Source organism: Sphingomonas astragali, from assembly GCF_051400615.1.
GTDB lineage: Bacteria > Pseudomonadota > Alphaproteobacteria > Sphingomonadales > Sphingomonadaceae > Sphingomonas.
Genome location: NZ_JBLFFH010000003.1, coordinates 56,996 through 114,666, shown reverse-complemented (window position 1 = coordinate 114,666; position 57,671 = coordinate 56,996). Strand labels below are relative to the sequence as shown.

44 protein-coding genes and 1 tRNA gene (2 of these 45 running past the window's edge) are annotated in these 57,671 nt (G+C 68.8%); 23 read left to right on the top strand and 22 right to left on the bottom strand.

The genetic code is table 11. The features are described 5' to 3' along the window. The 3 genes in view from ACMGER_RS15065 to ACMGER_RS15055 are tightly spaced (at most 23 nt apart) and all read left to right on the top strand, a layout consistent with a single transcriptional unit that may run on beyond the window. Nucleotides 1-128: the end of an FAD:protein FMN transferase gene (locus ACMGER_RS15065; protein ID WP_436812986.1), read on the top strand. Its footprint begins 724 nt before the window's first position; the window shows 128 of its 852 coding nt (coding positions 725-852); its start codon lies off the left edge, out of view; the stop codon is at nt 126-128. Further along, nucleotides 125-1,387, top strand: a complete 1,263-nt coding sequence (locus tag ACMGER_RS15060) for a Gfo/Idh/MocA family protein (protein WP_436812985.1) — start codon at nt 125-127, stop codon at nt 1,385-1,387. The genes ACMGER_RS15065 and ACMGER_RS15060 overlap by 4 nt, the downstream gene beginning before the upstream one ends. Nucleotides 1,388-1,410: 23 nt before the next feature. Further along, a complete protein-coding gene (locus ACMGER_RS15055) occupies nt 1,411-2,574 on the top strand; it encodes a Gfo/Idh/MocA family protein (protein WP_436812984.1) in 1,164 nt (387 codons plus the stop codon). Between the two features lie 182 nt (nt 2,575-2,756). Here ACMGER_RS15055 and ACMGER_RS15050 read toward each other — a convergent pair. Next, nucleotides 2,757-2,832, bottom strand: a tRNA-Lys gene (locus ACMGER_RS15050). Further along, nucleotides 2,795-3,319: a 2-amino-4-hydroxy-6-hydroxymethyldihydropteridine diphosphokinase gene (gene folK / locus ACMGER_RS15045; RefSeq protein ID WP_436813550.1), complete on the bottom strand. Its 525-nt coding sequence runs from the start codon at nt 3,317-3,319 to the stop codon at nt 2,795-2,797. The genes ACMGER_RS15050 and folK overlap by 38 nt, the downstream gene beginning before the upstream one ends. A 49-nt stretch (nt 3,320-3,368) precedes the next feature. Between folK and ACMGER_RS15040 the strand changes: the two genes are divergently transcribed. Continuing rightward, nucleotides 3,369-4,052: a uracil-DNA glycosylase gene (locus ACMGER_RS15040; RefSeq protein ID WP_436813549.1), complete on the top strand. Its 684-nt coding sequence runs from the start codon at nt 3,369-3,371 to the stop codon at nt 4,050-4,052. Nucleotide 4,053: 1 nt separating this feature from the next. Further along, a complete protein-coding gene (locus ACMGER_RS15035; RefSeq protein ID WP_436812983.1) occupies nt 4,054-5,379 on the top strand; it encodes an Nramp family divalent metal transporter in 1,326 nt (441 codons plus the stop codon). Here ACMGER_RS15035 and ACMGER_RS15030 read toward each other — a convergent pair. The 5 genes from ACMGER_RS15030 to ACMGER_RS15010 all read right to left on the bottom strand — a co-directional run bounded on the left by ACMGER_RS15030 (nt 5,348) and on the right by ACMGER_RS15010 (nt 14,383). Then, a complete protein-coding gene (locus tag ACMGER_RS15030) occupies nt 5,348-6,904 on the bottom strand; it encodes an MFS transporter (protein ID WP_436812982.1) in 1,557 nt (518 codons plus the stop codon). The two genes, ACMGER_RS15035 and ACMGER_RS15030, sit on opposite strands and share 32 nt — an antisense overlap. Continuing rightward, nucleotides 6,901-7,821: an alpha/beta hydrolase gene (locus tag ACMGER_RS15025; RefSeq protein WP_436812981.1), complete on the bottom strand. Its 921-nt coding sequence runs from the start codon at nt 7,819-7,821 to the stop codon at nt 6,901-6,903. Before ACMGER_RS15025 ends, ACMGER_RS15030 begins: the two co-directional genes overlap by 4 nt. 10 nt (nt 7,822-7,831) lie before the next feature. Then, complete coding sequence (locus ACMGER_RS15020) at nt 7,832-9,457, bottom strand: alpha-glucosidase family protein (RefSeq protein ID WP_436812980.1); 1,626 nt, start codon at nt 9,455-9,457, stop codon at nt 7,832-7,834. Beyond that, a complete protein-coding gene (locus ACMGER_RS15015; RefSeq protein ID WP_436812979.1) occupies nt 9,454-11,268 on the bottom strand; it encodes an alpha-amylase family glycosyl hydrolase in 1,815 nt (604 codons plus the stop codon). The genes ACMGER_RS15020 and ACMGER_RS15015 overlap by 4 nt, the downstream gene beginning before the upstream one ends. A gap of 307 nt (nt 11,269-11,575) precedes the next feature. Then, the gene (locus ACMGER_RS15010; protein WP_436812978.1) at nt 11,576-14,383 is read right to left on the bottom strand and encodes a TonB-dependent receptor; all 2,808 of its coding nucleotides are present in this window, start codon (nt 14,381-14,383) and stop codon (nt 11,576-11,578) included. 183 nt (nt 14,384-14,566) lie between these two features. On the opposite strand from ACMGER_RS15010, the gene ACMGER_RS15005 reads away from it, so the two are divergent. The 6 genes from ACMGER_RS15005 (at nt 14,567) to ACMGER_RS14980 (ending at nt 21,095) form a co-directional block, all read left to right on the top strand. Beyond that, complete coding sequence (locus tag ACMGER_RS15005) at nt 14,567-15,601, top strand: LacI family DNA-binding transcriptional regulator (RefSeq protein WP_436812977.1); 1,035 nt, start codon at nt 14,567-14,569, stop codon at nt 15,599-15,601. A 272-nt stretch (nt 15,602-15,873) separates the two neighbouring features. Beyond that, nucleotides 15,874-16,686 (top strand): phytanoyl-CoA dioxygenase family protein, encoded by an 813-nt coding sequence (locus ACMGER_RS15000; RefSeq protein ID WP_436812976.1) that lies wholly within the window; start codon nt 15,874-15,876, stop codon nt 16,684-16,686. Between the two features lie 8 nt (nt 16,687-16,694). Further along, nucleotides 16,695-17,795, top strand: a complete 1,101-nt coding sequence (locus tag ACMGER_RS14995; RefSeq protein ID WP_436812975.1) for a zinc-binding dehydrogenase — start codon at nt 16,695-16,697, stop codon at nt 17,793-17,795. Then, the gene (locus ACMGER_RS14990) at nt 17,792-18,631 is read left to right on the top strand and encodes an alpha/beta hydrolase (RefSeq protein WP_436812974.1); all 840 of its coding nucleotides are present in this window, start codon (nt 17,792-17,794) and stop codon (nt 18,629-18,631) included. Before ACMGER_RS14995 ends, ACMGER_RS14990 begins: the two co-directional genes overlap by 4 nt. Then, nucleotides 18,628-20,187: an alpha-amylase family glycosyl hydrolase gene (locus tag ACMGER_RS14985; protein WP_436812973.1), complete on the top strand. Its 1,560-nt coding sequence runs from the start codon at nt 18,628-18,630 to the stop codon at nt 20,185-20,187. Before ACMGER_RS14990 ends, ACMGER_RS14985 begins: the two co-directional genes overlap by 4 nt. Nucleotides 20,188-20,219: 32 nt before the next feature. Beyond that, nucleotides 20,220-21,095, top strand: a complete 876-nt coding sequence (locus ACMGER_RS14980) for a helix-turn-helix transcriptional regulator (protein ID WP_436812972.1) — start codon at nt 20,220-20,222, stop codon at nt 21,093-21,095. Between the two features lie 93 nt (nt 21,096-21,188). Here the strand turns inward: ACMGER_RS14980 and ACMGER_RS14975 are convergent, their stop codons facing one another. From ACMGER_RS14975 to ACMGER_RS14945, 7 genes are all read right to left on the bottom strand, one after another. Beyond that, nucleotides 21,189-21,542, bottom strand: coding sequence for a HesB/IscA family protein (locus ACMGER_RS14975; RefSeq protein WP_436812971.1), 354 nt, complete (start codon nt 21,540-21,542; stop codon nt 21,189-21,191). 120 nt (nt 21,543-21,662) lie between these two features. Next, nucleotides 21,663-22,133, bottom strand: a complete 471-nt coding sequence (locus ACMGER_RS14970; protein ID WP_436812970.1) for an SUF system Fe-S cluster assembly protein — start codon at nt 22,131-22,133, stop codon at nt 21,663-21,665. Continuing rightward, nucleotides 22,130-23,377, bottom strand: coding sequence for a cysteine desulfurase (locus tag ACMGER_RS14965; RefSeq protein ID WP_436812969.1), 1,248 nt, complete (start codon nt 23,375-23,377; stop codon nt 22,130-22,132). Before ACMGER_RS14965 ends, ACMGER_RS14970 begins: the two co-directional genes overlap by 4 nt. A gap of 80 nt (nt 23,378-23,457) precedes the next feature. After that, on the bottom strand, nt 23,458-24,534 hold the full coding sequence (locus ACMGER_RS14960; RefSeq protein WP_436812968.1) for a SufB/SufD family protein: 1,077 nt from the start codon (nt 24,532-24,534) through the stop codon (nt 23,458-23,460). A gap of 40 nt (nt 24,535-24,574) precedes the next feature. Next, the gene (gene sufC, locus ACMGER_RS14955; protein ID WP_436812967.1) at nt 24,575-25,318 is read right to left on the bottom strand and encodes a Fe-S cluster assembly ATPase SufC; all 744 of its coding nucleotides are present in this window, start codon (nt 25,316-25,318) and stop codon (nt 24,575-24,577) included. A 72-nt stretch (nt 25,319-25,390) separates the two neighbouring features. Beyond that, the gene (gene sufB, locus ACMGER_RS14950) at nt 25,391-26,854 is read right to left on the bottom strand and encodes a Fe-S cluster assembly protein SufB (protein ID WP_436812966.1); all 1,464 of its coding nucleotides are present in this window, start codon (nt 26,852-26,854) and stop codon (nt 25,391-25,393) included. After that, nucleotides 26,854-27,354 carry an SUF system Fe-S cluster assembly regulator gene (locus tag ACMGER_RS14945; RefSeq protein ID WP_436812965.1) on the bottom strand — a complete coding sequence of 167 codons (501 nt, stop codon included), beginning with the start codon at nt 27,352-27,354 and terminating at the stop codon, nt 26,854-26,856. Before ACMGER_RS14945 ends, sufB begins: the two co-directional genes overlap by 1 nt. A 123-nt stretch (nt 27,355-27,477) precedes the next feature. Here ACMGER_RS14945 and ACMGER_RS14940 point away from each other — a divergent pair, with 123 nt between their 5' ends. From ACMGER_RS14940 to ACMGER_RS14915, 6 genes are all read left to right on the top strand, one after another. Beyond that, nucleotides 27,478-28,527 (top strand): quinone-dependent dihydroorotate dehydrogenase, encoded by a 1,050-nt coding sequence (locus ACMGER_RS14940; protein WP_436812964.1) that lies wholly within the window; start codon nt 27,478-27,480, stop codon nt 28,525-28,527. 142 nt (nt 28,528-28,669) lie between these two features. Further along, on the top strand, nt 28,670-30,415 hold the full coding sequence (locus ACMGER_RS14935) for a gamma-glutamyltransferase family protein (protein ID WP_436812963.1): 1,746 nt from the start codon (nt 28,670-28,672) through the stop codon (nt 30,413-30,415). A gap of 120 nt (nt 30,416-30,535) precedes the next feature. Further along, nucleotides 30,536-32,329, top strand: coding sequence for an AMP-dependent synthetase/ligase (locus ACMGER_RS14930; RefSeq protein ID WP_436812962.1), 1,794 nt, complete (start codon nt 30,536-30,538; stop codon nt 32,327-32,329). A gap of 330 nt (nt 32,330-32,659) precedes the next feature. Beyond that, nucleotides 32,660-33,772, top strand: coding sequence for a serine hydrolase domain-containing protein (locus tag ACMGER_RS14925; RefSeq protein WP_436812961.1), 1,113 nt, complete (start codon nt 32,660-32,662; stop codon nt 33,770-33,772). Between the two features lie 56 nt (nt 33,773-33,828). Further along, nucleotides 33,829-34,308 (top strand): 5-(carboxyamino)imidazole ribonucleotide mutase, encoded by a 480-nt coding sequence (gene purE, locus ACMGER_RS14920; RefSeq protein WP_436812960.1) that lies wholly within the window; start codon nt 33,829-33,831, stop codon nt 34,306-34,308. Between the two features lie 53 nt (nt 34,309-34,361). Continuing rightward, nucleotides 34,362-35,369: a 5-(carboxyamino)imidazole ribonucleotide synthase gene (locus tag ACMGER_RS14915; protein ID WP_436813548.1), complete on the top strand. Its 1,008-nt coding sequence runs from the start codon at nt 34,362-34,364 to the stop codon at nt 35,367-35,369. Nucleotides 35,370-35,494: 125 nt separating this feature from the next. Here ACMGER_RS14915 and ACMGER_RS14910 read toward each other — a convergent pair whose 3' ends face one another. Beyond that, a complete protein-coding gene (locus ACMGER_RS14910; protein WP_436812959.1) occupies nt 35,495-35,797 on the bottom strand; it encodes a hypothetical protein in 303 nt (100 codons plus the stop codon). A 20-nt stretch (nt 35,798-35,817) separates the two neighbouring features. After that, nucleotides 35,818-38,646: a M16 family metallopeptidase gene (locus ACMGER_RS14905; protein ID WP_436812958.1), complete on the bottom strand. Its 2,829-nt coding sequence runs from the start codon at nt 38,644-38,646 to the stop codon at nt 35,818-35,820. A gap of 246 nt (nt 38,647-38,892) precedes the next feature. Between ACMGER_RS14905 and ACMGER_RS14900 the strand changes: the two genes are divergently transcribed. Together ACMGER_RS14900 and ACMGER_RS14895 are read left to right on the top strand one after the other, a co-directional pair. After that, nucleotides 38,893-39,855: a hypothetical protein gene (locus tag ACMGER_RS14900; RefSeq protein WP_436812957.1), complete on the top strand. Its 963-nt coding sequence runs from the start codon at nt 38,893-38,895 to the stop codon at nt 39,853-39,855. Nucleotides 39,856-39,966: 111 nt separating this feature from the next. Further along, entirely contained in the window at nt 39,967-41,607 is a 1,641-nt protein-coding gene (locus ACMGER_RS14895) for a M28 family metallopeptidase (protein ID WP_436812956.1), read from the top strand. Between the two features lie 134 nt (nt 41,608-41,741). Here the strand turns inward: ACMGER_RS14895 and ACMGER_RS14890 are convergent, their stop codons facing one another. Beyond that, the gene (locus tag ACMGER_RS14890; protein WP_436812955.1) at nt 41,742-44,114 is read right to left on the bottom strand and encodes a TonB-dependent receptor; all 2,373 of its coding nucleotides are present in this window, start codon (nt 44,112-44,114) and stop codon (nt 41,742-41,744) included. A 273-nt stretch (nt 44,115-44,387) separates the two neighbouring features. Here ACMGER_RS14890 and clpB point away from each other — a divergent pair, with 273 nt between their 5' ends. Next, nucleotides 44,388-46,967, top strand: coding sequence for an ATP-dependent chaperone ClpB (gene clpB / locus ACMGER_RS14885; protein ID WP_436812954.1), 2,580 nt, complete (start codon nt 44,388-44,390; stop codon nt 46,965-46,967). Between the two features lie 90 nt (nt 46,968-47,057). On the opposite strand, the gene ACMGER_RS14880 is transcribed toward clpB, so the two are convergent. From ACMGER_RS14880 to xseA, 4 genes are all read right to left on the bottom strand, one after another. After that, nucleotides 47,058-50,150 (bottom strand): TonB-dependent receptor plug domain-containing protein, encoded by a 3,093-nt coding sequence (locus ACMGER_RS14880; RefSeq protein WP_436812953.1) that lies wholly within the window; start codon nt 50,148-50,150, stop codon nt 47,058-47,060. A 266-nt stretch (nt 50,151-50,416) separates the two neighbouring features. Beyond that, nucleotides 50,417-51,286, bottom strand: a complete 870-nt coding sequence (locus ACMGER_RS14875) for a M23 family metallopeptidase (protein ID WP_436813547.1) — start codon at nt 51,284-51,286, stop codon at nt 50,417-50,419. A gap of 44 nt (nt 51,287-51,330) precedes the next feature. Continuing rightward, entirely contained in the window at nt 51,331-51,528 is a 198-nt protein-coding gene (locus ACMGER_RS14870; RefSeq protein ID WP_436812952.1) for a DUF2093 domain-containing protein, read from the bottom strand. 31 nt (nt 51,529-51,559) lie between these two features. Continuing rightward, entirely contained in the window at nt 51,560-52,942 is a 1,383-nt protein-coding gene (gene xseA, locus ACMGER_RS14865) for an exodeoxyribonuclease VII large subunit (protein WP_436812951.1), read from the bottom strand. Here xseA and purD point away from each other — a divergent pair. The 3 genes from purD to ACMGER_RS14850 all read left to right on the top strand — a co-directional run bounded on the left by purD (nt 52,941) and on the right by ACMGER_RS14850 (nt 56,823). Then, nucleotides 52,941-54,209 (top strand): phosphoribosylamine--glycine ligase, encoded by a 1,269-nt coding sequence (purD, locus tag ACMGER_RS14860; protein ID WP_436812950.1) that lies wholly within the window; start codon nt 52,941-52,943, stop codon nt 54,207-54,209. The two genes, xseA and purD, sit on opposite strands and share 2 nt — an antisense overlap. A 191-nt stretch (nt 54,210-54,400) precedes the next feature. Next, nucleotides 54,401-56,167: a vWA domain-containing protein gene (locus ACMGER_RS14855; protein WP_436812949.1), complete on the top strand. Its 1,767-nt coding sequence runs from the start codon at nt 54,401-54,403 to the stop codon at nt 56,165-56,167. A 65-nt stretch (nt 56,168-56,232) separates the two neighbouring features. After that, nucleotides 56,233-56,823 (top strand): helix-hairpin-helix domain-containing protein, encoded by a 591-nt coding sequence (locus ACMGER_RS14850; RefSeq protein ID WP_436812948.1) that lies wholly within the window; start codon nt 56,233-56,235, stop codon nt 56,821-56,823. A gap of 153 nt (nt 56,824-56,976) precedes the next feature. Here ACMGER_RS14850 and ACMGER_RS14845 read toward each other — a convergent pair whose 3' ends face one another. Continuing rightward, on the bottom strand, nt 56,977-57,671 hold the 3' portion of the coding sequence (locus tag ACMGER_RS14845; RefSeq protein ID WP_436812947.1) for a hemolysin family protein. It continues 610 nt past the right edge of the window; only the last 695 of its 1,305 coding nucleotides appear in the window; its start codon lies beyond the right edge, outside the window; its stop codon occupies nt 56,977-56,979.

Genomic DNA, 57,671 nt, shown 5'->3' with positions numbered 1-57,671 from the left:
CGCTGCTCGTCGCCGACGACGGCCAGGCCGGGTATTTGCTGGACTGCGGGCAAGAGCGCCGCTTCCTGTTCGATTTCAGCCGTGAAGCGGCGATGCCCGTTCAACCAGATGAGATGGCTCTGCAATGACCGACAAGGATTTCGACCTCACGCGACGCTCGTTCATCGACGGCGTCCTGAAGGCGACGGCGGCTGCGGGCATGGCGGCTGCCGCGCCCTGGGCGATCTCCGCCGCGGGAGCCGAGCCGGTCGCGGGCGACCGCGTGCGGCTGGGCGTGATCGGGACGGGCGATCGCGGCCGGACGCTGATCCGGAACATCCTCAAGACCCACAACTGCACCGTCGCCGCGATCTGCGACAATTTCGAGCCGCATCTGGCGGAAGGACGCACACTGGTCAGCCCGGCCACGCCCGCCTTCGCCGATCATCGCGCGATGCTCGACGCCGGCGGCCTCGACGCGGTCGTCATCGCGACCCCGCTCGACGTCCACGCGGCCCATGCCCTGGATTCGTTCGATGCAGGGCTGCACGTCTGGTGCGAGAAGGCGATGGCGCGCACGATCGCCGATTGCAGCGCGATGGTGAAAAGGTCGCAGGACAGCCGCAAGGTGTTGCAGGTTGGGCATCAGCGGATGTTCAACCCTACCTATCTCAACGCGTTGCGGCGGGTCAAGGCGGGGGAAATCGGTGCGATCACGCAGATCCGGGCGAGCTGGCACCGCAATACCAGCTGGCGGCGACCGGTCCCGCCCGGAGGCACCGACCGGCAGATCAACTGGCGGCTCTACCGCGACGTCTCGGCGGGACTGATGACCGAGCTCGCCACCCACCAGCTCCAGGTCGGCAACTGGTTCCTCGACGCGGTGCCGGCCCGCGTGATCGGGTCGGGCAGCATCTGCTTCTGGAAGGACGGCCGCGACGTCTACGACCATGTCGCGCTGGTCTACGAATATGCGGGCGGGCGGAAGTTCGTCTACACCTCGCTATTGAACAACGCGCGCTACGGGTGCGAGGAGCAGATCCAGGGCAGCAAGGGGACGATCGAGCCGGAGCTCGGCCGCATCTATCAGGAGGTGCCGCCCAAGGTGCTGGCGCTCCAGCGGATGCGGGAGGACGTCAGGCGCGGCCACAAGCGCACCGTTCCGATCGGCGGCGCCACCTGGTTCCCCGAGCTCCCGGTGACGACGCCGGGAGACTCGCTGGGCTGGGGCGAATATGACGAGACGATGCTCCAGTTCGAGGGCTTCGGCGAAGCGGTGCGATCGGGCAAGCCGCTCCCCGGACTGCTCGCACAGGCCTATCATGCGAGCGTCGCCTCGCTGCTCGGCGAGCAGGCGATGGACCGCGGCGAGGCGATGACCTGGCCGACCGACCTGGTCACGGCCTGAAATCATATCGAAGGGAACCAGCTGTGATCGAATCCAACCGCCGCGCGCTTCTGGGCCTTCTCTCCGCGCTCCCCGCCGCCGGCTTCGCCGCCGACGCGCTCGCGCAGTCCGCCACCCGCGGCGACGCGCCGACCGAAGGCGCGCCGGCGCGGCCTGCGCCCGAAGCCAAGTATCGCGTGCCCTTCGCCGTGATCGGGCTCGACCACAATCACATCTACGGCATCACCGACGCCGTGATCCGCGGCGGCGGCGTGCTGACCAGCTTCCATGCCGCCGATCCCAAGCAGATCGCGATGTTTCAGACACGCTATCCGGGCGTCCCGCTGGCGCGCTCGGAGGACGAGATCATCGAGAACCGCGCCATCAAGCTGGTGTGCAGCGCGGCGATCCCCAGCCTGCGCGCGCCGCTCGGCATCCGCGTCATGCGTGCCGGCAAGGACTATCTGAGCGACAAAGCGGCCGTCGTCACGCTGCAGCAGCTCGCCGACGTCCGGCGCGCGATCACGGAGACCGGGCGCAAGTACGGGATCATGTATTCGGAGCGCCTCGAGGTGCCCGCCGCTGTCATGGCGGGCCAGCTCGTCCACGACGGGGCGATCGGCCGGGTGATCCAGACCGTCAACCTCGCCCCGCACCGGCTGGCCGCGGCGAGCCGGCCGGACTGGTTCTGGGATACGAAGCGCAACGGCGGCATCCTCACCGACGTGGGCAGCCACCAGGCCGACCAGTTCGTCTATCTGACGGGCAGCAAGCGCGCCCATGTCGTCGCCTCCCAGACCGGCAACTTCAACCATCCCGAGCATCCCGAGTTCGAGGACTTCGGCGACATGGTGCTGAACGGCGACGGCGGCACCGGCTATGTCCGGGTCGACTGGTTCACGCCGGACGGCCTGCCCACCTGGGGCGACGGCCGCCTGTTCATCCTCGGGACCGAAGGCTACATCGAGCTCAGGAAATATGTGGACATCGCCGGACGGCCCGGCGGAAACCACCTGTTCATCGCCGACCGCAAGGGCACGCGCTATCTGGATTGCTCGAAGGTGCCGCTGCCCTTCGGTCCGCAGTTCGTGACGGACATCGTCGAGCGCACGTCGGTCGCGCAGGACCAGGAAGGCGCCCTGCTCGCCGCCGAGCTGGTGCTCACTGCCGAGGCTCGGGCGACACCGGCCAAGGCGCCGGCACGCTAGAGACTGTTTCAGCAAAGCTGAAACAGTAGCGGCGCCGGCCCGCTCCCCACCCGGCCACCCATAAGATACTGCCGTTGGGTGGCCGGGTGGGGAGCGGGCCGGTGCCGATTCAGCGAAGCTGAAAACGACTCTAGGGTGTGCACCCTAGGCAACAACCTGTCCCAACGCGTCCGGAGAGGCAGTGGTGGGTCCGCCGGGACTCGAACCCGGGACCTCTCGATTAAAAGTCGCTTGCTCTACCAACTGAGCTACGGACCCACTGACGCTGCGCCCTACGTGCGGCGCGCGGCCGGGTCAACCGAGCGAGGAGGTGACGGACGCTGAGTCCGGTCACCGGATCGCGCCACTCGGGCACGATCGCCGCCAGCGGCTGGAGCACGAACAGGCGCTCGCGAAAGGCCGTATGCGGCACGACCAGGCCGGGGCTCGCCCAGGCGCCCTCGGACCAGAGGATGATGTCGAGGTCGATCACCCGCGCGCCCCAGCGCCGGCCGCGGCGACGGCCGAAGGCGCGTTCGATCGCCTTCAGGCGGCGGAGCAGCGCATCCGGCGGCACGTCCGCCCTGACGATCGCGGCGGCATTGGCGTAGCGGCGGAGGGACGGCCCCGTCGCGACGCTGCCGACGATCGGCGACACCGCGATCGGCTTCAGCAGCGCCAATGCCGCACGCACCTCGTCCTCCGGACCGCCGTGCCGGCCCCTCCGGTTCGATCCCAGCGCGATCGCATAGCTTGTGAGCCCCATGCGCCTGCCCTAGCGGAGATGCGTGAGCTTCGCACCCGGCCCGATTCCCATGACCGAGCCGCCGCACGACTGCCCGCGCTGCCCGCGGCTGGCGGCGTTGCGGGAGGCGTTGCGGACGGAACATCCCGGCTGGTGGAACGCGCCCGTTCCGGCGTTCGGCGACCCGGAGGGCTGGCTCGGCATCATCGGTCTCGCCCCCGGCAAGCACGGCGCCAACCGCACCGGCCGGCCCTTCACCGGCGACTATGCCGGCGAGCTGCTGTTCGGCACGCTGGCGAAGTTCGGCCTCGCCGCCGGCCGCTATGAAGGACGGCCGGACGACAGCCTCCGCCTCACCGGCGCGATCATCCTCAATTCGGTCAAATGCCTGCCTCCGGAGAACAAGCCGACGCCCGAGGAAGTGCGGACCTGCCGGCCCTTCCTCGACGGCCAGGTCGCGGCGCTGCCCAGGCTGCGCGTGTTCGTGGCGCTGGGCCAGATCGCCCATCAGTCGGCGGTGAAGGTGCTGGGCGGCAAGCTTCCCAAGGCGCGCTTCGCCCATCGCGCCGAGCACCGGATGCCGGACGGACGCATCCTGATCGATAGCTATCACTGCTCGCGCTACAACCAGAACACCGGGCGGCTGACGGTGGAGATGTTCGAAGCCGTTTTCGCGCGCGCGGTGGAACTCGAGCGGTTGAGCCCGCGCGGTGCCCACCTCATAATGGCACCGGATCAACCGGGGAAAGGATAATATGGCGCCGCCGCCCGTTGCCGACGCTGTCGTGCCGCCGCCCTCGCCCAGCCTGTCCGAGGTCCATCGCTCGGTGCATGTGCCGCACCTCGGAGGCTTCTGGCGCAAGTTCGGGGCGTTCGCGGGGCCGGGCTATCTGGTCGCGGTCGGCTATATGGACCCGGGCAACTGGGCGACCGACCTCGCCGGCGGTTCGGCGTTCGGCTACACCTTGCTCTCGGTCATCCTCCTGTCGAACATCATGGCGATGGTGCTGCAGGCGCTGTCGGCCAAGCTCGGCATCATCGGCGGCATGGACCTGGCCCAGGCGTGCCGGGCGCATTACTCGCGCCCGGTCAATCTCGCGCTGTGGGTGCTGTGCGAGCTGGCGATCATCGCCTGCGACCTCGCCGAGGTGATCGGCACCGCGATCGCGCTCCAGCTGCTGCTCGGCATCCCGCTGGTCGCGGGCGTCGCGATCACGGCGGTCGACGTGCTGCTGGTGCTGGCGCTGCAGCGTTACGGCTTCCGCAAGCTCGAGGCGTTCATCGTCGCGCTGCTGATCGTCATCGCCGTCTGCTTCGCGGTCGAACTCGCCTTCGCCCAGCCGAGCCTGGCGGGGATCGCGCGCGGGCTGATCCCGAGCCCCGAGATCGTCACCAACCCGGCGATGCTCTACATCGCGATCGGCATCCTCGGCGCGACGGTGATGCCGCACAACCTCTATCTCCATTCGGCGGTGGTGCAGACCCGAGCCTTCCGTAACACGGCCGAAGGCCGGCGCGAGGCGCTCAAGCTCGCGACGATCGATTCGAGCGTGGCGCTGATGCTGGCGCTGTTCATCAACGGCGCGATCCTGATCCTCGCCGCCGCCGCGTTCCACACCACCGGCCGCACCGAAGTCGCGGAGATCCAGGACGCCTATCGCCTGCTCACGCCGGTGCTCGGGGTCGGCGCCGCGAGCACGCTGTTCGCGATCGCGCTGCTCGCTTCGGGTCAGAACTCGACCGTCACCGGCACGCTCGCCGGGCAGATCGTGATGGAGGGGTTCCTCAACATCCGGCTGCCGGTATGGCTGCGGCGGCTGGTCACGCGGCTGATCGCGATCGTGCCGGCGGCGATCGTCGCCGGGCTCTACGGCGAGAGCGGCACCGCCAGGCTGCTGGTGCTGAGCCAGGTGGTGCTGAGCCTCCAGCTCCCCTTCGCGATGGTGCCGCTCGTCCAGTTCACCACCAGTCGCCGGCTGATGGGCGAGCACGCCAACCGCGGCTGGCTTCTCGCGGCGGCGTGGGTGATCTGCGCCGTGGTGATCGGGCTCAACGTGACGCTGCTGGTCGGGCTGTTCTAAGCCCCGCCTCGTCGCGCAGGCGAAGAATCAGGACCGCCGCGCCGAGGAAGCAGGCTGCGGCGATCGGAAAGGAGACGATCGGCGCGTCCGGATAGAGCGCGTGCGCCAGCGAGCCCATCACGCTCGAGACGACGAGCTGGGGCAGCACGATGAAGATGTTGAACAGCCCCATGTACACGCCGAGCTTGGCCTGCGGCAGACTGGCGCTGAGCAGCGAATAGGGAATGGTCAGGATCGACGCCCAGGCCATGCCGATGCCGACCATCGACAGGATCAGCGGCGCCGGGCTGGCGATCATCAGCACCGAGGCGAAGCCGAGCGCGCCGGCGACGAGGTTCGCCGCATGGAGGCGGGTGGCGCCGATCCGTTCGGCGAGCGCGGGCAGGATGAAGGCGTAGAGCGCCGCCACGCCGTTGTAGACCGCGAACAGCACGCCGACCCAGTCGGCGCCGTCGTTATAGGCCTGCCCCGCCGCTTGCGTCGCGCCGAACTGATAGCGGGTGACGATCGGCGTCGCGTAGATCCACAGGATGAAGAGCGCGAACCAGGACAGGAACTGGACGAGCGCGAGCTTGCGCATCGTCGGCGGCATGTTGGCGAGATCGCCGAGCAGGTGGTTGAGCAGCGTGTCGCGCCTATCCTGCGCCACCGCGAGCGCGTTGACGAGCTGCGCCGCGCCGAAGGCGGCGAAACCGAAGCCCAGAACGTAAAGCGGCTTGTCGAGGCCGAGCCACCACACGCCTGCCGCGACCGCCAGTCCCACGGCAAGCCACAGGCCGCCGGCCACCGCGCCAGGTGCATCGAGCGGCGTGTGTTCGGCTTCGGCCGTCGTCGCGCCGAACCGGGCAAGCTCCTCGGGCGAATATTCGCGCGTCGTCAGCACGGTCCACAGCACCGCCGCGAACAGCGCCACCGCGCCGATGTGAAACGCGTAGGCGACCGCCGGCGGGATGGCGCCGGGCGCCGCGGTGTTGCTCATTCCGACAACCCTGGTGAGGAAGGCCGGCGCGAGCGAGGCCAGCACCGCGCCCGTCCCGATGAAGATCGTCTGGAAGGCATAGCCGCGCGTGCGCTGCCGCTCGTCGACCATGTCGCCGATAAAAGCGCGGAACGGCTCCATCGAGATATTGATCGAGGCGTCGAGCATCCACAGCAGCCCCGCCGCCATCCACAGCGCCGACGCGCTCGGAAACAGCGCCAGCGCGACCGAGGCGAGGATCGCGCCCATGAGGAAATAGGGCCGGCGCCGGCCGAACCTGCCCCAGGTGCGGTCGCTGAAATGGCCGATGATCGGCTGGACGATGAGGCCGGTGACCGGACCGGCGATCCACAGGATCGGCAGGTCGTCGATCGAGGCGCCGAGCGTCTGGAAGATGCGGCTGACGTTCGCGCCCTGGAGCGCGAAGCCGACCTGGATGCCGAGGAAGCCGAAGGACAGGTTCCAGAGCTGCCAGAAGCCGAGCCGCGGGCGGCGCTGGCCGGCGCGTCCCACCTCCTCGAGCGCCTGGTCCGCCGCTTCGCTCATCGCGGCGCCAGCAGCCAGCCGAGCACCTCTTCGAGCCGCGCCGCCCAGCTCAGCTCCTCATGCGCGGCGCCGGGATAGACGCGGCTTTCATAGTCGCGCCCGCGCTTCCACCCGAGACGGGCGAAGTCGGCGTCGATCGCCTCCTGATAGGGGCCATAGGCGGCATCGAGCGTGGCGGTGCCGCGATCGCTCCAGATGCGGCGGCCGGACGGCGCGCCGAGATGCCTATCGAGATAGCTCCGCCATAGCGCCGCGACCTCTGGACTGAACCGCCCGACGTTGGCCGGGTCGCCGAGCGGCCAATGGGTCGAGACCAGCGCCGCCCGGCCGAACACGCGCGGATATCGGGCGATCGCCGCGAGCGAGATCAGCCCGCCCATGCTGGAGCCGGCGATCGCGGTGTGATCGCGGCCGGGCAGCGTGCGATAGTCGCGATCGATGCGCGGCTTGAGCTCCTCGACGATGAAGCGGAGATAGGCGTCCGACAGGACCGGCCCGCCCGCGAGGCGGTCGAGTTCGGCGCGAAGCCGTGGCGAAGCCGCATCGTGCAGCGCCCTGGGGAGATATTGGCGATAGCGGTCGACGCCCGGATTCCAGATGCCGACGACGATCACCGGCGCGATCTTCTTCGCCGCGACCAGCCGACGGATCGAGGCGTCGACGCCCCACACTTTCTTGAATGCCGACAGATCGGGATCGAACAGATTCTGTCCGTCGTGCATGTAGAGCACGCCGTAGCGCCGCTTGCCGCCGTCATAGCCCGGCGGCAGCCAGACGGTGACGTGCGGCGGCGCGATGTTGGCGGACGGCATCGCCGCGATCTCGACGAAGCGGCCGTTGTCCTGGGCGCGGGCGGACGACGCGAACGCGATCGTCACGCCCAGCAGGACGAACATCAGGCGAGAGAGGAGGGTCACCATACTGCCCTCACCCGATCCGCCGCGCGACGAAGCCGGACAGCGCCGGCAGGCGCCAGCCCTCACCGTCGTGGCTGCGCGCGACAGCCTGCCAGCGGGCCGGTTGCGGCGGCTCCCAGGCGCTGTCCTCATCGGCGAAATTGAAGGCGCAGATCATGTGCTCGCCATCGTAGGTGCGCTCGAAGACGAGCAGCCTATCCGAAGCCTCGAACACCGTCATGTCGCCGATCAGCAGCGCATCGTGCGCCTTGCGCAGCGCCAGCACCTCGCGGGTGAAGGCGAGCATCGAGCCGGGGTCCGCCGCCTGCACGTCCACCGCCAGGCCGGCATGGTCGGGCCCGACCGGCAGCCACGGCTTGCCGGAGGTGAAGCCCAGCGCAGGGGCGTCGTGCCGCCACGGCATCGGCGTGCGCGCGCCGTCGCGGGACAGGGTGAGCGGCCAGTTGCTGATCGCCTCCGGGTCCTGGAGGTCGTCGTAGCCGACCTCGACCTGGGTCAGACCCAGCTCCTCGCCGTAATAGAGGAAGATGTTGCCGCGCAGCGTCGCCAGCAGCAGCATCTTCATCCGCGCGAAGCGGTCGTAGTCGACGGGGTCCGCCCAGCGCGAGAGCGCGCGGGGCGCGTCGTGGTTCTCGAACGCCCAGCTCGGCCAGCTCATGTCCGGGCCCGACGGCCAGCGCTCGACCGCGTCGCGGATGACGCGCGGCGTCAGCTCCGTCGCATAGAGGAAGTCGAAGCCATAGGCGGTGTTGAGCCCGCGCTCGCGGTGCGTGAACAGCTTCATCTCGCGCTCGCTGTCGGCGCCGCCGACCTCGGCGACGGTGAAGCGGTCGCCATAGGCGTCGAGATTGGCGCGGATGCGCGCGAGGAAGTCGGGGATCTCCGGCTGCGACTGGTTGTGGATGTGGAGCTGATAGTCGAACGAGCGCGTGCGCGGCGTGCCGTCGTCGGGGGCCGGCGGATTGTCGGTCAGTGCCGGGTCGTGCATCGTGAAGTTGATCGCATCGAGCCGGAACCCGTCGACGCCGCGGTCGAGCCAGAAGCGGCCGACGTCGATCAGCGCCTGCTGCACCGCCGGATTGCGCACGTTGAGCTGCGGCTGCGCGCTGAGGAAATTGTGCATGTAATATTGCCGCCGCCGCGCGTCCCAGGTCCAGGCCGGGCCGCCGAACACCGACTGCCAGTTGTTGGGCGGACCGCCGTCGGGCCTGGCGTCGGCCCAGACGTACCAGTCCGCCTTCGGATTGGTGCGATCGGAGCGGCTCTCGACGAACCAGGCGTGGAGGTCGGAGGTGTGCGAATAGACCTGGTCGATGATCACCTTGAGATCAAGTGCGTGCGCGCGTTGGACAAGCGCGTCGAAATCGTCGAGCGTGCCGAAGATCGGGTCGACGTCGCAATAGTCGGCGACGTCGTAGCCGAAGTCCTTCATCGGCGACGGGAAGAACGGCGACAGCCAGATCGCGTCCACCCCGAGCGAGGCGACATGATCGAGATGCGCGGTGATGCCGGGCAGGTCCCCTACCCCGTCGCCGTTCGAATCGGCGAAGCTGCGCGGATAGATCTGGTAGATCGACGCGCCCCGCCACCATTCGCGCAGCGCGCGGGGCTCGGGCCTGGGATTCGCCTCGCTCATTTCGCTTCTCCGGCCGCGCAGACGGCATAGCCGAGCGCCGGAAGGCTGACGGCCACGGTGCCGGGCCGCGTCGCCCGCGCCGGACAGTCGCCGGCGAGCGCGATGAAGCTCCGGGAACCCACATCGACTTCGACATTGGCCGTGAGCGGCGCGGCGGAGGTATTGTAGAGCAGCAGCATTTCCCTTCCATTGTCCGGATCGAAGCGCGACACCGCGAACAGCCCCGGCTCGCCGCCGGCGAAGCGGGTCACCTGACGGCCGCGCCGGAGCGCCGCATGTTCGGTGCGGATGCGCGCGAGCGCGGCGATCTCGCGGTAGAGCGGGTGACCGGCATCGAAGTTGGCATCGGCCGTGGTCCTGGTCGTGCCGAGCAGCCTGTTGTCGTTGTAGCTCGCCACCTTCGACGGGAACATGTCCTCGCGCGCGTCCTGGTCGCCGCCGTCGCCGGTGAACCCCTGCTCGTCGCCCGAATAGATCGTCGGCACCCCGCGCAGCGTCAGCAGCATCGCATGGGCGAGCAGGTCGCGCTTCAGCAGCTCGTCGGGGGTCGCCTTGGGGTTGATGGCAGCGTCGGCCGTGGCGGTGCGGCCGGCGTCGTGATTGCTGACGAAGGTCGGCAGCCGCCGCGCGGTCGCCTCGCCGCCCTCGTAGAGCGGATCGGCGGCGAAGACGCGCGCCAGCTGATCGGTGCCGCCCTTGCCCGCGCTGGCGTCGTTGACCGCGAGCGAGAAGGCGAAGTCGAGCACCGTCGGCAGCCGGTCGACATGGGTATGGCGCGCGAGCACGGCGGGATCGGGGTCCGCCACCTCGCCGAAGATATGGAAATTGGGGATGCCCCTCGCCCTGGCGCGTTCCAGCATCGCCGGCACGAACGCCTGCCAGAATTCCGGGTTCACATGCCGGGCGGTGTCGATACGGAAGCCGTCGACGCCGAACCGGTCGATCCAGCCGCCGAAGATGTCGATCATGCCGGCGACGACGCGCGGATTCTCGGTCATCAGGTCGTCGAGCCCGACGAAATCGCCCATCGTCGAGCTCTCGCCCGCGAAGGTCGAGTTGCCGCGGTTGTGGTAATAGATCGGATCGTTGAGCCAATCCGGTACCTTCACCCGCGCCTCGGCGGGCGGGACGAAGGGGGTGTAGGCAAAGGTCGGGTCGGCGAGCTTGGCGAAATTCTCTGCCGTCTGCACGCCGTCGCCCGCGAAGCCGGGATTGATCGCCGCTCCGCCGGTCCCGCCGCGCGCCTGGTAGGGATAGTCGGCGCGGCTGCGGTAGGGGCAATCCCGCCCCTGGCATTCTCGAAACTGGATCACGTCGGCGGTGTGGTTGGCGACAATGTCCATATAGACCTTGATCCCGCGCGCGTGCGCGGCGTCGACCAGCGCCTTGAAGTCGGCATCGGTGCCGAAATGCGGATCGACCTCAGTGAAATCAGTGATCCAATAGCCGTGATAGCCGGCCGATTCCTGCCCCGGCGGCCCCTGCACCGGCTTGTTCTTGAAGATCGGCCCCATCCAGATCGCGGTGATGCCGAGACCCTGGAGATAGTCGAGCCGCTGGACCACGCCCTTGAGGTCGCCGCCATGGTAGAAGCCCTTGGCGGCGGGATCGAAGCCGGTCTTCAGCCGATCCCCCGACAGCCCGCCGCGATCGTTCGCCGGATCGCCGTTCTCGAACCGGTCGGGCAGCAGGAAATAGATGACCTCGTCCTCGGGCAGGCGATCGCGGAAGCTCGTCTGTTGCTGCGCCGCAGCCGGCAGCGGCGCGCCCGCGAGCACCAACGCCGAGATCAGCAGGGCCGCGGCCCTCATAACCGTCATCGCACTCTACTCCGATGCGTGTCGCCTGGCCGATCTAGGGCTGTGGAGATTCGCGAGCCCATCCCCTCTTCCCTCTCCCCTCTCCCTGGAGGGAGAGGATACGGAGACTTGGCGCCCCGGCATCGCCGGGGTGCCCAGTCGCAGTTGGTGAGGGTGCCCCGCCATCGCGAGCGGCCGTCCCCCTCACCCAGCTCCGACCAAGGCCTTGCTTCGCAAGACCTAAGTCTGCGCAACCCTCTCCCCGTTGGGGAGAGGGGATCGAATCTCCATGCGCTTTAGAGAATGGGGCCCCCATTGATCAGAACTTGTAGGTGAACCCCGCCAGGAAGCGGCGGCCATAGGTCTGGTAGTCGATCACCTGCTCCGGATGGTCCGGATTGTAGGTCTTGAACGGCTCGTCGGTGAGGTTCTGGCCCTGGAGGTAAAGCGAGAGGCCCTTGAACGCGCCGTCCGAGAAATCATAGCCGATCTGCGCATCGACGATCGTCTCCGGCGCCGCGCGACGGCGGACGGGCGTGGCGCCGAACGCGGAGACGTCGCCGATGAAGGTCGAGCGGTAACGCACGCTGCCGCGCGCCGAGAAGCCCCATTTCTCGAAGAAGGCGGTGCCGTTCACCACCCATTTCGAATAGCCGGGCAGGTTGTCGGTGGGATCGCCGGGCCGGGGATGGATCTTGGTGATCGTGTAGGAGCCGCCGCCGGTCAGGCCGAAGCCGTCGAGCGCGCCGACGACGCCGCCGAGCGGGAGCGTGCCCGCCAGCTCGACGCCGTAGAGCTTGCCGCCCTTGCCGTTGATCGGCACGGTCATGAAGCCGTTGTAGTTGATCGTGCGCGGACGAATGACTCCGTCGGCGCCCATATAGGTGCCCGGATCGCCGACCGGATATCCGGTGAAGTCGAACGGGATGGTCGCGTTGTAGACGTAGCTCTCGAGGTTCTTCCAGAAGAACTGCGCCGCGAGATAGCCGCGCGTGCCGAAATATTTCTCGAAGGTGAGGTCGACGGCCCAGGCGCGCCACGGCCGCAGCACCGGGTTGCCCGAGCTGCCGTCGACCCGCGCGACGCTGGGGTCGCCGCCGGCACCCATATTGAAGCCGTAGCTGGTCGATGCCTTCATGTCGTCGAGCTTGGGCCGGATGATCTCGCGCGCCGCACCGAAGCGGATCACGAAGTCGCTCGGGAAGCGCAGCGACAGGTTGAGACTGGGCAGCCAGTCGTCGAAGGTCGCGCCCTCGTGGCGCGGGATGCCCAGGATGTTGGGCGATCCGTTGGGGTTGTAGCCCGCGAAGATCGCCGACGCGCCGTTCGAATGCTGCGAGGTGGCGGCGAACTGGACGCCGGCGTTGCCGGTCAGCTCGGCCGATCCGATGTGCGACCTGATGTTCGCCTGGAGGTAGGCGGTCATCACCTTTTCGGAGACGTCATAGCCCTTCACCACGACGTCGCCATAGGGGTTGGCGATCAGGTGATAGACGCCCGAATTGAGCAGCGCGACCGGATCGTAGCTGATGACCGGCCCCAGCCCGAGGTAGGACAGGTTGGTGGTGCCGAGCCGGAATTCCTCCGGCACCGGCACGCTCACCGTCCCGTCGGTGTTGGCGACGAGGCCGACGAACGCCTCCTCCGGCGTCAGCGACTTGCTGCGCTGGGTATAGTTCAGGCCGAACTGGATGCTGCGCAGGAAACCGTTGTCGATCTCCTTCTCCACCTCCGCGCGATACTGCCAGAGTCGGTCCTTGATGACGCGGTTGTTGTAATAGCCGTCCTGGCCGCCGCGGATGGCATCGCCGTTCAGGCCGATCAGCGTGCCGCCCCACCCCTGCGGGCTGGTGAGCAGGATGGTGTTCCAGTCGCCATAGTCCAGCACATGGTCGAAGGTCGTGCCGCTGCCCGACGAGCGGAAGTTGATCGTGTCGGTCGCGCCCGATCCGACGCGGCCGGTGCCGGCATAGGTCTCCAGCGTCAGCTCGTTGCGGTCGGTGCGCGAATGGCTGACGTCGAACGTCGCCTTCCACCCGTCGTCGCCCTCGTACTTGCCGTTCCAGCCGAACGAATAGAGCTTGGCATGGCGCTGGAAGGCATCGTTGCGGACCACGCCCTTGACGCCGGTATAGGTGCCGGAGGTGACGAGGCCGTCGGTCGCCTGGGCATTGGTGAGCGGAACGCCGCCCCACAGCAGCGGCAGCTCGACGCCGCGCTTGATCTGGTCGTCCTTGAAGTCCGAATAGAAGGCGTCGAAGGTCGTGGTGAATTCCGGCGCCGGCCGCCACTGGACGGTGCCCTGAAGCCCGAGCCGCTTGAGGGTGGTCGAGGTGTTGTAGGATTTGGAGCCGCCGATCACCGGGCCGGCCGGAGAATCGGCATAGCCCCAGCTGTTGAACTCCTGGATCTGATAGGGCTCGTCGACATAGCTGGCGGAGAGCGCGACGCCGATCGTGTCGCCCGCGAACTTGTCGACATAGGTGCCGTTGACGCGGTAGCCGAATTCCTTCGACCCGGCGTTGAGCTTGCCGAGGTCGGAATAGATGCCGCGCGCGCCGACCGAGATGACGCGCTTGCCATAGTCGAGCGGACGGATCGTCCTGAGGTCGACCGTGCCGGACAGGCCCTGGCCGACCAGGCTCGCCATCGGCGTCTTGTAGACGTTGACCTGGCTGATCACCTCGGACGGATACTGGTCGTACTCGACCGCGCGGTTGTCGCCGGTCGAGGTCTGCTCGCGGCCGTTGAGCAGCGTGGTCGAGAAATCCGGCGCGAAGCCGCGGATCGAGATGACGTTCGAGCGGCCCGACACGCGCTGCGAGGTGAGGCCCGGCAGGCGCGCGATCGATTCGGCGATCGAGGCGTCGGGCAGCTTGCCGATGTCCTCGGCCGAGATCGATTCGACGACCTGGTCGCGGTTCTTCTTCTCCGCCACCGCGCTCTCGAGTGCTGCGCGGAAGCCGGTGATGACGATGTCCTGCTGATCCGGCTGGTCCGGCACCTGGGTGTCCGGCACCACGGTATCAGCGGACTGGGCGAAGGACGGCGCGGCCGCCAACGCCATCGCCAGCGCGCTCGCGCCGAGCGCAAGCCGAGTCATCGTGGAAGAATTGAGCTTGGTCATCAGTCCCCTCCCGATCTGCCGGCGGCCTCTCAAATGTCCGCTCGGCTGGTATCTGGGGGTTGTGTGTGTCGCCGCGGCCACTCAATTCCAAGATTCCGGCATACGTATTCAGCCTCAGCTTCCGCTTGTCTGCGGGCGCGACTAGGATGAGTTGCAAGGACTATGGGTCCCTTGCAGAGCAGAATGCGTTCGGTGCACGCCAAGCCCACCTCGTTCGATATCGCCGCGCTTGCCGGCGTCTCCCAGCCGACCGTGTCCCGCGCGCTGCGCGGCGACCGGACCGTAAGCGAGGCGACCCGCAAGCGGGTCGAGGCGATCGCGCGCCAGCTCAACTACAAGGTCGACAAGAACGCCTCGAACCTGCGGCGCGGCCAGAGCAACACCCTGGCGCTGCTGTTCTTCCAGGACCCGACGCCCGACGAGACGCTGATCAACCCCTTCTTCCTGTCGATGCTCGGATCGATCACGCGCACCTGCGCGCTCCGGGGCTATGACCTGCTCACCTCGTTCCAGCAGCTCTCCGCCGACTGGCATGTCGATTACGAGGACAGCCACCGCGCCGACGGGCTCATCCTGCTCGGCTATGGCGATTACGAGCTCTACCGCGCCCGGCTCGACCATCTCGTCGAGCACGGCACCCATTTCGTACGCTGGGGCTCGGTGGAGCCGGGCAGCGCGGGCACCACGATCGGCTGCGACAATCGCGGCGGCGGGCAGCTGGCGGGCGAGCATCTGATCGCGGCGGGGCGGCGGCGCATCGCCTTCCTCGGCGAGGCGGACAAGCGCTATCCCGAGTTCCGCGAGCGCTACCTCGGCCTGTGCGACGCGCAGCGCGCCGCCGGGCTGGTCCCGGATATCGGTCTCCAGGTCGATTCGATCACCACCGAGGAGGCGGGCTATATCGCCGCGCAGCAGCTGATCGGGCGCGGCATCCCGTTCGACGCGATCTTCGCCGGATCGGACCTGATCGCGATCGGCGCGATGCAGGCGCTCGCCGAGCATGGCCTCGACGTTCCGCGCGATGTCGCGATCGTCGGCTTCGACGACATCCCCGCCGCGCGGCTGACGCAGCCGGCGCTGACCACCATCGCGCAGGACTATGCCCGCGCCGGCGAGCTGCTGGTCGACTCGCTGATCCGTCAGATCAACCGCGAGCCGGCCGACACGACGGTGCTGCCCGCGCGGCTGGTGGAGCGGCAGTCGAGCGGGCGGGGCTAAACCTGGATTGTCATGCCGGACTTGGTCCGGCATCCACCTCTCCACGAAGGCAAAGCGGCGAGGTTCCAGCTGAATCTCGAAATCTTTAGGTGTGCGCTCGGTGGACCCCGGAACAAGTCCGGGGCGACGAGTGAGTGGGTCACATTCCGCAACCCGTCCCAAAGGTCATCGATCCGATAGTTTTTGCGCCGTGACGCGATAGCCGCGGCGGCTGCGGCCGCATCTGCGTGAGATTATGCTGGCCTCCGAGAAAAGATGCAGGAGATGCCAGGATGCCGATCGACCTCGATCGCCCCTATCCGATTTCGCCCGAGCAGGTGTCGCGATTCCGCAAGGACGGGTTCATCAAGCTCAAGCATGTGTTCTCGGCCGAGGAGCTCAGCCATTACGGCGAGGAGATCACGCGGCTCACCATCGCGCGCAACACCCAGACGCTGCCGCTCGAGGAACGCAGCACCTATGACCGCGCCTTCCTGCAGATCATGAACCTGTGGGAGGAGAGCCCGGTCGCGCGCGACTTCGTGTTCGGCAAGCGGCTCGCCGGGATCGCCGCGGCGCTGCTCGAGGTGGAGGGCGTTCGCCTCTACCATGACCAGTCGCTCTACAAGGAGCCGGGCGGCGGCATCACGCCGGCGCACGCCGACCAATATTATTGGCCGGTCTCCAGCGACCGCACCGTCACCGCCTGGGTGCCGCTGCAGGCGGTGCCGCAGGACATGGGGCCGCTCGCCTTCTTCGCCGGCAGCCAGCATGTCGAATTCGGCCGCGACCTCGGCATATCCGACGAGAGCGAGCGCGAGATCACGCGCAACATGGAGGCGCACGGCTTCCCGGTGGTCGACGCACCGTTCGACCTCGGCGAGGTGAGCTTCCACCTCGGCTGGACCTTCCACCGCGCCGGGCCGAACCGGTCGCAGCGGCCGCGTTCGGTGATGACCGTGATCTACATGGACCGCGACATGGTGCTGAAGGCGCCGAGCAACGACATGCAGCGGCACGACTGGGCGCGCTGGTGCCCGGGCGCCGAGGTCGGCAAGGTGATCGACACGCGGCTCAACCCCGTGCTGTTCGAGCGCGCCGCGTGAGCGCAGGCGTGGCCGTCGGTCCCGCAGCGATCGCCGACGGCCAGGGCGGCTTCGCAATCGAGACGATCGAGGTCGATCCCCCCGGTCCGGGTGAGGTCCGCGTCACCATCGCGGCGGCGGGCGTGTGCCACACCGACCACGCCTCGCTGCGCTCGCCCGGGCCGTTGGTGATGGGGCACGAAGGCGCCGGCCATGTCGAGGCGGTCGGCGAAGGCGTCACCGGCCTCGCGATCGGCCAGCCCGTCCTGCTCAACTGGGCGATCCCGTGTGGCGCCTGCTTCCAGTGCGGCCGCGGTGCCGAGGCGCTGTGCGAGCGCACCCATGAGATCGACCCGCCGACGCTCGGCACCAGCCGCGCCCATGCCGGCGGCACGCGGCTCGACGGCAAGCCGGTCGAGCGCGCCTTTCATCTCGGCACCTTCTCCCGCCACGCGTTGGTCCGTGCCGAGGCGGTGACGCCGCTGCCATCCGGGCTGCCGGTCGAGATCGCCTGCATCCTCGGCTGCGCGGTGATGACGGGGGTCGGATCGGTGGTGAACGTGGCCGAGGTCGCGCCCGGCGACAGCGTGGCGGTGGTCGGGTGCGGCGGCGTCGGGCTGAACGTGATCCAGGGCGCCCGCATCGCCGGAGCGGCGACGATCATCGCGATCGACCGCGTCCAGGCGCGGCTCGACCATGCGCGGACGCTCGGCGCGACGCATCTGCTCCACGCCGGCGAGGATGACGGCGAGCGGCTGGTGACGGAGGTCCGCGCGCTGACCGGCGGGCGCGGCGCGGATCACGCCTTCGAGGCGACCGGCGTTCCCGCCCTCGCCTTCCTGCCGCTGCGTCTGGTCCGGAATGGCGGCAACGCGTTGCAGGTGAGCGGCGCGCATGGCACCGGCAGCGTCACGCTGACCGATTTCTTCTGGAACAAGCGCTACCTCGCCCCGCTCTACGGCGGCTGCGTGCCGGCGCGCGACTTTCCCCGCCTGTTCGGCTGGGCGGCCGACGGCAGCCTCGAACTCGCCTCGCTGATCAGCCATCGCTACCCGATCGAGGCGCTCGACCGGGCCTTTGCCGACATGCTCGAAGGAAGGAGCACCAAAAGCGTGCTGATATTCGCGTGAGCCGCGGAAGCCCGTTCCGCACGATCGAGCGCTCGGATCCGGCGATCCCGGCCGACGACCTCGAGTTTCTCACCGTCAAGAGCCGGGCGTTGAGCCAGCGCGCCGACGTGACGTTGTATGTGCCGCCCGAATTCAGGGGCGTGCGCGACCTGCCGATCGTGACGCTGCTCCACGGCGTCTACAGCTCGCACTGGGCCTGGGCGCTGAAGGGCGGCGCCCACCTCACCGCCGCGCGGCTGATGGCGGAAGGTTCGCTGCCGCCGGTCGCGCTGGTGATGCCGTCGGACGGCCTGTGGGGCGACGGGTCCGGCTACGTCCCGCACGCCCGGCTCGATTTCGAGCAATGGATCGTCAAGGAGGTGCCCGCGCTCGCCAGGCATGTCGTCGAGGGCTGCACCGCCGACTCGCCGCTGCTCATCGGGGGGCTCAGCATGGGTGGGTTCGGGGCGCTGTGCCTTGCCGGCAAATATCCCGACCGCTTCGCCGCGGCGTCGGCGCATTCCTCGGTCACCGAAGCGCATCAGCTCGACGCGCTGATCGAGGAAAGCCGCGAATGGTGGAGCATCGCCGATTGCGACACCAGCGTGCTGGCGGCGCTGAGCGAAGCGCCCGCGCCGCTGCCGCCGATCCGGTTCGACTGCGGGCTCGACGATCCCTTCCTGGCGGCGAACCGCGCGCTGCACTTCGCGCTGGAGCAGCGCGGGGTTCCGCACGTCTATGCCGAGCGGCCGGGCGGGCACGACTGGCGCTACTGGTCGAGCGCGATCGAAGAGACGCTACGCTTCTTCGGCCGCGTGCTGTGCGGCGACAGGACGGTCATGGAGAGGAACCGATGAGGATCGCCCGCGCGCTTGCCGGCCTCGCCATGGCCGCGGCGCTCACCGCCGCCGCGCCGGCGCAATCCCCGACGCCGCCGCTCGCACCGGCAGGCGAGGAGGTCTTCTATCACATCTTCATGCGCAGCTTCCGCGATTCGGACGGCGATCGCATCGGCGACCTCAAGGGCCTGACCGGGAAGCTCGGTTATCTGAAGCGGCTCGGCGTGACCTCGATCCTGCTGACGCCGCTGCAGCCCTCCCCCTTCTACCACAACTACTTCGCGACCGATTTCGAGGGCATCGATCCGGCCTACGGCACGATGGATGATTATTTCGCTTTCGTCCGCGCCGCGCACGATCATGGCCTCAAGGTCTATCTCGACCAGGAGATCCAGTACGTCGCGGATGGGCATCCGTGGCTGGAGGAATCCCGCGGCCGGCCGAACGCGCCGCTTGGCGACCACATCCTCTGGCGCCGCCCCGGCCATCAGGAGCCGGAGCCGTTCCTGGGCCAGCCCGCGTGGCAGAGCTATGACGGCCGCTACATCGGCATCGCGATGGTCGACCTCCGTCAGCCGGCGGTGAAGCGCTATTTCGAGCGGCTGTTCCTGTTCTGGGCCGATCCGCACGGCGACGGCAGCGGGCGCGACGGCGTCGACGGCTACCGGATCGACCATATGATGGACGATCTCGACAACAAGCACCTGCTCAAGAACCTGTTCGCCGATTTCTGGACGCCGATCATCGAGAAGGTGAAGGCGCGGCGGCCCGGCTTTCGTATCCTCGCCGAGCAGGCCGACTGGGGCTATGGCGAGGATTGGCTGACGCGCGGCAACGCCGATCTCGTCTTCGCCTTTCCGCTGCGCGGCGCGATGACCAAGCTCGACAAGCCGGCGATCGTCACCGCGATCCGCGAGACCGACGCCAAGACACCCGCCGGCAAGGGCCAGATCACCTTCCTCGAGAACCACGACACCGACCGGCTGATGTCGCTCGTCGACAACGATCCGACCCGCGCCCGCGCCGCGGCGGCGATCATGCTGATGCTGAGGGGCGAGCCGCTGATCTACTACGGCCAGGAGCTCGGGATGCGCGGCGTGACGCGCAAGGGCACCATGTCCGACGCCGCGCACATCCCGCTGCGCGAGGCGTTCCGCTGGTCGGCCGACCTCGAGGCGCCGGGATCGGCGATCTGGTACAAGGGCGATCAGCCCTGGTGGACCGAGCGCGCCAATCGGTCGCACGACGGCGTCTCGCTGGAGGAGGAGGCGGATCGGCCGGACTCGTTCCTCAGCTGGTATCGCACGCTGCTCGCGCTGCGCCGCGACCGGCCGGAGCTGCGCGAAGGAAGCCAGCGCCTGGTCTGCGACGACGCATCGCCGGTGCTGTGCGTGCTGCGCGAGGCGGGCGGCCGACGGACGCTGCTGCTGGTCAACCTCGGCAAGACCGACGCCGAGGCGCGTCCCGCTGGGCTCGGTTCGGGCTGGGTCGACCTGATGGACCGCAATGCGGCCGCCGATCCTTCGGCTCTCAGACTGCGGCCGCTGGAAGTGCGGATCCTCGGCACCCCTTGACGATGGTGCGGTGCCGGGCGGAGAGCAGGCGGATGGCCACGTCCGACCTCGATCGCCCGATCTGCGAGCCGGTGGAGCTCCGCCCCGGCGCGGGGCTGCGCGTCGAGCGCGTGCGCCAGGGGCCGGGCTCGCCGCCGAGCACGCCGTTTCCGCACTTTCACGACGTGCACGAGCTGGTGCTGTTCGGCCGCGTCTCCGGTCATTTCATCGCCGAGGGGCGCCGCTATGCGCTGAGCCCGGGCTGCGCCGTGTTCGTGCCGTCGATGTGCCAGCACGACTTCGCGTTGGGGCCGGGCCCGCGCGACTGGGTGCTGGTCCAGATCGATGCGATCGCCGGAGAGGCACTGGGGCAGGCACCGGGGCTCGAACGGCTCTCCGCCCCCTTCTGCGCCAAGCCGGGCCCAGCCCAAAGCGATCGCCTCGACATGCTCGCCGACTGGCTGACCGATCTGTCCGCGGCCGACGCGCTGGCGCTGCCGATCGCCGAGCTGCTGCTGCGCGGAGTCGTACGGTCGCCCGCCATCGATGGCGAGGTGCTGACCGCCGATCGCGCCCGGATCGACCGGTTGCGCCCCGCACTCGATCGCCTGCGCCGCGACCCGGCTCACGCACCGTCGCTGGAGGAGGCGGCGGCGCTCTGCTCGCTGTCGCCGGCCTATTTCAGCCGCCGGTTCCGGCAGCAGATCGGCCTCGCCTGGAGCGACTATGTGCGCACGCACCGGCTGCACCTCGCCAGCCGCTACCTGCTCGAAAGCGAACAGAGCATCGCCGAGATCGCCTATCGGCTGGGTTTCGCCACCCCCTCGCACTTCGGCGAGCTGTTCCACCGCCGCTTCGGGATGACGCCCAAGGCCTATCGCAGGGTCGGCCATGCGACCGTCCCGCAGGACTCCGCCACGTGGCACTGACGTCCGCACCGCACGTCCATCTCGCCTGCACCTTGCGGCACTTCCCTCGATCCTCAATACTGACGCCGATGCGGCAGAGGGACGTCGCCGGCGTCAGACGGTGAAGCTCTCGCCGCAGCCGCAGGCGCCCTTGGCGTTCGGGTTGTCGAACACGAAGCCGGCGGTGAAATCGTCCTCGACCCAGTCCATCGTCGAGCCGACCAGGTAGAGCACCGAGGCGCCGTCGACGTAGAGCGTGCCGCCCGGCGTCACCACCGCCTCGTCGAAGGGCTGGGCCTCGGTCACGTAATCGACCGAATAGGCGAGGCCCGAGCAGCCGCGGCGCGGGGTCGACAGCTTGACGCCGACCGCGCCCTCCGGCGCCTTCGCCATCAGCTCGGCGATCCGCGCCTCGGCGCGGGGGGTGAGGTTGAGCACGGCAGGGCGTGCGCGGGTGGTGGTCGTCATTCCTTCCTCCTAAGCCCCTCCCCTTCAGGGGAGGGGCTGGGGTGGGGACTCTCCACAAGCGATGCGCCTGCGGCACTCCCCCACCCCCAACCCCTCCCCTGAAGGGGAGGGGCTTTGTAATCACAACATTCCCAGTTCCAGCCGCGCCTCGTCGGACATCTTCGACGGGTCCCACGGCGGGTCCCAGACGAGATTGACGTCGACGGTGCCGACCCCCGGCACCGCGCCGACGCGCAGCTCCACCTCGCCCGGCATCGATTCGGCCACCGGACAGTGCGGCGTCGTCAGCGTCATGGTCACGGCGGCATGGCCGCCCTCGGTGACCTCGACGTTGTAGATCAGGCCGAGCTCGTAGATGTTCACCGGAATCTCGGGATCGTAGATCTCCTTGAGCGCGGCGACGATGCCCTCATAGATCTCGCCACCGGGCTCTGCCGGCGAGAGGCCCTGCGGCTTCTGCGCCAGGAAACCCTCGAGATAGTCGCGCTTGCGCTCGAACGTCTCGCGCGCGCTCTCGGCCGCGTCCTCGACGCGCGCCTTGGGCGGCGGCGCCACGCTGTCCACTTCCTCGACCGCAATCCGATCGCTCATCCGAAGATCCTCGTCACTCTCTCGACACCCCGCGCCAGCGCCGCGATGTCGGCCGGCCCGTTGTAGACTCCGAAGCTCGCCCGCGCCGTCGCCGGCACCCCCAGCGCCTCCATCAGCGGCTGCGCGCAATGGTGGCCGGCGCGGATCGCCACTTGGCCCTCGTCCAAGATGGTGCCGATGTCGTGCGGATGCACCCCCTCGACGGCGAAACTCACGATGCCGGCCGAATCCTCGGGACCGAACAGGCGGACGCTGTTGATCTGCTGGAGCGCCTCGCGCGCCTGGCGAACCAGCGCGGTCTCGTGTGCGTGGATACGATCGAGGCCGATGCGTTCAACGTAATCGACCGCCGCGGCGAGCCCAAGTGCGCCGACGATGTGCGGCGTCCCCGCCTCGAACCGCGCGGGCGGCGGGGCGTAGGTGGTGCGCGCGAAGGTGACGCGGTCGATCATCGATCCGCCGCCCTGGTACGGCGGCATCGCGTCGAGCAGCTCTGCCCGACCCCACAGCACGCCGATGCCGGTGGGCCCGTAGAGCTTGTGGCCGGAGAAGGCATAGAAGTCGGCGCCGATCGCGGCGACATCGACGGCCATGCGCGGCACCGCCTGGCAGCCGTCGAGCAGCAGCTTGGCGCCGACCGAATGGGCGAGATCGGCGGCGCGACGGGCGTCGAGCACCGAGCCCAGCACGTTCGAGACATGGGCGAGCGCGACCAGCCTGTGCTCGGGACGGAGCATCGCCGCCATCGCGTCGAGGTCGATGCGATGGTCCGCGGTCAGCGGCACCACGTCGATCGCGACGCCGCCGATGCGTTCGGCGACCAGCTGCCAGGGAACGATGTTCGAATGGTGCTCCAGCGTCGAGAGCAGGATGCGGTCGCCCGCCTTGAGCTGCGTGCCGGCCCAGCATTGCGCGACGAGGTTGATCGCCTCGGTCGCGCCGCGGACGAACACCACTTCTTCGGGTTGACCGCCGATGAAGCCGGCGACACGCCGGCGGGCGGCCTCGTACGCCAGCGTCATGTCGGCCGAGCGCTGATAGACGCCGCGATGCACCGTCGCATAGGTCTCGGCATAGGCGTGGGTGATCGCGTCGATCACCGGCTGCGGCTTCTGCGCCGTAGCGGCGGTGTCGAGATAGGCCCAGCCGGCGGGGATCGCCGGAAAATCGGCGAGGGCGTCGAGCGGAAGATCCTCCCCGGCACGGGGAGGGCCAGCCGCAGGCTGGCGGAGGGGGCTCTCCACCGGCGAATCGCCAGGTCGCGCCCCTCCACCGGCTTCACCGGTCCCCCTCCCCGTCCCGGGGAGGATCGGAAGATGCTCGTTCACAGCGTCGCCTCCAGCCATGCGTCGGCATCGGCGGCGAAGGCCGCGCGCACCGCCTCGTCGCCGATACGATCCAGCGCATCCGCCACGAAGGCGCGGGTGAGCAGCGCCTTGGCGCGGGCCGGTTCGATGCCGCGGCTTTCGAGATAGAAGAGCGCGCGGGCGTCGAGCTCGCCGACGGTGGCGCCATGGGCGCATTTCACGTCGTCGGCGAAGATCTCCAGCTCGGGCTTGAGGTTCACCGCCGCCGAGCGCTGGAGGAGCAGGCCGCGCAGCGATTGCTCGCCGTCGGTCTTCTGCGCATGGCGGGCGACCTCGACGCGGGCGGCGAGGCTCGCCTGGCTCCGGTCGGCGGCGACCGCGCGCCAGAGCTGGCGGCTGGTGCCGTCGCGCGCGGCGTGGCGGACGACGACCGCGCCTTCCTGGTGCTGCCTGCCGCGAGTGAGCAGCGCGCCGCCCATCTCGGCATAGGCGCCCTCCCCCGCCAGCGTCAGCGCGGCATCGAGCCGGCTTCCCATGCCGCCGGCGCCGAGGACCACCGTGACGTAGCTCGCGCCCTGGCCGATCGCCGCCTCGTCGCGCAGCGAGACGAAGCCGTCGTCCTGGAGCAGGCGGATCGAGCGCTGGAGCCGGGCGGATCGGGCGAGATCGACCTGCGTGAGCCGGTTCGACCAGCCGGTGCCGACATAGGTCTCGACGATCGAAGCGACCGCATCCTCGGCGAGCGCGATGTGCGCGGGGAGATGGTTGTCACCGCCGGTCGCGACGTGGACGATCTGGAGGTTCGTCACCGCATGTTCGGGGCCGAGCGTCAGCGACCAGCCGGTGCCGGCGGCGCGGCGGCCGAGGGGGTGGTCGGTCTCCGGCTCCAGCGGCGCGATCGAGACCGGACCGGGGGCGCTGCGGAGCCGGTCGAGCACGCCGTCGATGAAGACGAGGCGCGGGCCGTCGAGGTCGAGGAACGGCGGCACCACCGTGGTGCCGTGCGGCAGCGCGGCCGCGGCCGCGATCGCCTGCGGATCGGACCAGCGCCAGTCCTCCTGGCGGGTCGAGGGGAGGTCGAGGACGGCGGTCATGTGCCCCTCTCCATCCCGGGGAGGATCTTTATGGTCCCCATCACGCCGCCACCGCTCCATAGCCCTGCGCCTCGAGCTCGCGGGCGAGCTCGGGGCCGCCCGAGCGGACGATGCGGCCGTCGGCGAGGACGTGGACCGCGTCGGGCTCCACATATTCGAGCAGGCGCTGATAGTGGGTGATGAGCAGCACCGCCTTGCCCGGACCGCGCATGATGCGGTTGATGCCGTCGGCGACGATGCGCAGCGCGTCGATGTCGAGGCCGCTGTCGGTCTCGTCGAGGATCGCGAAGCGGGGGTCGATGATCCCCATCTGCACCATCTCGTTGCGCTTCTTCTCGCCGCCCGAGAAGCCGACGTTCACGGCACGCTTCAGCATCTCCGGATCGAGGCTGAGCGCATCGGCCTCGGCGCGGGCGAGCTTGAGGAACTCAGCCCCCGACAGCGGCTTCTCGTCGCGGGCGCGGCGCTGGGCGTTGAGCGCCTCGCGCAGGAACTGGACGTTGGAGACGCCGGGAATCTCGACCGGGTACTGGAAGCCGAGGAACAGGCCGGCGGCGGCGCGCTCGTGCGGCTCCATCTCCAGCAGGTCCTGGCCGTCGAAGGTGACCGAGCCCGCGGTCACCTCATAGCCGGGGCGGCCGCCGAGGACGTAGCCGAGCGTCGACTTGCCGGCGCCGTTGGGCCCCATGATCGCATGGACCTCGCCCGCGCCCACGGAGAGCGAGAGGCCCTTGAGGATTTCCTTGCCGTCTATGGAGGCGTGGAGGTTAGTGATTCGGAGCATTGTCATCCTCTGAGCCCCTCCCCTTAAGGGGAGGGGAGTTGGTGCGGCGATCGGTGTCCTGAACCGTCAGGATCATCCGACGCTCCCCTCCAGCGAAATCCCCAGCAGCTTCTGCGCCTCGACCGCGAACTCCATCGGCAGCTGCTGCAGCACCTCGCGGGCGAAGCCGTTGACGATCAGCGCCACCGCCGCCTCCTGGTCGAGGCCGCGCTGCATCGCGTAGAACAGCTGGTCCTCGCTGATCTTGGACGTGGTCGCCTCGTGCTCGATCTGGGCGGAGGGGTTCTTGACCTCGATGTAGGGCACGGTGTGGGCGCCGCACTCGTCGCCGAGCAGCAGGCTGTCGCACTGGGTGAAGTTGCGGACGTTCTCGGCAGCCGCGTTGACCAGCACCTTGCCGCGATAGGTGTTGTTGGACTTGCCGGCCGAGATGCCCTTCGACACGATCGTCGAGCGGGTGTTGCGGCCGATATGCAGCATCTTGGTGCCGGTGTCGGCCTGCTGATGGTGGTTGGTGACCGCGACCGAGTAGAACTCGCCGACCGAGCCGTCGCCCTGGAGGATGCAGCTCGGATACTTCCAGGTGATCGCCGATCCGGTTTCGACCTGGGTCCACGACACCTTGGAGTTCGTGCCCGCGCACAGCGCGCGCTTGGTGACGAAATTGTAGATGCCGCCCTTCCCCTCCTCGTCGCCGGGGTACCAGTTCTGGACGGTCGAGTATTTGATCTCGGCCTCGTCGAGCGCGACCAGCTCGACCACGGCGGCGTGGAGCTGGTTCTCGTCGCGCATCGGCGCGGTGCAGCCCTCAAGATACGACACGTACGAGCCCTTGTCGGCGACGATCAGCGTGCGCTCGAACTGTCCCGTGTTCTCGGCGTTGATGCGGAAATAGGTCGACAGCTCCATCGGGCAGCGCACGCCCTCCGGCACATAGACGAAGGTGCCGTCGGAGAAGACCGCGCTGTTGAGCGCCGAGTAGAAATTGTCGCGGACCGGCACGACCTTGCCCAGGTACTTGCGGACGAGGTCGGGGTATTCGCGGATCGCCTCGCTGATCGACAGGAAGATGACGCCGGCGGCCTTCAGCTCCTCGCGGAAGGTGGTGGCGACGCTGACGCTGTCGAACACCGCGTCGACGGCGACTTTCCTTGCCCCCTCGACGCCGGCGAGGACCTTCTGCTCCTCGATCGGGATGCCGAGCTTCTCGTAGGTGCGGCGGATCTCGGGGTCGAGCTCGTCCAGGCTGGCGATCGTCGCCCTGGCCTTGGGCTCGGCGTAGTAATAGGCGTCCTGATAGTCGATCGGCGGGATCGCCAGCTTGGCCCATTCGGGCAGCGTCATCGTCTGCCAGGTGCGGAATGCCTTGAGCCGCCAGTCGAGCATCCACTCGGGCTCGCGCTTCTTGGCGGAGATGTAGCGGACCGTGTCCTCGGTCAGCCCCTTGGGCGCGAACTCCTGCTCGACGTCGGAGGCGAAGCCCCATTCGTACTTGCGGTTGGCGGCGGCGAGCGCCTCGGCATTGCGGGTGGCCATTACTGCAGAACTCCTTCCGTGTTCCCGCGCAGGCGGGAACCCAGAGTCTCAGGCGAGCCGGCGGGCGGCTCTAGGCTCCCGCCTTCGCGGGAGCACGGGGTGGCCAGGCTTGCCAGCGTGACACCAGCCAACGCGCCGCGGACGGCGCCGTTGACGGCGTTCCAATGGGGCTTCACGCGGCAATTCTCCTCGATGCAGCAGTCGTGGCGGCCGTTGTCGACGCAGGCCGTCATGGCGATGGGACCCTCGATCGCCTCGATGATGTCGGCGAGGCTGATCGTCGCGGGCGGGCGGGCGAGGCGGAAGCCGCCGCCGGTGCCGCGCGCCGATTCGATGAGGCCGGCGGCGGAGAGCCGGCTCACCAGCTTCTGCACCGTCGGCAGCGGCAGGCCGGTTTCGTCGGCGAGCAGCGTCGCGTTGAGCCGGCCGCTCAGCCCGCAATGGCGCGCGGCGGCGGACATCATCACGACCGCATAATCGGCTTGGGCTGTCAGGCGCATTTGCGAGCGATTCTCAAATCGGATGAATTCGTTCCGATTGGGCAGATGGGCGTGTGGTCGCCTTGAGTCAACCACCGAAGGGAAGGATTTTGGGCGCGGGCCAATGCCGCTATGGGACCGCGCATGGCTTTCTACCACCCCCTTCTCTTCGCGCTCGAGGCCGAGCGGGCGCATCGGCTCACCATCCGGGCGCTGGCGGCGCCGCTGCCGCTCAAGGGGGTCGAGCGCGACCGGCGGCTCGAGACCAAGGTGGCGGGGCTGGTGTTTCCCAACCCGGTGGGGCTCGCCGCGGGGGTCGACAAGGACGGGGAGGCGATCGCGGGCTTCTTCGGGATGGGCTTCGGCAGCGTCGAGGTGGGGACGCTGACGCCGAAGCCGCAGCCCGGCAATCCCCGGCCGCGGCTGTTCCGGCTGACCGAGGACCGGGCGGTCATCAACCGCATGGGCTTCAACAACGGCGGGATCGAGGCGGTGCTGCCGCGGATCGCCGATGCGCGGCGGCCGGGGGTGCTGGGGGTCAACGTCGGCGCCAACAAGGACGCGGCCGACCGGATCGCCGATTATGCGACCGGCGTCAGGTTGGCGGCGAAGGTAGCGGACTATGTCACCATCAACGTGAGCTCGCCGAACACGCCGGGGTTGCGCGACCTGCAGCGGGGCGCAGCGCTGGACGAGCTGCTGACCGCTGCAGACGAGGCGCGGGGGCTGACGCCGCTGTTCCTCAAGGTCGCCCCGGATCTGGAGCCGGCCGACATCGACGGCATCGCGCGGGCGGCGGTCGATCACCGGATCGATGCGCTGATCGTGTCCAACACCACCGTGTCGCGGCCGCCGCTCAGGTCGAGGCACGCGGGCGAGGCGGGCGGGCTGTCGGGGGCGCCGCTCAAGGCGCTGGCGCGGCAGCGGCTGGCGGATTTCCGGGCGGCGACGGGGGGCGGGCTGACCCTGGTGTCGGCCGGCGGGATCGACGGCGCGGAGGAAGCCTATGCCCGCATCCGCGCCGGGGCGAGCCTGGTGCAGCTCTATACGGCGCTGGTCTATGAGGGACCGGGGCTGGCGCGGCGGATCGCGAAGGGGCTGGCGAAGGGGCTGGAGCGCGACGGGTTCGCCAATGTCGCCGATGCGGTGGGCGAATCCCCTCTCCCATCGGGAGAGGGGATTCGCCCGGCGTAGCCGGGTGGGAGGGTGAGGGTGACCATCGCTGGCCGCAGTCGCCCTCACCCTCCCGCCGCCTTCGCCGGCTCCTTCCCTCTCCCAATGGGAGAGGGACAGTCGTCAGTTGACGCGGCGTCACCTGGGGTTAGGGTCGCGCCCCATGAAGAAGCTGCTCGTCGCGTTCGTCGCTCTGCTCGTCCCGCATACCGCCTTCGCACAGGGCGTAGTCACTTCCGCCGATCCGCGCGCGAGCGAGGTGGGGCGCGAGATCCTGCGGCAGGGCGGCAGCGCCACCGACGCGGCGATGGCGATGATGCTGGCGCTGACCGTGGTCGAGCCGCAGTCGTCCGGCATCGGCGGCGGCGGCTTCCTGATCCACTACGACGCCAGGTCGGGCGTGACCGACACGATCAACGGGCGCGAGAAGGCGCCGGCCGCGGCGACGCCCGATCGCTTCCTCGGCCCCGACGGCAGGCCCAGGCCGTTCGTCGAGCTGTTCCCCGGCGGCAAGTCGGTGGGCGTGCCGGGCAATGTCCGGCTGATGGCGGTGGCGCACGGGAAATGGGGCAAGCTGCCGTGGAAGGCGCTGTTCCAGCCGGCGATCCGCCTCGCCGAGCAGGGCTATCAGGTGACGCGGCCGCTCGCGAGCTCGTCGGCGATGCTGTCGCCCCTGTGGTTCGGGCGGAAGAGAGGCGCCTCGACGCCGGGCGCGCAGCCGGTCGCGGGCGACGACTCGACGCGGATCGTGCCGACGTCCGACAATTTCCCCGCGGTCGCCGCGCTCTACGCGCCGGGCGGCAAGCCGCTGACCGAAGGGATGACGGTCAGGAACCCCGCGCTCGCCGCGACGCTGCGCAAGATCGCCGAGGAGGGCCCGGACGCCTTCTATTCGGGCGCCAACGCGAAGCTGCTGGTCGACACCGTCACCAAATCGAAGGTCGCGCCGAGCGACATGACGCTCGCCGACCTCGCCGCCTATCGGGCCGAGGAGCTGCCGCCGGTCTGCACCACCTATCGCCGGTACCGGCTGTGCGGCATGGGGCCGCCCTCCTCGGGCGCGACCACGGTATTCCAGATCCTGGGGATGCTCGAGCGCTTCGACATGAAGGCGCTGGGCAAGGATTCGCCGGTCGCCTGGCACCTGATCGCCGAGGCGATGCAGCTCGCCTACGCCGATCGCGAGAAGTATCTGGGTGATCCCGATTTCGTGAAGGTGCCGGTCGCGGGGCTGCTCGACAAGGGCTATATCGCCTCGCGATCGAAGCTGATCTCCGAGACGAAGAGCCTCGGCACCTATGAGGCGGGGACGCCGCCGGGCGCCGAGCCGCGCACCGCCGCGGTGCAGAACGAGGTGCCGGGCACGACCCATTTCATCGCCGTGGACAAGGGCGGAGACGTGGTGACGATGACCGCGACCGTCGAGGGACCGTTCGGCAGCCAGCTGGTCGCGGGCGGCTATGTGCTCAACAACGAGCTCACCGACTTCACCGCCGCGCCCGAGAAGGACGGCGCGCCGGTCGCCAACCGGGTCGAGGGCGGCAAGCGGCCGCTGTCGTCGATGTCGCCGACGATCGTCTATGACGCATCGGGCAAGCCGATCTTCACTGTCGGCGCGGCCGGCGGCAAGACGATCATCATGCAGGTCGCGAAAGCGCTGATCGCCCACCTCGACTGGGGGGAGAGCGCGCGCGATGCGATCGGCGAGGGGCTGATCTATTTCAACAATGCCGGGCTGATCCTGGAACAGGGCACCGCGCGCGAGGCGTTGAAGCCGGCGCTGGAGCGGCTCGGGCATAGCGTCACCGTCGGCAGGCTCGGCCTCAAGGCCAATGCCGCGGAGAAGACGGCGAACGGCTGGGTCGGCGCAGCCGATCCGCGCAGCGTGGGAGTGGCTTTGAGCGAGTAGCGACACCCTCCCGTTCGCCCTGAGCCTGTCGAAGGGCGAAAGCCACGAGCGCTTCGCCGTGAGGCACGCTCGCCCTTCGACAGGCTCAGGGCGAACGGAGGGGCATGGGAGAGGTATGACGTGAGGACGCTCGAACATTTCCCCAATCTCGTCACCATGTTCTTCACCCGTGCGCGGGAGAAGGGCGAGGCGCCGTTCCTGTGGGCCAAGCAGGACGGCCAATGGGTGCCGACGAGCTGGGCGGAGACGGCGCGGCAGGTGGCCGGCCTTGCCACCGCCCTCAAGGCGATCGGGCTCAGGCCCGGCGAGCGGGTGATGCTGGTCAGCGAGAACCGGCCGGAATGGTGCATCAGCGACCTCGCGATCATGGCGGCGGGGTGCGTGACCGTCCCCACCTATACCACCAACACCGAACGCGACCACGCGCACATCCTGGAGAATTCGGGCGCCTGCGCGGTCATCGTCTCGACCTCCAAGCTCGCGCGCGTGCTGATGCCGGCGGTGCTGCGCTCCTCGGCGCGGGTGGTGATCGGGATCGACGAGATGCGCCCCGGCCAGACCGGCCAGGTCGACTATCACGACTGGCGCGCGCTGATCGCCGCGCATCCCGGCGACGTCGAGGCGGTCGCCGCGAGCGCCACCGCCGAGCGGGGCGATCTCGCCTGCATCATCTACACCAGCGGCACCGGCGGCGCGCCGCGCGGGGTGATGCAGCACCATGGCGCGATCCTGCACAACGTCGAGGGTGCCTCCTCGATCATCGCCGAGGATTTCGGCTGGGCGGACGAGGAGGTGTTCCTGTCCTTCCTCCCTCTCTCCCACGCCTATGAGCATACCGGCGGGCAGCATTTCCCGATCGGGCTGGGTGCGCAGATCTACTATGCGGAGGGGCTCGACAAGCTCGCCTCCAACATCGAGGAGACGCGGCCGACGATCATGGTGGTGGTGCCGCGCCTGTTCGAGGTGCTGCGCACCCGCATCACCAAGGCGATCGAGAAGCAGGGCCGCATCTCCACCTTCCTGCTCGACCAGGCGGTGCGGCTCGGCGGCAAGAAGGCGGCGGGCCGCCGCATCGGCATCGCCGACCAGCCGGCGAACCTGCTGGTCAACGCGCTGTTCAGGCCCAAGATCGGCAAGCGCTTCGGCGGGCGGATCAAGGCGATGGTCTCGGGCGGGGCGCCGCTCAATCCCGAGGTCGGGCAGTTCTTCGAATCGATCGGCCTCACCTTCCTCCAGGGCTATGGCCAGACCGAGGCGGCGCCGGTGATCTCGTGCAACCGGCCCAAGGCGGGGCTCAAGCACGACACGGTCGGCCCGCCGCTCAAGAACACCGAGGTCCGGATCGCCGAGGACGGCGAGATCCTGGTCAAAGGCGAGCTGGTGATGAAGGGCTATTGGCGCAACGAGGCCGAGACCGAGCGCGTGCTCAAGGACGGCTGGCTCCACACCGGCGACATCGGCCTCATTGACGACAAGGGCCGCATCAAGATCACCGACCGCAAGAAGGACATCATCGTCAACGACAAGGGCGACAATGTCGCGCCGCAGAAGGTCGAGGGGATGCTGACCCTCCAGCCCGAGATCCTGCAGGCGATGATCTCCGGCGACCGCAAGCCGTACATGGTGGCGGTGATCGTGCCCGACCCCGAATGGACGCAGGAATGGTGCGCGCATACCGGCGCGCCGTGCGACTTCGCCCGGCTGGGGGGCGATCACGACTTCAAGGCGGCGATCGCCCATGCGGTCGAGCGGGTGAACCGCGAGCTGTCCCAGATCGAGCGCATCCGCCGCTTCATCCTGGCCGACGAGCCCTTCACGATCGAGAACGAGCAGCTGACGCCGAGCCTCAAGATCCGCCGCCACGTGCTGCGCGAGGTCTATGGGGCGCGGCTGGACGCGCTTTATCGGCAATAGATTGGCGTGCCGCTAGAATCGGATCGACATCCAGAGCCGTGGACAGGCGGCCCATTTCAATCCTCCCCCGCCAGGGGGAGGATTTGGATGTCGATTGGTCCCGGGCTCAGAACGCCAGCATCGCCTTTGTGGGCGTGGAGGCCCCCGGCATAACCCTCGGAGCATCGCATTCGATGCCGCGCAAGCAGACGAGCGCCGGCGATCGCCGAGGCACGGGATGAACTCCCTGGCTTTCGTTCGTCACAACCGCGCGCCGTTCGTCCCAATCCGTTCCGAGAGCGATCGCCGAAATGCTACCGCGCGGCCGGAGATGGAGCAGGGAGGGTGCGCTTGTTCAGAACCAGAGCCGGACTGGCGACATTGGCACTCGTCCTGTGGGGAGCATCGGTCGCCGCTCCGACGAGCTCGTCCGAACCGCCGGCGTCCGCCGCCTCCCAGGCTCCGGATTCGATCGACGAGATCGTCCGGTCGCGCATGGCGGCCCAGCACATCCCCGGCCTGTCGCTGACGGTGCTTCGCGGCGGCGAGGTCGTCAGGCAGTCGAACCATGGCCTTGCCAATGTGGAGAACGCGGTTCCGGTCAGCGCCGAGACCGCCTTCAACATCGCCTCGGTCAGCAAGCAGATCATCGCCAGCGGGATCATGCTGCTCGCGCAGGAAGGCAAAATCGATCTCGACGCGAGCCTCTCCCGCTACATCGAGGACGTGCCGGCGCATTGGCGGCCGATCACCGTGCGGCACCTCCTCACGCACACCTCGGGCCTCGTGCGGGACGCGCCGGGTTTCTCCGCGGAGAAGGACCAGCCGGTCATCGACGTCGTCCGGACCGCCTATCCGGTGCCGCTTCTCTTCAACCCCGGCGAGAAGTTCGAATATTGCAATACCGGCTACTTCATCCTGGCCGAGCTGATCACCCGCACGTCGGGGACGCCGTGGCCGCAATTCTTTCAGGCGCGGCTCTTCCAGCCGCTCGGCATGACAGCGACCCGCACTACCAGCCCGATCGACATCATCCCCAAGCGGGCAGGGGGCTATCTGTGGAAGGACGGCCGGTTCGAGAATGCGGCGCAGTACCGGGCGCTGCGGCCGAGCGGCGCATTCGTCTCCACGCCCGCGGATCTGGCGAAATGGGAGCAATCGCTGGTGCGGGGCACCCTGCTCTCGAAACGAAGCCTCGCGCAGATGTGGACGAAGGTCCGGCTGAACGGCGGAGAGGAGGCTCCGTACGGTTTCGGCTGGCGGCTCGAGGAGGTGAACGGCGTCCGTGAGATCGGCCATGACGGCAGCCTGCCCGGCTTCCGCGCCTATTATGCGCGCTATCCCGACCGTGATCTCACGATCATCGCGCTGGCCAATGCCAACTATGGACCGGTGAACATGCGGGAGAGCGTGCGGGCGGTGGCGACGAAGCTGATGGAGACGAACACCGCCGCGCGCCAGTGAGCGGCCACCTTCCGCAACTCCTTGCCCTCATCGCCCTGCCCCGCTAACCGCTCGGCATGACGCTGGTCGGCATCATCATGGGGTCGTCATCCGATTGGGAGACGATGCGGCACGCCGCGGCGGTGCTGGACGAGCTCGGCATCGCGCACGAGACCAAGGTCGTCTCCGCGCACCGCACGCCGCAGCGGCTCTACGACTATGCCACGTCGGCCGCGGAACGCGGGCTCAAGGTGGTCATCGCGGGCGCGGGCGGGGCGGCGCACCTGCCCGGCATGGCGGCGGCGATGACGCACCTGCCGGTGCTGGGCGTGCCGGTGGAGAGCAAGGCGCTGAAGGGGCTCGATAGCCTGTTGTCGATCGTGCAGATGCCGGGCGGCGTCCCGGTGGGGACGCTGGCGATCGGCAGGGCGGGGGCGACCAATGCGGGGCTGCTCGCCGCCGCGATCCTCGCCACCGGCGACGACGCTCTCGCGAAGCGGCTGGTCGACTGGCGCGAGGCGCGGACGCGCGACGTCGCCGAGGAGCCGACCGGCTAGTGCTTCCGCCCGGATCGACGATCGGCATCCTCGGCTCCGGCCAGCTCGGCCGGATGCTGGCGGTCGCGGCGACGCAGCTCGGCTATCGCACGCATGTCTATGCGCCGGAGACCGGGCCGGCGAACGACGTCAGCGGCAGCTATACGCGCGGCGGCTATTACGACGCCGACGAGCTGGCGCGGTTCGCGCGGGGCGTCGACGTCGTCACCTACGAGTTCGAGAACATCGCGGCGGGGCCAATCGAGGCGCTCGCGGCGCTCGTGCCGGTGCATCCCTCGCCGCGCTCGCTGGCGGTGGCGCAGCATCGCGCCGAGGAGAAGGCGTTCGTCGAGGCCTTGGGTGGCCGCGCGGCGCCGTGGCGGCGGGTCGAGAGCCGCGAGGCGCTGGACGAGGCGGTCGCGGCGATCGGCTGTCCGGCGATCCTCAAGACCGCGACGCTCGGCTATGACGGCAAGGGGCAGACCCGCCTCGCCTCGCCCGCCGACGCCGATGCCGCGTGGGAGGCGATCGCGGGCGCGCCGGCGGTGCTGGAGGGGTTCGTCGCCTTCACCCATGAATTCTCGATCCTGCTGGCGCGCGGCGCGGACGGCAGCATCACCAGCTATCCACCGCCGCTCAACGAGCATCGGGACGGCATCCTGTCGCGCTCGACGGTGCCGGCGCCGGCGGAGATCGCGGCGCAATGGACCGAGGCGGCGGCGCTCGCCGGGCGGGTCGCCGATGCATTGGAGCACGTCGGCGTGCTGACGCTGGAGTTCTTCGCGACCAAGGACGGTCCGGTGTTCAACGAGATGGCGCCGCGCGTCCACAATTCGGGGCACTGGACGATCGAGGGCGCGGTGACCTCGCAGTTCGAGAACCACATCCGCGCGATCGCCGGCCTGCCGCTCGGGGAGACCGGGCTCACCGGGCAGAAGGTGGTGATGGAGAACCTGATCGGCGACGACGCCGAGCGCTGGGCCGAGCTTCTCGGCGAGGGCGACGCCCATCTCCACCTCTACGGCAAGCGCGATGCGCGGCCGGGGCGCAAGATGGGGCATGTGACACGGGTGGTGCGCTAGCGCCCACTGTCCCTCTCCCTTTGGGAGAGGGAAGGAGCCGCGAAGCGGCGGGAGGGTGAGGGCGACCTCGCTGACCGCGGCACCCTCACCCCTCCCCTCTCCCGCTGGGAGAGGGTTTGGAAGGATCAGCCCGCCCGCGTGCCGGTGATCGGGAAGCTGCCGAACGCGCCCGCCGTGACCATGCCGTTGAGGGCGTCGCCGTCGACCGTCGCCTCCATCGTCAGCGTCATCGGCATCGGCACGGTGATGTCCACCGCCCAGCTCGCCTTGTCGCCGTCGACCTTGCCGTTCTTGACCTCGGTCGAGCCCATCGCACCCGAAAAGGTGCCGGTGAGCGCGTCGCCGCTCGACTGGAAGGTCACGGTCGCCTTCTGGTCGCCCATCGGCGACTTGATGACGGTATCCCAGGTGCCGTCGATGCCGGCCATATCGCTTGCTCCTCTCTCGCTCAGTTGCTTGCCGCGGCGGCGGGTTGGGCGCCCGGCGCCGGCACCACCTCAACCGGCAATCCGACCGAGTCAAGCTGGGGACGGACCTTGGCGGCGTCGCCGACGACCACCCAGACGAAGCGATCCGGGTCCAAAGCCTCGCGTGCCGCAGCGTCAAGCTGGGGTGCGGTGAGCGCGCGATATTTTTGCGCGATGGTCGAATAATAATCGTCCGGACGCCTGGCGAGGTCGTTCATCTGCATCGCCGAGAGCACCGCGCTCGACGTTTCGAAGCTGCCCGACAGTTCGCGGACGAATCCGGCGATGGTGCGGCCGAACTCCTCGGGCGTGACTCCCTTGGTGGTGAGGAACTCGCGCACGTCGAGCTGGATCGCCTTGATCGAATCGCCGGTACGGTCGGCCTGGACCGGGGTGGTGATGGTGAAGGGCACTGCATTCTCGAGCCGCCGGAAGGTGCCGTAGCTGCCGTAGGTCCAGCCCTTGGTCTCGCGCAGGTCCATGTTGACGCGCGACAGGAAATTGCCGCTGAGCACGTCGTTGGCGGTGGTATAGGGCAGCAGCTCGTCGGTGCCCTTGAGGCGGGTAAGTTGGCCCGCGACGATCATCGACTGCGGCGAATCGGGGCGATCGACCAGCACGACCTTGGGCGCGGACTGCTGCGCGGCGGCGGCGAAGTCCTTGGTCCCCGCCGCGCCGGTGCCGCGCCAGTCGCCGAAGCGGCTTTCGAACGCCTGCCTGACTTCGGCGAGCGGACGATCGCTGACGATGAAGACCTTGAGCTTGTCGGGCCGCAGCCACGCGTCGTGGAAAGCCTTGAGATCGGTGGGGGTCAGCGTCGCCACCGCCTTGGGATCGCCGCTGCCGGCGCCTGCCTTCGCATAGGGCGAGGCCGTGCCGTAGAGCAGCGGCGGCGCGGTGCGCGAGGCGAGGCCGCTGGGGTTGGTGAGCTCGGCCGCGATCTGCGCGAGCAGCTGGTTCCTGACGCGCGTCACTTCCGGCGCGGCGAAGGCGGGGGTGCGCACCACGCCCGACAGCACGCCGAGCGCGGGGCTGAGGTTCGCGCTCGGCGCCTCGAACGCGACGGTCGTGCGGTCGGGCGTGCTCGCGGAGGTGATCTCCATGCCGAGCCGCTCCTGCGCCTCGGCGAGCGCGATCGGGTCGAGGGTCCTCGTACCGCCTTCCTCGAGTGCGGCGAGCATCAGCGACTGGGTGCCGAGCTTGCCCGGCACGTCCGCGGCGACGCCGGCATCGAAGCTCAGCACCGCGCGGGTGACCGGCACCGCGCTGCGCTGCGCATAGACGAGCTCGATGCCGTTGGAGAGCTTGGTGCGCTCGACCTTGGGGAAGTCGAGGTTGCTGATCTCGCCGACCGCAGGGAGCGGGCCGCGCGTGCCCTTGACCGGCTGCTCGGGTGCGGCCGCCTCGGCCGGCTTGGCGGCCACGGCCGCCTCGGCATAGGCCGCGCGCGGGCCGGGCTCGACGGTGAGCGCGAACACGGGACGGCTCAGCCATTTCTGCGCCGCCGCCCTGACGCTCTCGGGCGTCACCGAGGCATAGGCCTGGAGCTGCTTCTTGTAGAAGCCGGGATCGTTGGAATAGAGCGCGCCCTCGGCGAGCGCGGCCGCCTTGCCGCCGAAGTCACCGACCTGCTCCAGCCCCTCGATGGTGCCGGAGACCTGGGTCATCGCGACGCGCTGCACCTCGTCGGCGGTGGGGCCGTTCTTGAGCAGGTCGGCGAAGGTCTCGTCGAGCCGCTTGTTGACCAGCGCGGGGTCGACGCCGGGCTTCACGTTGACCAGGATCTCGAAGAAGCCGAGCTGCTCGAAATCCTGCACGCTGGCCGAGGCCGACACGGCGAGTTGGTCCTTGCGCACCAGCAGGTTGTCGAGCCGGGAGCTGGCGAGACCGCCCAGCACCGAGGCGAACACGTTGAGCGGCACCGAATCCCTGTCGTTGAGCCCCGGCACCGTCCAGTAGCGGTAGAGCCGGACGTTGGCGACGCGGTCCTTCATCGTCATCGCCTTGGGCTGCGGCAGCGTCGGGATCGAGGTGGGCGCGTCGACCGTCTTCGGGCCGGCCGGGATGTCGCCGAAATATTTGGCCACCAGCGGCCTGGCGGTGGCGGCGTCGATGTCGCCGGCGAGCACCAGCACCGCGTTGTTGGGGCCATAATGGGCACGGAACCAGCTCTTCACGTCGGACAGGCTGGCGGCGTCGAGATCGGCCATCGAGCCGATCGTGGTGTGGCCATAGGGATGGTCGGGGGGCAGCAGCCCTTCGAGCTGGGCGTATTCGACCAAGCCGTAGGGCTCGTTGTCGCCTTGGCGCTTCTCGTTCTGGACGACGCCGCGCTGGTTATCGAGCTTGTCCTGCGTGACCGCGCCGAGCAGATGGCCCATGCGGTCGCTCTCCAGGTAGAGCGCGCGCTCGAGCGCCGGGGTCGGCACCGTCTCGAAATAATTGGTGCGGTCGAACCAGGTGGTGCCGTTGAAATCGGTCGCTCCGACCTCCTGCAGCGGCACGAAGAAGTCGCCCGGCGAGTTCTCCGACCCGTTGAACATCAGATGCTCGAACAGGTGCGCGAAGCCGGTCTTGCCCTTGGGTTCGTTCTTCGAGCCGATGTCGTACCACACGCTGACCGCGACGATCGGCGCCTTGCGGTCGGTATGGACGATGACGCGCAGGCCGTTGGGAAGGGTGAACTGCTCGTAGGGGATGTTCACCTCGCGCACGAGCTCGGCGACCGGGACGGGCTTCGCTTCCTGGGCGAGCGCCGGAGCCGCGAGCGCGAGCAGCGCGACGCCGCTCAGCATTTGGGACGATTTCATGAGGTTCCCCCGCAAGACGATATGGCCGACAGCGGCCTGATGGGACTGGCTACCGCAAGCGGCGGGGCGACCGCAATCGGGCATGGCAGCAATGTCACAGGCCGCACGGCGCGGGCTTAACGGCGCGGCGAAGCGAGTCGGCGACGACGTCAATCGACGATTCGATTAGGGATTCGCGAACTGGCGTGGTTCTCCCCTTCCTCCGATCGGCTATCATGCCGAATCGGGCCACCAGAGGAGTCGGCGATGGGCCTCGTGCAAGCGCTGGACGGCGTCTCGAACGCCGCGTCGAACCTGGTCGCCAGCCTGCTGAGCGGCGAGACGCTGCCGCAGCTCGCCGCTGGCCTGATCGCGCAGAATTCGCCCAACAATGTCCCCGACGCGGCCGCGATCAACGGCCAGCTCGCCGAGTTGGCGCAGCATGATCCGGCGTTCGCCGCGGACCTTCGCGCGGAGATCTCGACCCAGCTGCGCCCCGTCGACCGCGCCGCCCTCACCCAGGCCGAGCAGGCGGCGGCGCCCCTCCTCGCCCGGGAGGCTCCGGCCCCTTCGGCTGGCGTCAAGGACGCGAGCCAATGGATCGAGGCGCTGCGCATCAGCCCCGATCCCGCCGACCGCACGCTCTTCGCCGATCTGGCGCGCGCCGCCGGCAGCGCCGATCCCGCCGCGATCAGGACCCTGCTCGCCGCGCTGTCGTCGCAGAACCTCAATCCTTCGGTCGCCGGCCAGCAGCCGGGGCCGGGCGGCGGCAATGTCCCGCAGGCGCAGCCTGCCGCCCCGGGCGGCGTCGAGTGGCGCGGCCAGCTGCAGGCGCTGCTCGACATGCGCGCTGCGACGGTCGCCATCGGGCAGGAAGGCCGCCCGGGCGCGCAGGAGGCCGGCAAGGGGATGACGGCCGATGCCGTGAACCCGGTGGCCTTGCCTTACACGATGGGCAATCCGGGGCCGACCCTCCCCTCATGGGCGCCGCTGGCGAAGCCCGGCCCGGGCTCGTCGACGCGGTGCCGTGCGGGCTTCGCGCAGCCCTGCCCCCGTCCCGCGGCCGAGTGCCGCGCGCGGCGCTGCGGCGAGGCGGTCGAGGCCGGCGCGATCGCGGCGCCGGCCGGTCGCGGCGCGATCGCCGCGATCGATCGGGTCGCGGCCGTCACCGGCGCCGAGATGCCCGCGGCACCCGCGGCATCGCGGCGCGAACCGAGCCGGGTCCGCTAACCTCCTCGGCTGCCGTTCGTTGCATTCCGCGCCCCGCGCCGGGCTCCGCCATTGTCAGCCGTGTCCCGGACGCTACACCGTGCCCCTTTGATCGATCGGAGGGGGTATTTCATGAAACGTCTCGTCGCCGTCCTGCTCGCCTGCGCCGCCACGGCGGCGGTCGCGCAGGATGCCGCCGTTCCCAGCTTCACGCCGGAAGCGGTGCGCGCGCATGTCGAGTTCCTGTCGGACGACCTGCTCGAAGGACGCGACACCGGCAGCCGCGGGCATGAGATCGCCGCGCGCTACGTCGCCAGCCAGTTCGAAGGGCTCGGCCTCAAGCCAGCGGGCGACAACGGCAGCTGGTATCAGCGCATCACCTTCCAGAAGACCTCGCGCGGCGAAACCCCGGCCAAGCTCACCGTCTCCGGCCCGAAGGGATCGCAGAGCTGGGCGCAGGGGACCGAGGTGCTGGTCGGCCTGCCGGTGCGCGAGCGCAATCTCGACCTGTCGGCACCGCTGGTGTTCGTCGGCTACGGCATCACCGATCCGACGCTGAAGATCGACGACTACCAGGGGCTCGACGTCAAAGGGAAGATCGTCGTGGTCCTCTCCGGCTTTCCCAAGGGGATGCCGAGCGAGGTCGGCGCGCATCTCGGCTCGACCAAGGGCAGCAACGCGGAAGCGCACGGCGCGATCGGCGTGATCACGATCAACACCCGCCAATCCGCCAAGACGCGGCCGTGGACGCTGATGCAGCACTATGCCGACATGCCGCGCTTCACCTGGGTCTCGCCCGAAGGCGAGCCGTTCGTCGAGGCGCCGGGCGTGCGCGCGGGGGCCTCTCTCAACACGCCGGCGGCCGAGGCGGTGTTCGCGGGGGCGCCGAAGGCGCTGGCGGCCGTGCTCGACGAGGCGGACAAGACGGGCGGACGGCCCAAGGGCTTCGCGCTCAGGACCAGCGCCCGCATCGAGGCGACCAGCGCCATCGAGCGCGTGACCAGCCCCAATGTCGCGGCCACCCTGCCGGGTTCCGACCCGAAGCTCGCCAACGAATATGTCGTGCTGTCGGCGCACCTCGACCATATCGGCGTCTTGCCCACCCGGCCTGGCGACGCGCCGGACAAGGACCGGATCAACAACGGCGCGCTCGACAATGCCGCGGGCATCGCGACGATGCTGGAGGTGGCGCGGGCGATCGCGCGGTCGTCGAACAAGCCCAAGCGGTCGATCATCTTCGTCGCCTCGACCGGCGAGGAGAAAGGGCTGCTCGGCGCCGACTATTTCGCGCGCCATCCGAGCGTGCCGATCGACCGCATCGTCGGCAACGTCGATCTCGACATGCCGCTCCTCCTCTACCGCTTCACCGACGTGACCGCGTTCGGCGCCGACCATTCGACGCTGGGGCCGCTGGTCGCCGCGGCGGTGAAGCCGATGGGCGTCGCGCTGTCGCCCGACCCAATGCCGCAGGAGGGCATCTTCACGCGCTCCGACCATTATATGTTCGTGAAGCAGGGGGTGCCGGCGGTGTTCCTGGCGACCGGCTTCGCCAACGGCGGCGGCGAGCAGTGGGGCAAGTTCCTGTCGGGCAATTATCACCACCCCGGCGACGACATGAAGCAGCCGATCGACTGGGTCGCCGGCGCGCGCTTCGCCGAGGCCAACTACCGCATCACCATGGCGATGGCGGACGCGGACCAGGCGCCGATGTGGTACAAGGGGGACTATTTCGGCGACCTGTTCGCGAAGGATCGGGCGAAGGCGGACAAGTAGCAACATCAAAGCCCCTCCCCTTCAGGGGAGGGGTTGGGGTGGGGAAGTGCGGCAGGCCGTTTGCTCGCGGATAGCCCTCACCCCCAAACCCCTCCCCTGAAGGGGAGGGGCTTAGAGGCGGCGCTGCCCTCCCCTCAAAGCCCCGCCTTCAGCGTCACGAAGAACTGCTGCGGCGCGCCGACCATCAGCGTCTGGTTGTCGCCCGAATTGCCGAAGCCGTTGGTGCCGATCGTCGAGACATATTTCTTGTCGAACAGGTTGGTGACGTTGCCCTGGATCTCCAGACTGCGGCCGCCGAGGTCGAACCGGTACCCCAGCGTCGCGTCGACCACGACGCGGCCGTCGACCGACTGGTCGTTGGTGTAGGTGAAATAGCGCTTGCTCATATAGTTCGCGCCCAACCGCGCCGCGAAGCCGGCGCGGTCGAAGGTGACCTCGCCCTTCAGCATGTGCTTCGGCGCATCGACGACGGTCTTGTCCGCGGTCGCGATCGTCACCGGCGTCGCCACGCCGCCCACCGTCGCGGTGGTGTGGACGTCGTCGCGATAGGTCGAATCGTTGTAGCTGTACGATGCGAACAGCCCGAAGCCGGCGCCGACCTTGAGGTCGCCGGTCGCCTCGAAGCCGAGCGAGCGGACGTCGCCGACGTTCTGCAGGATCACCGGATTGCCGACGATGCCCGCGCCGGTGGTGACGCCGAGCAGGCGGTTGCGGAAATTGACGTAATAGCCCGCCAGCGATCCGGTGAACGGGCCCGCGTGGAAGCGGCCGCCGAGCTCATAAGTGTCCGACTGCTCGGGCTTGAGCCTGGTCTCGCCGCTGAGCAGCGCGTCGAAGCCGGTCTGGGTGGTGGCGAACGGTCCGGTGGTCGCCGAGGCGACGAAGGCGCGCGTCACCTGGGTGAAGCCGGCGAACAGCTCCGCCCCAGGGGCGAGCTCATAGGCGACGCCGGCGTGCGGCTGGAACCAGTCGGCGACCCTGATCCGCCCGCCGGCGAGGCCGCCGCCGACGATCGGATTGGCCTTGTTGGTGACCGCGAAGCCTTTCCAGCCGAGATTCACCGTCAGCGGGCCGAAGCCGAGCTTGTCCTGGACATAATATTGGAAGGTGTCGGTCCGGTACTGCCAGTCCCATTGGGTCGCGAACGCGCCATGCTGGAAGTCCAGGCTGTCGCGGGTCGGCTCGGTGCGGCTGTCGAGGCCGTAGAAGCGGCGCGCCTGGCGGAAATCGTTGCGCTCGTACCAGGCGCCGACGGTGAGGTCGTTGAAACCGAAACGCGTGCCGATGTCGCCGAACACGCCCTTGCGGCGGATGTCATACTCGGTGGTGCGGATCGACATCGGCACGCCCGAGGGCGAGTTGACATAGGGCGTGTACCAGATCCCCTGGCCGTGGTTCGAATGGTAATAGCCCTTGAGCTGGCCATGGACGGCGGAGTCGTCGGTCGTCTCGAGCCCCACCGAGGCGAGATAGTCCTGACGCAGGCCGGCGGCGTTGAAATAGGCATCGTCGAGCGTCTGGAACGGCGCCGGGAAGGTCGTGCCGGCCGCCGGATTGCTCGGCGCGTTGCCGGTGATGTCCGACCGGCCGTCGGGGCCGGCCGCGCCGGTGCTGTTGTTGAACCGGTCGATGTTGTTGGCGATGTCCGCCAGCCTGATCGCGGTGGCATAGTCGTTCGAGATATTGTCCCACTTGTAGCCGAGACGCGAGATCATGCCGAGCGACAGGTCCTGATAGTCGTTCTCGCGCCGGTCGGAGAAGTCGAAGGTGCCGACCGCGCGCAGGCCCGCGACCAGCGGCGCGACCGCCTTCACATTGACCTGGTTGACGCGCTGCGAGCCCCAGCCCTTCCACTTGTCGGTGTCCGAATGGACGTAGGAGACATAGGCGCTGGGTCCGCCCTCGCCGAGCTCGCCGGTCTCGAGCCGGAAGAAGGTGCGCCACATGTCGTCGCTGCCGAGCGTGGCGTTGGCGTCGAGGCCGAACTCGCGGGCCGGATCGCGCGAGGTGAACTCGAGCGTGCCGCCGAGGTTGTTGGTCGCCTGCGTCCCGATCGAACCCGAGCCTTGCGACACGCGCGTCTCGGCGATGTTCTCGCTGATGATCGCGCGGCTGATGTGGAGGCCGTTGACGTTGCCGTAGCTCGCGTCGCCGAGCGGGATGCCGTCCAATGTGAAGCCGAGCTGGTTCTGGTTGAAGCCGCGGATCGAGACGCGCTGCGCCCATTCATAGGCGCCGAACGGATCGGCTCCGGTGACGTTGACGCTGGGCAGCTTCTCGATCGCCTTGAGCGGGCTGGTGCCGGGGACGAGCTCGGCGATGTCCTGCGCGCCGAGCTGCTGGACCTGGCGCGTCTCGCCCTTGCCGATCACGACGATGTCGCTCTCGGTGGCGGGTTCCTCGGCCGTCGGCTGGGTCCCGGTGGGGCCGTCCGGCACAGCCGCATGAGCGGCGACCGAAACGAAAAGGGACGAGCCGGCAAGCAGGCACGCGGCAAAATGGCGCATATGATGAAATTCCCCGAAACCGCATGGGCATCGTGCCCTGCTGGCGCGCCGCTAGTCGGGCCATGTTGCAGTGCGGAGAGAGATTGGTGTCGTTTCTTTTGCAGAATTGTTGCAATCTCGGGAACCGCGGCATTTCGGCCTTCAGCAGGTGCCGATCCGCGGTGGACGGAGCCTGCCCCCCGGGATAGGCAGGCTCAGGAAAGCCGATTCCCCTCCCTTGTGTTGCCCAAATACAACACCATCTGTGCGCCTGACGAACAACAGGGAAGGTCCATGAACCTCGAGAAATTCACCGACCGCGCCAAGGGCTTCCTCCAGTCGGCGCAGACCGTCGCCATCCGCCTTTCGCACCAGCGGATCGCGCCCGAGCATATCCTGAAGGCGCTGCTCGAGGACGAGCAGGGCATGGCCGCCGGGCTGATCCAGGCCGCAGGCGGCGATCCGAAGCGCGCGGCGAGCGAGACAGATCTCGCGCTATCCAAGATTCCCGCCGTGTCGGGCGGCGGCGCGCAGGCGACGCCGGGGCTCGACAACGACGCGGTGCGGGTGCTCGACCAGGCCGAGCAGATCGCCGCCAAGGCGGGAGATTCCTATGTCACCGTCGAGCGGCTGCTGGTCGCGCTGGCGCTCAGCCTCAACACCGCGGCGGGCAAGGCGATCAAGGCCTCGGGCGCGACGCCCGAGGGGATCAACGCCGCGATCAACCAGCTGCGCGGCGGACGTACCGCCGATACGGCGGGCGCCGAGGACCGCTACGACGCGCTCAAGAAGTTCGCGCGCGACCTGACCGAGGCGGCGCGGGACGGCAAGCTCGATCCCGTCATCGGCCGCGACGAGGAGATCCGGCGCACCATCCAGATCCTGGCGCGCCGCACCAAGAACAACCCGGTGCTGATCGGCGAGCCGGGCGTCGGCAAGACCGCGATCGCCGAAGGGCTCGCGCTGCGCATCGCCAACGGCGACGTGCCGGAGACGCTCAAGGACCGGCGGCTGATGGCGCTCGATATGGGCAGCCTGATCGCCGGCGCGAAGTATCGCGGCGAGTTCGAGGAGCGCCTCAAGGGCGTGCTCGACGAGGTGCGCGCCGCCGAGGGCGACGTCATCCTGTTCATCGACGAGATGCACACGCTGGTCGGCGCCGGCAAGACCGAGGGGGCGATGGACGCCTCCAACCTGCTGAAGCCCGCGCTCTCCCGCGGCGAGCTCCACTGCATCGGCGCGACCACGCTCGACGAGTATCGCAAGTACGTCGAGAAGGACCCGGCGCTGCAGCGGCGCTTCCAGCCGGTCTATGCCGACGAGCCGACGGTCGAGGACACCATCTCGATCCTGCGCGGCCTCAAGGAGAAGTACGAGCTGCACCATGGCGTGCGCATCACCGACGGCGCGATCGTCGCCGCGGCGACGCTCTCCAACCGCTACATCACCGATCGCTTCCTGCCCGACAAGGCGATCGACCTGATGGACGAGGCGGCGAGCCGCATCCGCATGGAAGTGGAGTCCAAGCCCGAGGAGATCGAGAACCTCGACCGGCGCATCATCCAGCTCAAGATCGAGCGCGAGGCGCTGAAGAAGGAGAGCGACGCGGCGTCGAAGGAGCGGCTGGCGACCCTAGAGGGCGAGCTCGCCAATCTGGAGCAGCAGTCGGCGGAGCTGACGCAGCGCTGGCAGGCCGAGCGCGACAAGATCGCGTCCGAGGCCAAGATCAAGGAGCAGCTCGATGCCGCCCGGCTCGAGCTGGAGCAGGCGCAGCGCGCGGGCGACCTCGCCAAGGCGGGCGAGCTGTCCTACGGCACCATCCCCGCGCTCACCAAGCAGCTCGAGGAGGCCGAGGGCGCGTCCAAGGGCGCGATGCTGCGCGAGGAGGTCAACGCCGACGACATCGCCGCGGTGGTGAGCCGCTGGACCGGCATCCCGGTCGACCGGATGCTGGAGGGCGAGCGCGAGAAGCTGCTCCACATGGAGGAGCAGCTCGGCAAGCGCGTGATCGGCCAGGACCAGGCGGTGCGCGCGGTGTCGACCGCGGTGCGGCGCGCGCGCGCCGGCCTGCAGGACCCGAACCGGCCGCTCGGCTCGTTCCTGTTCCTGGGGCCGACCGGCGTCGGCAAGACCGAGCTGACCAAGGCGCTCGCCGAGTTCCTGTTCGACGATCCGGCGGCGATGGTGCGCATCGACATGAGCGAGTTCATGGAGAAGCACGCGGTCGCCCGCCTGATCGGCGCGCCGCCGGGCTATGTCGGTTACGAGGAAGGCGGCGTGCTGACCGAGGCGGTGCGCCGGCGGCCCTATCAGGTGGTGCTGTTCGACGAGGTCGAGAAGGCGCACGGCGACGTGTTCAACGTGCTCCTCCAGGTGCTCGACGACGGGCGGCTGACCGACGGCCAGGGCCGCACGGTCGACTTCGCGAACACGCTGATTATCCTGACCTCGAACCTCGGCTCGCAGTTCCTCGCCAACCTGCCCGACGGCGCGAGCGTCGAGAGCGTCGAGCCGCAGGTGATGGAGGTGGTGCGCGCGCATTTCCGGCCCGAGTTCCTGAACCGGCTCGACGAGATCATCCTGTTCCACCGCCTCGCGGCGGCGCACATGGGACCGATCGTCGACATCCAGGTCGCGCGGCTGGCCAAGCTGCTCGCCGACCGCAAGATCGCGATCGAGCTCAGCGACGGTGCGCGGGCATGGCTGGGGCGGGTCGGCTACGATCCGGTCTATGGCGCGCGGCCGTTGCGGCGCGCGGTGCAGCGATATCTGCAGGACCCGCTTGCCGAGCTGATCCTCAGGGGAGAGGTGAAGGACGGGTCGATGGTGAAGGTCGAGGAGGGGGATGGGACGCTGGAGTTGAGGGTCGTCTAACCGCCGCGGCTCCTTCGAGCCATTCAACAAACAAAAATGGGGCGGCTCGGAACGAGCCGCCCCAAATTGCGGACGTATGTTCCGTCTGGCTTAGAAATCGACCTTCGCACCGATCCGGAAGTAACGGCCAACCACGTTGGCCTGACCCCACGCCGGATTGTACTGCATGATCGAATAAGCCGCCGACGGATCGAACTGCGGCTTGATGTTCAGGAAGTTGAGCGCGTTGGCGTAGATCGTGAAGTGATCGTTCACGCGGTAGCTCGCGGCGAGATCCGCATTCCACTGCGCACCGACCTTGCACTTCACGGGCGTACCATCCTGATAGGTCACGACCGAAGCGCCGATGCTCTCCAAGCAGTCACCCTTGACACCGCCATAGTCGACCGAAGCCAGATCATAGCCGTCGGTGTAGTAGACGGTGCCGGTCAACGAGAAGTCACCGACGGACAGCGTGTTCTGCCAGTTACCACGCCACTTCGGCGAACCCGAGCATGACGTGTAGTCGCACGGGCTCAGCGAACCGTCGTAGCGCTCGATCGTGCCGCTCTGGCGGTGCACCTCATACTTGATCAGGTACGAGGCATCGAGCGAGCTGTAGAGCTTCACGCCGCCACCGAAGTCGTGATTGGCCTCGAAGCCGAAGTCGATACCCTGGACCCGCTCCTCGTCCGCGTTCTGGAACGAGAACTGGAGGAAGCCCGGCAAAGCACGAGCACCCGGAACCTGAGGGTCGGGAACGCCCGGGACGACCACGACACCGGGAACGGCAGTCGTGTTGCCACTACGCAGATACGCGTCAAGCGCCGCTTCCTGATCCTCCGCCGAAATGTTGCCGATGACGTCCTTCACCTTGATGTTGAAGTAGTCGATGGTGAAGCTGACGTTGCGGATCGGCTCGAGCACCACGCCGGCGGTCCAGCTCGTCGACTTTTCCGGATCGAGCGCCGGATTGCCGGTCGACGTGCGGCCCAGGTTATACTGGCCCGTCACATAGGTGTTGTTGTTGTGCGAGGCGCAGAATTCCGCGTAGGTCGTGCAATTGATCGACAGCGTGGTGTAGCCGGTCGTCGGCAGACCGTACGCCTCGTTGAACGACGGAATACGGAAGCCCTTCGACCAGGTACCGCGGATCAGCACCTGCTGGATCGGCCTGAACTTCGCACCGACCTTCGGCGAGAAGTTGCTCTGGCCCGACGAGTAATCGTCGTAGCGGCCTGACACGTTGACCTCGAACTGCTCGACGATCGGCGCGTTGATCTCGAAATAGCCCGACTTCACGTTGCGGCTGCCGACCGCACCCACCGCATTGATGGTGTAGTAGCGATCGTACGGATGCGCATCGTTGGCCGGGTTGGCCGACTCGTCGTCGATCGACTCGTGACGATAGGCCGCGCCGACCGCCACCTGCAGCGGCCCGCCCGGCAGGTCGAACAGCGTACGGCCGATGTTGGCGTCGATCTGCCAGAGGTTCGAGGTCGACGTCTTGCTGTTGATCGGCGCCACATAGTCGAGAACCTCCTGGCTGTTGAGCCAGGGCTGCACGAAATTGTAGCTGCCGTCCGCGATCACGTCGGCAAGGCGCTGCGGAATGATGTAGTTCTCGCTGATGCGCTCCAGGCGAACTTCCGACGCCGTGAACTCGACGTTGTAGTTCCACTCGTTGTTCGAGCCGAACGAACCCTTGATGCCAGCGGCGCCGCGAAGCGAACGGGCGTTCGTCTCGACGGTCTGCGGCAGGAAATAGCGACCGCGCAGGAGTGCAACCTGACCAGCGGCCGCATAGGGATTGTTCGGGTTGAGCGTGCCGTTCGTCGCATCGCAGCCGGTGCTGGTGTTGACGCCGGTGGCCGGGTCGATCGTTCCGACACCCGCCGAGCAGACATAGACCGGCAGCACGATCGGGTTGAACGTCACCGATCCCGGAGGCGGCGTCTGGTTGTTGAAGGCAGCCGGCGTCAGCTGCGAATAGGTATTCACATGCATGAAGTTGCCGGCGACATAAGCCTCAGCATTCTCGCCGATCTTCGCGGTCGCGCGAACCGCGAAGCCGTAGCGCTCGGTCGACGGACGAATCGTGCCATAGGCCTCTCGTAGGTCCATGCTGCACTGGTTAGGTGCCCAGCTGTAGAGGGTGCCGGTCGGATTAAGCTGCCGCGCACTGTCCGGCAGGGTGATCGGCGTTGCGCCGAAGGCGCCGCAATCGGTGTTGAGCAGCTGATACTCGCCCGTGCGGCTACCATCGAGATTGCCCGGAGCAATAAGGGGGTTGACCGGGATGGTCGTGCCGCCCAGCGAACCATTCCGATTCACGCCGAACTGATACCAGCGGGTCGGGATCGCCATACAACCGCTGGTGGTGCCAGTGGCAGGCGTGCCGTCCTTACAGATGCCGCTGAGGTCGCCCGAGTTGAACGGATATTTGCGATCGCGGGCCCAGATTACGCCATTCTTGCGATAGCTGCCGCCGACGTAGATGTTGAAGCCCTGCTCGTCGAGATCGCCATAGCCGGCGGTAAGGTCGATCCGCTGCTCGGCACCATCACCCTCTTCCGAGATGCCGGAGGAGGCATTCAGATGGACGCCGGTGATCTGTTTCTTCATGATGACGTTGACCACGCCCGCGACAGCGTCCGCGCCGTAGGTCGACGATGCGCCATCCTTCAGCACCTCGATCCGGTCGACGACCGCATCCGGAATGGTGCTGAGATCGACGAAGTTGCGGTGTCCGTCATCGGCGACCGGATAGGGCGCCATGCGCAGGCCGTCGAAGATGGTCAGGGTCTTCTGCACGGTCAGGCCGCGCAGCGAAACCGCATTCGCACCGGCCGCGAAGTTGTTACCGTTGTTCCACCCTTCCGCGATCGTGCCGGAACCGTTGGCGGAGAGACGCTGCAGGCCCTCGGCGACGGTGTTGATGCCGCGCTCCTCTAGGGTAGCCGTCGACAGCACCGTCACAGGTGACGGCGTCTCCCGGTCCGTACGACGAAGGATCGAACCGGTAACGACAATGTCGGTACCCTCTTCGGTCGTCTCCTCCTGAGCGGCCGGGCTGGCCGACTGGCCAGTCGTCGTTTGCGCCAATGCCGGCGCGGCCCACATGCCTGCACCGAGCAAGGCGAGCGCCGGCAAGGCAGCGCCGCCGAACAGCGACTTGCGCATGAAATAGGTGTTGCTGGTCACAGATCTTCCCTCGCATATTGGCCCGTTCGGCAGTGCGCCGCCCCCAAGGCCGATTGTGATCTTTCGCACGGCGCACACCGCGCCTGTGCGAAGGATTATGCGCGAAGGTCTAAGCCCCGTTCATCCGCTGTAAAGCTGACATGCACGCGAAACCTCGCCTTTTCGAAGGGACTGTAACCAAAATAACACAGATGGTCGCGCGGAGGTTTCCGCGGTGCACCATTCTGTCGCCATAGCGCCGACGACAGCAGCAATATTACACCGCCTCAATTCCCGGCCGGCATCGGACCGGCGACCAGCAGCGGATCGATCCGCGCGTCGCGCCACTTCATCCCCCAATGGAGATGCGGCCCGGTCGCGCGCCCGGTGTGACCGACGCGCCCGATCGGCTGGCCTTGGCGGACGTGGTCGCCGACGCGCACGTCGATGCGGCTGAGGTGCAGAAAGGCGCTGTTGAGGCCCATGCCGTGATCGATCATCAGCAGGTTGCCCTCCAGCGTGAAGGGGTGATCGGCCGCCAGGATCACCACGCCGTCGGCAGGCGCCACCACCACCGCGCCCTCCGGCTTGGCGACGTCGACCCCGGAGTGATAGGCGCCGGGCTCGCCCCTGTAGATGCGCTGGCTGCCGAAGCGGCCGGAGATGCGGCCGGTCGCGGGCCAGATGAAGCGCTGGCGCCACCCCTCGGCGCCGGTCTGCCGCGCCCGTGCCGCGGCGATCCGGGCGAGCTCGGCGGGGCGGCGGCGGGCGAATTCCGGGCTCGGCTGGGGAAAGCGCGGGAGCCGGTTCAGCCGCTCGATCGGCCAGGCGCGCGGCGCGATCGCGAGCGCGCGGGTGACGACGGAGCCGTCCGATCGGGTCGCGGTCAGCGCGGCGTTCGGGCCCGCATCGCGATCGAAGGCGATCAGGAACTTGCCGTCCGGCGCAAACGGAACCGGCGCACCGTCGAAGCTCAACGCGGTGGTGCCCGCCGGCACGGTGCCGCGAAGGATGCCGCCCTGGATGATCGTGCCGTCGAGGACGAAATCGCTTGCCGGCAAGGGGCGCGCCCGAGGCACGGGGCTGACGGTCGCCGGCGCCTCAGGAGGGAGCGCCGCCGGGCCGGGCGCGGACGGCGGAACGCAGCCGGCGAGCATGATCAGCGCGGCGACCGCCGCTCCCCCGCCCGCCGTGGCTCGCCTCACTGCGCGAGCGTCTCGCTGGCGATCCTGGCGCTGGCGTAGGGTTCCTGCCGCGCGACGCTCCAGTAGCGCAGCTCGTCGAGCGGGATCCTGGCGCCGCTCACCGCGCAGATCACATGGTCGCCGGGCGCCAGCACGCGGAAGCCATTGGCCATATAGTGGAGCCGCGCCGTGCGCGCGGTGTTGGACATCAGCATCGGTTCGCCCTGTTCGATCAAGGGGTTCGGTCTAGAGCAGGCTCGGCTGCTCGGGCTTGGCGGCAGGATAGGGCTTCGCGCCCGCGCGCTCAACCCGCGCGTCGACGGTGCCGTCCTTGAAATGGAGCGTGAGCGCACCGGCGGCGCGCGCGGCGTCGGCGCCGGTCACCACCTTGCCGCCGGGCCGCGCGGCGACCCAGGCATAGCCGCGTTCGAGCGGCTTGTCGGGATGCGCGGCGTCGAGCAGCCGGCTTGCGGCCTCCAGTCGCGCCCTGGCGGCCGAGAGACGGTTGGTCAGCATCGACGGACGCAGCGCTCCGCCCGTGCGGTCGAGATCGCGGCGGGCGCGGACGAGGCGACGTTCGAGCGCGAGGTCGAGACGCGCGCCGAGATCGTCGGCCTTCTGGCGCTGCGGCCCGAGCAGCGCATCGCGGCGGGGCAGCACGCGGACCAGCGCCTGGAGCCGCTCGCTGGCGCGTTCGTGATAACGGCGGGCGCAGCGTTCTGCGCGCAGGCCCAGCGTGGCGATGCCGTGCGCGAGCTCGGCCTTGACCGGCACCGCGATCTCGGCGGCGGCGGTCGGCGTCGGGGCGCGCAGGTCCGCGGCATGGTCCGACAGGCTGGTGTCGGTCTCATGCCCGACCGCGGAAATGATCGGGATCGAGCAGGCGGCGATGGCGCGCACCACCGCCTCCTCGTTGAACGCCCACAGGTCCTCGATCGAGCCGCCGCCGCGCGCGACGATGACGAGGTCGGGGCGCGGCACCGCCCCGCCCGGCGCCAGCGCGTCGAAGCCGCGCACCGCCGCCGCCACCTCGGCTGCGGCACCCTCGCCCTGCACCTTGACCGGCCAGACCACGACATGGGTCGGGCAGCGGTCCTCGAGCCGGTGGAGGATGTCGCGGATCACCGCGCCGGTCGGCGAGGTGACGACGCCGATCACGTGCGGCAGGAACGGCAGCGGCTTCTTCCGCGCCGGATCGAACAGCCCCTCGCCGGCCAGCTTGGCCTTGAGCTTCTCGAGCAGCTGCATCAGCGCGCCCTCGCCAGCGAGCTCCATCCGCTCGATCACGATCTGGTATTTGGAGCGACCGGGATAGGTGGTGAGGCGGCCGGTCGCGACCACCTCGACGCCGTCGGCGGGGGTGAAGGGCAGCGCCGCCGCCGACCCGCGCCACATCACGCCGTCGATCACCGCGCCTTCGTCCTTGAGGCAGAGATAGACGTGGCCCGACGATGCGCGCTTGTAGCCCGAGATCTCGCCGCGCAGGCGGACATGGCCGAACTCGCCCTCGACCACGCGCTTCAACCGGCCCGACAATTCGCTGACGGTGAGCTCGGGCGCGTTGCTGCCGGGCGCGGGCTCGGCTACCAGCCGGGCGGTGTCGAAGTCGTCGTCGAAAGGGTCGGCCATGAATGTCCTGCTGGTCGGCTCGGGAGGCCGCGAACATGCGCTCGCGTGGAAGCTGGCGCAATCGCCGCGGCTCACGAAGCTGTTCGCCGCACCCGGCAATCCGGGGATCGCCGAACACGCCGAGCTTGTCGAGCTCAACATAGCGGACCACCGCGCCGTCATCGACTTCTGCCGGCGCGAGCATATCGGCTTCGTCGTGATCGGGCCCGAGGCGCCGCTGGTCGACGGGCTCGCCGACAATCTGCGCACGATCGGGGTCGGCGTGTTCGGGCCGAGCAAGGCGGCGGCGCAGCTCGAGGGCTCGAAGGGCTTCACCAAGGACCTGTGCGCGCGCGAGGGCGTCCCGACCGCGCGTTACGAGCGGGTCCATGCGCTCGACGGCGCACGCGCCGTGGTCGGCGAGTTCGGTCTGCCGGTGGTGATCAAGGCGGACGGCCTCGCCGCGGGCAAGGGCGTGACCATCGCCACCACCGCCGACGAGGCCGACGCCGCGCTGGCCGCGCTGTTCGAGGGCAGCGCCGGCGCCGAGGCGGTGATCGAGGAATATCTGACGGGCGAGGAGGCGAGCCTGTTCGTGCTGACCGACGGTACGCAGCTGATGCCGTTCGGCAATGCCCAGGACCACAAGCGCGTCGGCGACGGCGACGTCGGGCCGAACACCGGCGGCATGGGCGCCTATTCGCCGGCGCGGGTGCTGACCCCCGAGCTGGAGGCGCGCGCGATCGAGGAGATCGTGCGGCCGACGATCGAGGCGCTGGCGCGGGTGGGGACGCCGTTCCAGGGCGTGCTCTACGCCGGGCTGATGCTGACGGCCGAGGGGCCGAAGCTGATCGAATACAACGTCCGCTTCGGCGATCCCGAGTGCGAGGCGCTGATGCTGCGGCTGGAGAGCGACCTGCTCGAGCTGATGATCGCCAGCGACGAGGGCAGCCTGGCCGAGCATGACGCCAGGTGGCGCGACCAGGTGGCGATGACCGTGGTGATGGCGGCGAAGGGCTATCCCGGCACGCCCGAGAGCGGCGGAACGATCGGCGGGATCGACGTGGCCGAGGCCGACGGGGCGAAAGTTTTCCATGCCGGGACCAGGCTGGCGGGCGGCAAGCTGACCGCCGCCGGGGGCCGTGTGCTGGCGGTGACGGCGCTCGGTTCGAGCGTCGCCGAGGCGCAGGCGGCGGCCTATCGCGCAGTCGACACGATCGATTTCCCGACCGGCTTCTGCCGCCGCGACATCGGCTGGCGCGAAGTGGCGCGGGAGAAGGGGGAGTAGACTTCGGGACGTCCGAGGATCGGTCGACATTCAGTTATGCCGCACGGCTATGTCTTAAGCCCCTCCCCTTCAGGGGAGGGGCTAAGCATTGAATGTCGATCCATTCATCCACCGCTCATCGCGCGAATGGCACGCTCGCACGCATGTTCGCCATGTGACAACATATCACCATCACCGAGGGAGTGATGCCGATGCGTGTTCAAGCCGTGTCCTCGCTGGCGCTCGGCGCCCTTCTCCTCACCTCCGCCGCGCCGTCGCCGGTTCCGCAATCTCCGCTGGAGAAACGGATCCTGCCGCTGCCGCCTCAGCCTTCGCCGGTGCGCTGCCGGATGGGCGATCGCACCGTTCCCAATCCCGGTCCCGTCTATGCACCGCAGCCGCGCACCGGCGTGATGCCGCCTCCACCCCCGCCACCGCCGCCTCCTCCGCCCGCGACGGCCGTGGCGCCGATGGCATTGCAGGAGGTGGTCGTCACCGGATCGCACAACGCACCGGCCACCCGGATGAAGCGCGGCTACGCGCCGCCGCCCTACGGCGCCTACGGCAATACCGAGCGTTACGACGGCCGTGCGGTCGCCTCGATCCAGGACGTCGCGCAGGCGCCCGTCTCCACCTTCTCGGTCGACGTCGACACCGGCGCCTATGCCAATGTCCGCCGCTTCCTGACGCAGGGCCAGCCGGTGCCCGCCGAGGCGGTGCGGACCGAGGAGATGATCAACTATTTCCGCTACGACTATCCGCGCCCGGCCGACCGCGCCGCGCCGTTCAGCATCACCACCGACGTCGCGCGCACGCCGTGGAATGCGGACACGCGGCTGCTGAGGATCGGCCTCAGGGGCTATGACGTCGACATGGCGACGCGGCCGCCGGCGAACCTCGTTTTCCTCGTCGACGTGTCGGGTTCGATGGACCAGCCGGACAAGCTGCCGCTGGTCAAGACGGCGCTGACCGGGCTCGCCGACCAGCTCCGGCCCGACGACCGCGTCGCGATCGTGGTCTATGCCGGTGCGGCCGGCGTGGTGCTGGAGCCGACCAGCAGCAAGGACTACGTGAAGGCCGCGATCGACTGCCTGTCGGCGGGCGGCTCGACCGCGGGAGCGGAGGGCATCCAGCTCGCCTACGACATCGCGCGGGCGAACTTCCGCAAGGGCGGCATCAACCGCATCTTCCTCGCCACCGACGGCGACTTCAACGTCGGCGTCAGCGACAACAAGCAGCTCGAGGCATTGGTCAAGAAGAACCGTGACGACGGCATCACCCTCACCACGCTCGGCTTCGGCGAGGGCAACTACAACGAGGCGATGATGGAACGCATCGCCGACGTCGGCAACGGCAACTACGCCTATGTCGACAGCGCGATGGAGGCGCGGAAGGTGCTCGACGAGGAGCTGTCCGCCACGCTGGTCACCATCGCCAAGGACGTGAAGGTGCAGGTGGAGTTCAATCCCGCCGAGGTCAGCCAGTACCGGCTGATCGGCTACGAGAACCGCGCGCTGGCCGAGGAGGACTTCACCAACGACGCGGTCGACGCCGGCGACATCGGCGCGGGACATCAGGTGACGGCGCTCTACGAGATCGTGCCGGCGGGGGCGAAGGGCTGGACGCCGGAGCGGCGCTACCAGGCCAACCGGCCGGCACGCGGCGCCTCGACCGGCAGCGAGCTCTGCTACGTCAAGCTGCGCTACAAGGCGCCGGACGGCACCACCTCGCGCGAGATCAGCCGCCCGGTGCCGGCGTCGCTGCTGCGCACCGCAGGCGAGCCCTCCGGCGACATGGCCTTCGCGACCGCGGTAGCGGCGTTCGGCCAGAAGCTCCGGGGCGACAAGTATCTCGGCGGCTACGGCTATGCCGACATCCGGCGGCTCGCCGGCGACGGCGGCGGCTATTGGCGGCAGGAGTTCGTGAAGCTCGCCGAACTCGCCGACAAAGGCGGGCAAGCGGTCTCCAGCCGCGATTGAGGCGCTGGACGGCAATGCTCCCGAACGATTAGCATCGCAGGCCAAATCGTTCGGGAGTGGACGTCATGGAAGGCAAGGGCACGCCGGTCGCAGGCGCGGCGGACAAGATGCAGGGGATGACGATCACCACGCTCGTCCTCGTCGCGATCGCGATAGTCGTCGTGCTCGCGGCGATCTGGTGGGGCCGCAAGCTCCGCCTCCAGCGCAAGCGCATCGAGAACGAGCTCGCCAGGAAACGGCAAACGGCACATGCCGAGCCCGGCCAGGCGACCGAGACGGCGCCGCCTCGGACCGCGCCGCCGCCACCGCCGCTGGCCGACACGCCGGTCGCCGCCGCGGCGCCGTTCGAAGCGGCGCCGGCGGCAATGGCGGCCGACCTCGCGACGCCGCCGCCTACGTCTTCGCTGTCACCCGAGGGCGCGGACGACTTCACGCGGCTGAAGGGTGTCGGCCCGAAGCTCGCGGCGCGGCTCAACGAGCTCGGCATCACCAGCTATGCACAGATCGCCGCGCTCACGCCCGAGCAGGCCGCCGATCTCGACGCGCAGCTCGGCACGTTCAAGGGCCGGCTCCAGCGTGACCGGTGGATCGAGCAGGCGGGGTATCTTGCGCGCGACGATCGCGACGGGTTCGAGGCGGCGTTCGGGAAGCTTTGATCGTCCTTCCCCTCTCCCCTTGGGAGAGGGAGGGGCCCGCTCGGCGCAGCCGAGTGGGAGGGTGAGGGCGACCACCGCTGGCCGCAGTCACCCTCACCCTCCCGCCGCCTTCGGCGGCTCCTTCCCTCTCCCAGAGGGAGAGGGACGGTGAGCTCACTCCACCCGGCTCACCAGCAGCTTGTCGATCTTGTGGCCGTCCATGTCGACGATCTCGAAACGCCAGCCCTGCTCGACGAAGCTCTCACCCTCGGTCGGCAGGTGCTTGAGCACCGACAGCGCCAGGCCGGCGACGGTCGCATAGTCGCGGTCCTCGTCGAGCATCATGTCGAGCCGCTCGGCGAGGCGGTCGGCGGAGACGCTGCCGGCGATCAGGAACGAGCCGTCGTCGCGCACCACCACCGCAGGCTCCTCGCCCGGCTCCACGTCCGAGGCGAAGCCGCCGGCGATCGCGGCGAGCAGGTCGATCGGCGTCACCACGCCCTCGAAATGGCCGTACTCGTCGTGGACCAGGCCCATCGGCACCTCGGCGCGGCGCAGCACGCCGAGCGCGTCCATCGCGTCGACCTGGTCGGGCAGCACCGGCGCCGGCTTCATCAGCACGCGCAGGTCGAGCGGCCTGCCCTCGATCAGCGCCACCGCGATCGAGCGGGCCTCGACCACGCCGATCACCGCGTCGATCGAGCCTTCCGCCACCGGCAGGCGGGTGCGCGGCGTCGCCAGCAGCGCGTTGCGCACGCCGATCTCGTCGAGGTCGACGTCGAGCCAGTCGACGTCGGTGCGCGGCGTCATCACCTCGCGCACCGGCCGGTCGGCGAGGCGGACCACGCCCGAGATGATCGAGCGCTCAT

What these genes read in the sequence shown, in the direction of transcription:
- ACMGER_RS15060 (WP_436812985.1), top strand. Translation starts at nt 125, where the DNA reads ATGACCGACAAGGATTTCGACCTCACGCGACGCTCGTTCATCGACGGC.
- folK (WP_436813550.1), bottom strand. Translation starts at nt 3,319, where the DNA reads ATGGGGCTCACAAGCTATGCGATCGCGCTGGGATCGAACCGGAGGGGC.
- ACMGER_RS15040 (WP_436813549.1), top strand. Translation starts at nt 3,369, where the DNA reads ATGACCGAGCCGCCGCACGACTGCCCGCGCTGCCCGCGGCTGGCGGCG.
- ACMGER_RS15035 (WP_436812983.1), top strand. Translation starts at nt 4,054, where the DNA reads ATGGCGCCGCCGCCCGTTGCCGACGCTGTCGTGCCGCCGCCCTCGCCC.
- ACMGER_RS15030 (WP_436812982.1), bottom strand. Translation starts at nt 6,904, where the DNA reads ATGAGCGAAGCGGCGGACCAGGCGCTCGAGGAGGTGGGACGCGCCGGC.
- ACMGER_RS15020 (WP_436812980.1), bottom strand. Translation starts at nt 9,457, where the DNA reads ATGAGCGAGGCGAATCCCAGGCCCGAGCCCCGCGCGCTGCGCGAATGG.
- ACMGER_RS15015 (WP_436812979.1), bottom strand. Translation starts at nt 11,268, where the DNA reads ATGAGGGCCGCGGCCCTGCTGATCTCGGCGTTGGTGCTCGCGGGCGCG.
- ACMGER_RS15010 (WP_436812978.1), bottom strand. Translation starts at nt 14,383, where the DNA reads ATGACCAAGCTCAATTCTTCCACGATGACTCGGCTTGCGCTCGGCGCG.
- ACMGER_RS15005 (WP_436812977.1), top strand. Translation starts at nt 14,567, where the DNA reads ATGCGTTCGGTGCACGCCAAGCCCACCTCGTTCGATATCGCCGCGCTT.
- ACMGER_RS15000 (WP_436812976.1), top strand. Translation starts at nt 15,874, where the DNA reads ATGCCGATCGACCTCGATCGCCCCTATCCGATTTCGCCCGAGCAGGTG.
- ACMGER_RS14985 (WP_436812973.1), top strand. Translation starts at nt 18,628, where the DNA reads ATGAGGATCGCCCGCGCGCTTGCCGGCCTCGCCATGGCCGCGGCGCTC.
- ACMGER_RS14980 (WP_436812972.1), top strand. Translation starts at nt 20,220, where the DNA reads ATGGCCACGTCCGACCTCGATCGCCCGATCTGCGAGCCGGTGGAGCTC.
- ACMGER_RS14975 (WP_436812971.1), bottom strand. Translation starts at nt 21,542, where the DNA reads ATGACGACCACCACCCGCGCACGCCCTGCCGTGCTCAACCTCACCCCC.
- ACMGER_RS14970 (WP_436812970.1), bottom strand. Translation starts at nt 22,133, where the DNA reads ATGAGCGATCGGATTGCGGTCGAGGAAGTGGACAGCGTGGCGCCGCCG.
- ACMGER_RS14960 (WP_436812968.1), bottom strand. Translation starts at nt 24,534, where the DNA reads ATGACCGCCGTCCTCGACCTCCCCTCGACCCGCCAGGAGGACTGGCGC.
- sufC (WP_436812967.1), bottom strand. Translation starts at nt 25,318, where the DNA reads ATGCTCCGAATCACTAACCTCCACGCCTCCATAGACGGCAAGGAAATC.
- sufB (WP_436812966.1), bottom strand. Translation starts at nt 26,854, where the DNA reads ATGGCCACCCGCAATGCCGAGGCGCTCGCCGCCGCCAACCGCAAGTAC.
- ACMGER_RS14945 (WP_436812965.1), bottom strand. Translation starts at nt 27,354, where the DNA reads ATGCGCCTGACAGCCCAAGCCGATTATGCGGTCGTGATGATGTCCGCC.
- ACMGER_RS14940 (WP_436812964.1), top strand. Translation starts at nt 27,478, where the DNA reads ATGGCTTTCTACCACCCCCTTCTCTTCGCGCTCGAGGCCGAGCGGGCG.
- ACMGER_RS14935 (WP_436812963.1), top strand. Translation starts at nt 28,670, where the DNA reads ATGAAGAAGCTGCTCGTCGCGTTCGTCGCTCTGCTCGTCCCGCATACC.
- purE (WP_436812960.1), top strand. Translation starts at nt 33,829, where the DNA reads ATGACGCTGGTCGGCATCATCATGGGGTCGTCATCCGATTGGGAGACG.
- ACMGER_RS14915 (WP_436813548.1), top strand. Translation starts at nt 34,362, where the DNA reads ATGCTGGCGGTCGCGGCGACGCAGCTCGGCTATCGCACGCATGTCTAT.
- ACMGER_RS14910 (WP_436812959.1), bottom strand. Translation starts at nt 35,797, where the DNA reads ATGGCCGGCATCGACGGCACCTGGGATACCGTCATCAAGTCGCCGATG.
- ACMGER_RS14905 (WP_436812958.1), bottom strand. Translation starts at nt 38,646, where the DNA reads ATGAAATCGTCCCAAATGCTGAGCGGCGTCGCGCTGCTCGCGCTCGCG.
- ACMGER_RS14900 (WP_436812957.1), top strand. Translation starts at nt 38,893, where the DNA reads ATGGGCCTCGTGCAAGCGCTGGACGGCGTCTCGAACGCCGCGTCGAAC.
- ACMGER_RS14895 (WP_436812956.1), top strand. Translation starts at nt 39,967, where the DNA reads ATGAAACGTCTCGTCGCCGTCCTGCTCGCCTGCGCCGCCACGGCGGCG.
- ACMGER_RS14890 (WP_436812955.1), bottom strand. Translation starts at nt 44,114, where the DNA reads ATGCGCCATTTTGCCGCGTGCCTGCTTGCCGGCTCGTCCCTTTTCGTT.
- clpB (WP_436812954.1), top strand. Translation starts at nt 44,388, where the DNA reads ATGAACCTCGAGAAATTCACCGACCGCGCCAAGGGCTTCCTCCAGTCG.
- ACMGER_RS14875 (WP_436813547.1), bottom strand. Translation starts at nt 51,286, where the DNA reads ATGCTCGCCGGCTGCGTTCCGCCGTCCGCGCCCGGCCCGGCGGCGCTC.
- ACMGER_RS14870 (WP_436812952.1), bottom strand. Translation starts at nt 51,528, where the DNA reads ATGCTGATGTCCAACACCGCGCGCACGGCGCGGCTCCACTATATGGCC.
- purD (WP_436812950.1), top strand. Translation starts at nt 52,941, where the DNA reads ATGAATGTCCTGCTGGTCGGCTCGGGAGGCCGCGAACATGCGCTCGCG.
- xseA (WP_436812951.1), bottom strand. Translation starts at nt 52,942, where the DNA reads ATGGCCGACCCTTTCGACGACGACTTCGACACCGCCCGGCTGGTAGCC.
- ACMGER_RS14855 (WP_436812949.1), top strand. Translation starts at nt 54,401, where the DNA reads ATGCGTGTTCAAGCCGTGTCCTCGCTGGCGCTCGGCGCCCTTCTCCTC.
- ACMGER_RS14850 (WP_436812948.1), top strand. Translation starts at nt 56,233, where the DNA reads ATGGAAGGCAAGGGCACGCCGGTCGCAGGCGCGGCGGACAAGATGCAG.